The organism is Mucilaginibacter daejeonensis, from assembly GCF_020783335.1.
Taxonomy (GTDB): Bacteria; Bacteroidota; Bacteroidia; order Sphingobacteriales; family Sphingobacteriaceae; genus Mucilaginibacter; species Mucilaginibacter daejeonensis.
Genome location: NZ_CP086068.1, coordinates 57672 through 115342 on the forward strand (window position 1 = coordinate 57672; position 57671 = coordinate 115342).

The 57671-nt window shown below is 43.6% G+C and carries 60 protein-coding genes and 2 tRNA genes (2 of these 62 cut by a window edge); 28 read left to right on the forward strand and 34 right to left on the reverse strand.

The features are described from left to right. Positions 1 to 923, reverse strand: the 5' portion of a protein-coding gene (gene nadA / locus LLH06_RS00250) for a quinolinate synthase NadA (protein ID WP_228171230.1). Its footprint begins 70 nt before the window's first position; 923 of the gene's 993 nt are visible here — the first part of the coding sequence; its start codon is at positions 921 to 923; the stop codon falls past the left edge of the window. 411 nt (positions 924 to 1334) lie between these two features. Between nadA and nadB the strand changes: the two genes are divergently transcribed. Next, entirely contained in the window at positions 1335 to 2927 is a 1593-nt protein-coding gene (gene nadB, locus LLH06_RS00255) for an L-aspartate oxidase (RefSeq protein WP_228171231.1), read from the forward strand. A 2-nt stretch (positions 2928 to 2929) separates the two neighbouring features. Here the strand turns inward: nadB and LLH06_RS00260 are convergent. Further along, positions 2930 to 3002 (reverse strand) — tRNA-Gly (locus LLH06_RS00260). Positions 3003 to 3139: 137 nt separating this feature from the next. Between LLH06_RS00260 and LLH06_RS00265 the strand changes: the two genes are divergently transcribed. Then, positions 3140 to 3652, forward strand: a complete 513-nt coding sequence (locus tag LLH06_RS00265; protein WP_228171232.1) for a gamma carbonic anhydrase family protein — start codon at positions 3140 to 3142, stop codon at positions 3650 to 3652. On the opposite strand, the gene LLH06_RS00270 is transcribed toward LLH06_RS00265, so the two are convergent. The 5 genes from LLH06_RS00270 to LLH06_RS00290 all read right to left on the reverse strand — a co-directional run bounded on the left by LLH06_RS00270 (position 3642) and on the right by LLH06_RS00290 (position 10087). After that, the gene (locus tag LLH06_RS00270; RefSeq protein ID WP_228171233.1) at positions 3642 to 5282 is read right to left on the reverse strand and encodes an Ig-like domain-containing protein; all 1641 of its coding nucleotides are present in this window, start codon (positions 5280 to 5282) and stop codon (positions 3642 to 3644) included. The two genes, LLH06_RS00265 and LLH06_RS00270, sit on opposite strands and share 11 nt — an antisense overlap. 129 nt (positions 5283 to 5411) lie before the next feature. Beyond that, a complete protein-coding gene (gene mnmG, locus LLH06_RS00275; protein WP_228171234.1) occupies positions 5412 to 7274 on the reverse strand; it encodes a tRNA uridine-5-carboxymethylaminomethyl(34) synthesis enzyme MnmG in 1863 nt (620 codons plus the stop codon). Between the two features lie 52 nt (positions 7275 to 7326). Continuing rightward, on the reverse strand, positions 7327 to 7566 hold the full coding sequence (locus LLH06_RS00280) for a CBU_0592 family membrane protein (protein ID WP_228171235.1): 240 nt from the start codon (positions 7564 to 7566) through the stop codon (positions 7327 to 7329). Continuing rightward, a complete protein-coding gene (locus LLH06_RS00285) occupies positions 7563 to 9434 on the reverse strand; it encodes an ABC-F family ATP-binding cassette domain-containing protein (protein WP_228171236.1) in 1872 nt (623 codons plus the stop codon). The genes LLH06_RS00280 and LLH06_RS00285 overlap by 4 nt, the downstream gene beginning before the upstream one ends. Then, positions 9431 to 10087: an NAD(P)H-binding protein gene (locus tag LLH06_RS00290; RefSeq protein WP_228171237.1), complete on the reverse strand. Its 657-nt coding sequence runs from the start codon at positions 10085 to 10087 to the stop codon at positions 9431 to 9433. Before LLH06_RS00290 ends, LLH06_RS00285 begins: the two co-directional genes overlap by 4 nt. A gap of 228 nt (positions 10088 to 10315) precedes the next feature. Here LLH06_RS00290 and LLH06_RS00295 point away from each other — a divergent pair, with 228 nt between their 5' ends. Genes LLH06_RS00295 through LLH06_RS00305 form a run of 3 tightly spaced genes read left to right on the forward strand, consistent with a single transcriptional unit; the run spans position 10316 to position 12703 of the window. Beyond that, positions 10316 to 11092, forward strand: a complete 777-nt coding sequence (locus tag LLH06_RS00295; protein ID WP_228171238.1) for an MlaE family ABC transporter permease — start codon at positions 10316 to 10318, stop codon at positions 11090 to 11092. A 4-nt stretch (positions 11093 to 11096) separates the two neighbouring features. Then, a complete protein-coding gene (locus LLH06_RS00300) occupies positions 11097 to 11894 on the forward strand; it encodes an ABC transporter ATP-binding protein (protein WP_228171239.1) in 798 nt (265 codons plus the stop codon). Then, positions 11891 to 12703: an MlaD family protein gene (locus tag LLH06_RS00305; protein WP_228171240.1), complete on the forward strand. Its 813-nt coding sequence runs from the start codon at positions 11891 to 11893 to the stop codon at positions 12701 to 12703. The genes LLH06_RS00300 and LLH06_RS00305 overlap by 4 nt, the downstream gene beginning before the upstream one ends. Before the next feature lie 55 nt (positions 12704 to 12758). Here the strand turns inward: LLH06_RS00305 and LLH06_RS00310 are convergent, their stop codons facing one another. The 4 genes from LLH06_RS00310 to LLH06_RS00325 are packed head-to-tail and all read right to left on the reverse strand — an operon-like array spanning position 12759 to position 17497. Next, a complete protein-coding gene (locus LLH06_RS00310) occupies positions 12759 to 13268 on the reverse strand; it encodes a glutathione peroxidase (protein ID WP_228171241.1) in 510 nt (169 codons plus the stop codon). Between the two features lie 46 nt (positions 13269 to 13314). Then, a complete protein-coding gene (gene ybeY / locus LLH06_RS00315; protein WP_228171242.1) occupies positions 13315 to 13740 on the reverse strand; it encodes an rRNA maturation RNase YbeY in 426 nt (141 codons plus the stop codon). Beyond that, on the reverse strand, positions 13741 to 14175 hold the full coding sequence (locus LLH06_RS00320; protein WP_228171243.1) for an ATP-binding protein: 435 nt from the start codon (positions 14173 to 14175) through the stop codon (positions 13741 to 13743). It abuts the gene before it with no gap. Continuing rightward, positions 14165 to 17497 carry a DUF4175 family protein gene (locus tag LLH06_RS00325; protein ID WP_228171244.1) on the reverse strand — a complete coding sequence of 1111 codons (3333 nt, stop codon included), beginning with the start codon at positions 17495 to 17497 and terminating at the stop codon, positions 14165 to 14167. The genes LLH06_RS00320 and LLH06_RS00325 overlap by 11 nt, the downstream gene beginning before the upstream one ends. A 257-nt stretch (positions 17498 to 17754) precedes the next feature. Between LLH06_RS00325 and LLH06_RS00330 the strand changes: the two genes are divergently transcribed. The 6 genes from LLH06_RS00330 to LLH06_RS00355 all read left to right on the forward strand — a co-directional run bounded on the left by LLH06_RS00330 (position 17755) and on the right by LLH06_RS00355 (position 23319). Continuing rightward, a tRNA-Pro gene (locus LLH06_RS00330) sits at positions 17755 to 17831 on the forward strand. A gap of 136 nt (positions 17832 to 17967) precedes the next feature. Next, positions 17968 to 19272, forward strand: a complete 1305-nt coding sequence (locus LLH06_RS00335; protein ID WP_228171245.1) for a site-specific integrase — start codon at positions 17968 to 17970, stop codon at positions 19270 to 19272. Positions 19273 to 19339: 67 nt separating this feature from the next. Further along, entirely contained in the window at positions 19340 to 20200 is an 861-nt protein-coding gene (locus tag LLH06_RS00340; RefSeq protein WP_228171246.1) for a hypothetical protein, read from the forward strand. An 89-nt stretch (positions 20201 to 20289) separates the two neighbouring features. Beyond that, positions 20290 to 20772, forward strand: coding sequence for a hypothetical protein (locus LLH06_RS00345; RefSeq protein WP_228171247.1), 483 nt, complete (start codon positions 20290 to 20292; stop codon positions 20770 to 20772). 46 nt (positions 20773 to 20818) lie between these two features. Next, positions 20819 to 21442 carry a hypothetical protein gene (locus LLH06_RS00350; protein ID WP_228171248.1) on the forward strand — a complete coding sequence of 208 codons (624 nt, stop codon included), beginning with the start codon at positions 20819 to 20821 and terminating at the stop codon, positions 21440 to 21442. Positions 21443 to 21471: 29 nt separating this feature from the next. After that, the gene (locus tag LLH06_RS00355; protein ID WP_228171249.1) at positions 21472 to 23319 is read left to right on the forward strand and encodes a DEAD/DEAH box helicase family protein; all 1848 of its coding nucleotides are present in this window, start codon (positions 21472 to 21474) and stop codon (positions 23317 to 23319) included. 70 nt (positions 23320 to 23389) lie between these two features. Here the strand turns inward: LLH06_RS00355 and LLH06_RS00360 are convergent, their stop codons facing one another. Then, positions 23390 to 24007 carry a helix-turn-helix domain-containing protein gene (locus LLH06_RS00360; RefSeq protein WP_228171250.1) on the reverse strand — a complete coding sequence of 206 codons (618 nt, stop codon included), beginning with the start codon at positions 24005 to 24007 and terminating at the stop codon, positions 23390 to 23392. 937 nt (positions 24008 to 24944) lie between these two features. On the opposite strand from LLH06_RS00360, the gene LLH06_RS00365 reads away from it, so the two are divergent. Then, positions 24945 to 25736: a hypothetical protein gene (locus LLH06_RS00365; protein ID WP_228171251.1), complete on the forward strand. Its 792-nt coding sequence runs from the start codon at positions 24945 to 24947 to the stop codon at positions 25734 to 25736. Between the two features lie 80 nt (positions 25737 to 25816). On the opposite strand, the gene LLH06_RS00370 is transcribed toward LLH06_RS00365, so the two are convergent. Together LLH06_RS00370 and LLH06_RS00375 are read right to left on the reverse strand one after the other, a co-directional pair. Further along, on the reverse strand, positions 25817 to 26359 hold the full coding sequence (locus tag LLH06_RS00370) for a hypothetical protein (protein WP_228171252.1): 543 nt from the start codon (positions 26357 to 26359) through the stop codon (positions 25817 to 25819). Positions 26360 to 26377: 18 nt separating this feature from the next. Then, positions 26378 to 27457: a Shedu anti-phage system protein SduA domain-containing protein gene (locus LLH06_RS00375; RefSeq protein ID WP_228171253.1), complete on the reverse strand. Its 1080-nt coding sequence runs from the start codon at positions 27455 to 27457 to the stop codon at positions 26378 to 26380. A gap of 558 nt (positions 27458 to 28015) precedes the next feature. Between LLH06_RS00375 and LLH06_RS00380 the strand changes: the two genes are divergently transcribed. The 3 genes from LLH06_RS00380 to LLH06_RS00390 all read left to right on the forward strand — a co-directional run bounded on the left by LLH06_RS00380 (position 28016) and on the right by LLH06_RS00390 (position 29412). Further along, entirely contained in the window at positions 28016 to 28375 is a 360-nt protein-coding gene (locus tag LLH06_RS00380; protein ID WP_228171254.1) for a hypothetical protein, read from the forward strand. An 87-nt stretch (positions 28376 to 28462) separates the two neighbouring features. Beyond that, the gene (locus tag LLH06_RS00385; protein ID WP_228171255.1) at positions 28463 to 28912 is read left to right on the forward strand and encodes a hypothetical protein; all 450 of its coding nucleotides are present in this window, start codon (positions 28463 to 28465) and stop codon (positions 28910 to 28912) included. Then, positions 28912 to 29412, forward strand: a complete 501-nt coding sequence (locus tag LLH06_RS00390; protein ID WP_228171256.1) for a hypothetical protein — start codon at positions 28912 to 28914, stop codon at positions 29410 to 29412. Before LLH06_RS00385 ends, LLH06_RS00390 begins: the two co-directional genes overlap by 1 nt. A gap of 24 nt (positions 29413 to 29436) precedes the next feature. On the opposite strand, the gene LLH06_RS00395 is transcribed toward LLH06_RS00390, so the two are convergent. Next, positions 29437 to 29682: a helix-turn-helix domain-containing protein gene (locus tag LLH06_RS00395; protein ID WP_228171257.1), complete on the reverse strand. Its 246-nt coding sequence runs from the start codon at positions 29680 to 29682 to the stop codon at positions 29437 to 29439. Between the two features lie 141 nt (positions 29683 to 29823). On the opposite strand from LLH06_RS00395, the gene LLH06_RS00400 reads away from it, so the two are divergent. From LLH06_RS00400 to LLH06_RS00415, 4 genes are all read left to right on the forward strand, one after another. Next, positions 29824 to 30015 carry a hypothetical protein gene (locus LLH06_RS00400; protein WP_228171258.1) on the forward strand — a complete coding sequence of 64 codons (192 nt, stop codon included), beginning with the start codon at positions 29824 to 29826 and terminating at the stop codon, positions 30013 to 30015. Positions 30016 to 30026: 11 nt separating this feature from the next. Beyond that, positions 30027 to 30440, forward strand: a complete 414-nt coding sequence (locus tag LLH06_RS00405; protein WP_228171259.1) for a hypothetical protein — start codon at positions 30027 to 30029, stop codon at positions 30438 to 30440. Between the two features lie 91 nt (positions 30441 to 30531). Next, positions 30532 to 30672 carry a hypothetical protein gene (locus LLH06_RS00410; RefSeq protein WP_228171260.1) on the forward strand — a complete coding sequence of 47 codons (141 nt, stop codon included), beginning with the start codon at positions 30532 to 30534 and terminating at the stop codon, positions 30670 to 30672. A gap of 140 nt (positions 30673 to 30812) precedes the next feature. Next, positions 30813 to 31364: a hypothetical protein gene (locus LLH06_RS00415; protein ID WP_228171261.1), complete on the forward strand. Its 552-nt coding sequence runs from the start codon at positions 30813 to 30815 to the stop codon at positions 31362 to 31364. Positions 31365 to 31593: 229 nt separating this feature from the next. Here the strand turns inward: LLH06_RS00415 and LLH06_RS00420 are convergent, their stop codons facing one another. Then, complete coding sequence (locus LLH06_RS00420; RefSeq protein WP_228171262.1) at positions 31594 to 31992, reverse strand: hypothetical protein; 399 nt, start codon at positions 31990 to 31992, stop codon at positions 31594 to 31596. Positions 31993 to 32358: 366 nt separating this feature from the next. After that, complete coding sequence (locus LLH06_RS00425; RefSeq protein ID WP_228171263.1) at positions 32359 to 32745, reverse strand: hypothetical protein; 387 nt, start codon at positions 32743 to 32745, stop codon at positions 32359 to 32361. 500 nt (positions 32746 to 33245) lie between these two features. Here LLH06_RS00425 and LLH06_RS00430 point away from each other — a divergent pair, with 500 nt between their 5' ends. Then, the gene (locus LLH06_RS00430) at positions 33246 to 33653 is read left to right on the forward strand and encodes a DUF7660 family protein (protein ID WP_228171264.1); all 408 of its coding nucleotides are present in this window, start codon (positions 33246 to 33248) and stop codon (positions 33651 to 33653) included. Between the two features lie 350 nt (positions 33654 to 34003). Here LLH06_RS00430 and LLH06_RS00435 read toward each other — a convergent pair whose 3' ends face one another. After that, the gene (locus LLH06_RS00435; RefSeq protein ID WP_228171265.1) at positions 34004 to 35317 is read right to left on the reverse strand and encodes a hypothetical protein; all 1314 of its coding nucleotides are present in this window, start codon (positions 35315 to 35317) and stop codon (positions 34004 to 34006) included. Between the two features lie 322 nt (positions 35318 to 35639). Between LLH06_RS00435 and LLH06_RS00440 the strand changes: the two genes are divergently transcribed. Next, positions 35640 to 36311, forward strand: coding sequence for an N-6 DNA methylase (locus tag LLH06_RS00440; protein WP_228171266.1), 672 nt, complete (start codon positions 35640 to 35642; stop codon positions 36309 to 36311). On the opposite strand, the gene LLH06_RS00445 is transcribed toward LLH06_RS00440, so the two are convergent. Continuing rightward, entirely contained in the window at positions 36303 to 36884 is a 582-nt protein-coding gene (locus LLH06_RS00445) for a hypothetical protein (RefSeq protein ID WP_228171267.1), read from the reverse strand. The genes LLH06_RS00440 and LLH06_RS00445 overlap by 9 nt on opposite strands. A 5-nt stretch (positions 36885 to 36889) precedes the next feature. Further along, on the reverse strand, positions 36890 to 38380 hold the full coding sequence (locus LLH06_RS00450; protein ID WP_228171268.1) for a hypothetical protein: 1491 nt from the start codon (positions 38378 to 38380) through the stop codon (positions 36890 to 36892). A 156-nt stretch (positions 38381 to 38536) separates the two neighbouring features. On the opposite strand from LLH06_RS00450, the gene LLH06_RS00455 reads away from it, so the two are divergent. Together LLH06_RS00455 and LLH06_RS00460 are read left to right on the forward strand one after the other, a co-directional pair. Then, on the forward strand, positions 38537 to 39655 hold the full coding sequence (locus LLH06_RS00455; protein WP_228171269.1) for a hypothetical protein: 1119 nt from the start codon (positions 38537 to 38539) through the stop codon (positions 39653 to 39655). A 601-nt stretch (positions 39656 to 40256) separates the two neighbouring features. Then, entirely contained in the window at positions 40257 to 40850 is a 594-nt protein-coding gene (locus LLH06_RS00460) for a hypothetical protein (protein WP_228171270.1), read from the forward strand. A 565-nt stretch (positions 40851 to 41415) separates the two neighbouring features. Here the strand turns inward: LLH06_RS00460 and LLH06_RS00465 are convergent. Then, entirely contained in the window at positions 41416 to 42363 is a 948-nt protein-coding gene (locus LLH06_RS00465; RefSeq protein ID WP_228171271.1) for an aldo/keto reductase, read from the reverse strand. 549 nt (positions 42364 to 42912) lie between these two features. On the opposite strand from LLH06_RS00465, the gene LLH06_RS00470 reads away from it, so the two are divergent. Further along, positions 42913 to 43596, forward strand: a complete 684-nt coding sequence (locus LLH06_RS00470) for a hypothetical protein (protein WP_228171272.1) — start codon at positions 42913 to 42915, stop codon at positions 43594 to 43596. A gap of 64 nt (positions 43597 to 43660) precedes the next feature. Here the strand turns inward: LLH06_RS00470 and LLH06_RS00475 are convergent, their stop codons facing one another. Further along, positions 43661 to 43972: a winged helix-turn-helix transcriptional regulator gene (locus LLH06_RS00475; protein ID WP_228171273.1), complete on the reverse strand. Its 312-nt coding sequence runs from the start codon at positions 43970 to 43972 to the stop codon at positions 43661 to 43663. Positions 43973 to 44115: 143 nt separating this feature from the next. Between LLH06_RS00475 and LLH06_RS00480 the strand changes: the two genes are divergently transcribed. Further along, positions 44116 to 45024: a DsbA family protein gene (locus LLH06_RS00480; protein ID WP_228171274.1), complete on the forward strand. Its 909-nt coding sequence runs from the start codon at positions 44116 to 44118 to the stop codon at positions 45022 to 45024. A 28-nt stretch (positions 45025 to 45052) separates the two neighbouring features. Here LLH06_RS00480 and LLH06_RS00485 read toward each other — a convergent pair whose 3' ends face one another. The 7 genes from LLH06_RS00485 to LLH06_RS00515 form a co-directional block, all read right to left on the reverse strand. Further along, the gene (locus tag LLH06_RS00485) at positions 45053 to 46063 is read right to left on the reverse strand and encodes a ferredoxin--NADP reductase (RefSeq protein WP_228171275.1); all 1011 of its coding nucleotides are present in this window, start codon (positions 46061 to 46063) and stop codon (positions 45053 to 45055) included. 1 nt (position 46064) lies between these two features. Then, entirely contained in the window at positions 46065 to 47063 is a 999-nt protein-coding gene (locus LLH06_RS00490) for a quinone oxidoreductase family protein (RefSeq protein ID WP_228171276.1), read from the reverse strand. Between the two features lie 127 nt (positions 47064 to 47190). Beyond that, the gene (locus LLH06_RS00495) at positions 47191 to 48102 is read right to left on the reverse strand and encodes a helix-turn-helix domain-containing protein (protein WP_228171277.1); all 912 of its coding nucleotides are present in this window, start codon (positions 48100 to 48102) and stop codon (positions 47191 to 47193) included. 91 nt (positions 48103 to 48193) lie between these two features. Continuing rightward, positions 48194 to 49036: an SDR family NAD(P)-dependent oxidoreductase gene (locus LLH06_RS00500; protein WP_228171278.1), complete on the reverse strand. Its 843-nt coding sequence runs from the start codon at positions 49034 to 49036 to the stop codon at positions 48194 to 48196. A gap of 181 nt (positions 49037 to 49217) precedes the next feature. Beyond that, positions 49218 to 49832 (reverse strand): superoxide dismutase, encoded by a 615-nt coding sequence (locus LLH06_RS00505; RefSeq protein WP_228171279.1) that lies wholly within the window; start codon positions 49830 to 49832, stop codon positions 49218 to 49220. Between the two features lie 79 nt (positions 49833 to 49911). Then, the gene (locus LLH06_RS00510) at positions 49912 to 50388 is read right to left on the reverse strand and encodes a nucleoside deaminase (protein ID WP_228171280.1); all 477 of its coding nucleotides are present in this window, start codon (positions 50386 to 50388) and stop codon (positions 49912 to 49914) included. Next, positions 50388 to 50723, reverse strand: a complete 336-nt coding sequence (locus LLH06_RS00515) for a tRNA-binding protein (protein WP_228171281.1) — start codon at positions 50721 to 50723, stop codon at positions 50388 to 50390. Before LLH06_RS00515 ends, LLH06_RS00510 begins: the two co-directional genes overlap by 1 nt. Before the next feature lie 167 nt (positions 50724 to 50890). Between LLH06_RS00515 and dinB the strand changes: the two genes are divergently transcribed. From dinB to LLH06_RS00530, 3 genes are all read left to right on the forward strand, one after another. Beyond that, positions 50891 to 51994 carry a DNA polymerase IV gene (gene dinB, locus LLH06_RS00520; RefSeq protein WP_228171282.1) on the forward strand — a complete coding sequence of 368 codons (1104 nt, stop codon included), beginning with the start codon at positions 50891 to 50893 and terminating at the stop codon, positions 51992 to 51994. 80 nt (positions 51995 to 52074) lie between these two features. Next, on the forward strand, positions 52075 to 52551 hold the full coding sequence (locus LLH06_RS20725) for a response regulator transcription factor (protein WP_317206698.1): 477 nt from the start codon (positions 52075 to 52077) through the stop codon (positions 52549 to 52551). Positions 52552 to 52667: 116 nt separating this feature from the next. Next, positions 52668 to 53210: a DUF4199 domain-containing protein gene (locus tag LLH06_RS00530; protein WP_228171283.1), complete on the forward strand. Its 543-nt coding sequence runs from the start codon at positions 52668 to 52670 to the stop codon at positions 53208 to 53210. An 11-nt stretch (positions 53211 to 53221) separates the two neighbouring features. Here the strand turns inward: LLH06_RS00530 and LLH06_RS00535 are convergent, their stop codons facing one another. From LLH06_RS00535 to LLH06_RS00555, 5 genes are all read right to left on the reverse strand, one after another. Then, the gene (locus LLH06_RS00535; protein ID WP_228171284.1) at positions 53222 to 53941 is read right to left on the reverse strand and encodes a metallophosphoesterase family protein; all 720 of its coding nucleotides are present in this window, start codon (positions 53939 to 53941) and stop codon (positions 53222 to 53224) included. Continuing rightward, complete coding sequence (locus LLH06_RS00540) at positions 53938 to 55149, reverse strand: GAF domain-containing sensor histidine kinase (RefSeq protein WP_228171285.1); 1212 nt, start codon at positions 55147 to 55149, stop codon at positions 53938 to 53940. Before LLH06_RS00540 ends, LLH06_RS00535 begins: the two co-directional genes overlap by 4 nt. A gap of 91 nt (positions 55150 to 55240) precedes the next feature. Then, positions 55241 to 56377: a glycosyltransferase family 2 protein gene (locus LLH06_RS00545; protein WP_228171286.1), complete on the reverse strand. Its 1137-nt coding sequence runs from the start codon at positions 56375 to 56377 to the stop codon at positions 55241 to 55243. Beyond that, positions 56361 to 57332 carry a lysylphosphatidylglycerol synthase domain-containing protein gene (locus tag LLH06_RS00550; RefSeq protein ID WP_228171287.1) on the reverse strand — a complete coding sequence of 324 codons (972 nt, stop codon included), beginning with the start codon at positions 57330 to 57332 and terminating at the stop codon, positions 56361 to 56363. The genes LLH06_RS00545 and LLH06_RS00550 overlap by 17 nt, the downstream gene beginning before the upstream one ends. 225 nt (positions 57333 to 57557) lie before the next feature. Beyond that, positions 57558 to 57671 carry the 3' portion of a prolyl oligopeptidase family serine peptidase gene (locus LLH06_RS00555; protein ID WP_228171288.1) on the reverse strand. Its footprint extends 2007 nt past the window's final position, so only the last 114 of its 2121 coding nucleotides appear in the window; its start codon lies beyond the right edge, outside the window; its stop codon occupies positions 57558 to 57560.

Consider the following 57671-nt stretch of genomic DNA (forward strand, 5'->3'; position numbering starts at 1 on the left):
GCTGGTAAGGTTATCTCAGGCATCTCGTTCTTAAGGCACAAATAAAGCTTCTCCAGCGTGTTTCGTTTCATGTGAGGGCAGTCGTTGCACGCGCAAGTATTATTCGGTGGAGCGGGTATAAACAGCTTATCCGGGTTATCTTTCTGCATCTGGTGCAGTATGCCCGACTCTGTGGCCACTATGAACTCTTTTTCCACACTGTTAGTAGCATATTTCAATATCCCGGTGGTAGAGCCAATGTAATCGGCCAGCTGCAGGATGTGTTCTTCACATTCGGGGTGGGCCAGTATCTTGGCGTTAGGATAACGCTCGGTCAGTTTAGTGATCTTTTCACGGCTGAATATCTCATGCACCATACAGGCACCGTTCCACAGCACCAGGTCGCGGCCTGTCTTTTTAGCTACCCAGGCGCCTAAGTTGCGGTCAGGACCAAAAATGATCTTTTGATCGGCCGGTAAACTTTCCACGATCTGTACCGCATTGCTTGAGGTACAAACGATATCGCTCAGAGCCTTCAGCTCAGCGGTACAGTTCACGTAGGTGATCACCAAATGATCAGGGTACTGCTCTTTGAACTTTTTGAACAGATGTGGTGGACAACTATCGGCTAAAGAACAGCCAGCCTTCAGGTCAGGCAGTAACACTTTCTTTTCGGGTGATAAGATCTTAGCGGTCTCGGCCATGAAGTGCACACCGGCGAATACAATGATGTCGGCGTCGGTCTTAGCGGCCTGTTGTGATAGGCCCAGGCTGTCTCCAATGTAGTCGGCAATGTCTTGTATCTCGCCTTCCTGGTAATAGTGCGCCAGGATCACGGCGTTCTTTTCTTTTTTGAGTTTGGCTATCTCGTCGTAAAGGTCGAGTGTGGGATCGATCTCTTCTTCATGAAAGCCTTTTATATTGATCTCTTCTAAAATGTCCATTGCCAACATTACAATAAATACAATTAATTATATATATAAAATAAACCTATTGTTATTAGAGTGTTAATTACGTGAGTAAGTTGAACGATTTTTTTTTGCTTATCAAACTTGTTCCACTTGTTTCCACAGGTTATCCACAACTCGGTTTACTTAAATAACTGATTTTCAATAGCAGGGTTTTATTCACAGGTATGTTAATAACCAAATGTGTTGATTAATACCCTGATCAGTGATCGTTAGTTTCGGTGTGGATTCTCTCGGAAACCGAACTTCAAATTGGGAGTAACTTTTGTTTTTCGCCAACTTATCCACCGATCCAAAACTTATTAGCTTTTTACCTACGCAAAATTAACATCTTTTGATGCGGTTATTAACACAAGTAGTACTTTTACACATATTAGACACTATTTTATGACAAGACATGTGGATTTCCTGGTGATAGGATCAGGCATTGCCGGATTAAGTTTTGCACTTAAAGCTGGTAAACACGGTAAGGTACTGATAGTTACCAAAGCCAGCGAAGATGAGTCGAACACCAAGTATGCACAAGGCGGCGTTGCCGTAGTTGTGGATAAAAAAGAGGATTCATTTGAAAAGCACATTGAGGACACCCTGATCGCCGGTGATGGGCTGTGTGATGAAGAGGTGGTCAGGATAGTGGTGGAGGAAGGTCCGGAACGCATACGTGAGATCATCGATTACGGTACCAACTTCGATAAGACCAACTCTGGCGCTTATGATCTGGCTAAAGAAGGTGGTCACTCCGAGTTCAGGGTATTACATTATAAGGATATCACCGGGTTTGAGATGGAACGCGCTTTACTGGAGCAGATCCATCAGAACCCGAATATTGAGATACTAACCCATCATTTTGCGGTAGACCTGATCACCCAGCACCATTTGGGCGAGCTGGTGAAAAAGTCGAGTCCTGACATTCAGTGTTATGGTATTTATGCTTTTAATACAGAGACCAAAGAGGTAGAGACCATCGAATCCAAAGTGACGGTGATGGCGTCAGGCGGTGCAGGGCATATTTACGCTACCACCACCAACCCGGTTATCGCTACCGGCGACGGCGTGGCTATGGTGTATCGTGCTAAAGGTAAGGTGCGCAATATGGAGTTCATCCAGTTCCATCCCACCGCCTTATATAATCCGGGTGAGTATCCATCGTTCCTGATATCTGAAGCCGTACGCGGATTTGGTGGCGTTTTGAAACGCACCAACGGCGAAGAATTTATGCAGGAGTATGATTCGCGCAAGTCATTAGCGCCGCGCGACATCGTGGCCCGTGCCATTGATGCCGAGATCAAAAAGTCGGGTGAGGATTACGTTTATTTAGATGTACGTCACAAAAGCAAGGCTGACATCTTAGCCCACTTCCCTAATATATATGCAAAGTGCCTGGATATCGGTATCGACATGACCAAGGACATGATCCCCGTATCGCCGGCGTGTCATTACATGTGTGGAGGAGTGATGGTTGATCATCATGGTCGTACCTCCATTCAACAGCTGTATGCATGCGGTGAGTGTGCTTCAACTGGCCTTCATGGTGCTAATCGGTTGGCTTCCAATTCGTTACTGGAAGCTTTGGTATTTGCTCATCGTATTTACGAAGATGCGGTACAGCGATTTGAGCATAGTGTTGTTCCTGCTAACATACCTGGATGGGATGAAAAAGGGGTGCAGCTCTCTAACGAGGATATATTAGTGACCCACAACATACGTGAGATGCAGCGCCTGATGAATGATTATGTGGGTATCGTGCGGTCTGACTTTAGGTTGGAGCGGGCCATGCGCCGTTTGCGTTTATTGTATGAAGAAACGGAAGAATTTTATAAACGAACCAAATTGTCGGTCAAATTGTGTGAGTTGCGCAACCTGATACAGGTATCATATATTGTTGTAAGATCGGCTATGGAGCGCAAGGAAAGCAGGGGACTACACTATACTACCGATCATCCTGAACATGCGGATGTGTTAAAAGACACGGTATTTTAAAGAGCGGAAAACGGGATTCGAACCCGCGGCCTTCAGTTTGGGAAACTGATGCTCTACCAACTGAGCTATTTCCGCTTGTTACGCTCAAATATATAATTAAAAAACAGTCCGTCATTGCGAGGAACGAAGCAATCTCTGAACGATGTATAGCTAATCGGCCTCCACAGGGGTTGCTTCGTTCCTCGCAATGACGTGTAATATAACAAAAGTCAATGCCTTTAATTTTAACTGTAAAAGATAAGTTCCCCACCTGGGGTAAAAATTGTTTTATTGCTGATAATGCTACAATTGTGGGTGATGTGACCATGGGAAGCGATTGCTCAGTGTGGTTCAATGCCGTTATCAGGGGAGATGTGAATGGCATCACTATCGGTCATCATACCAATATCCAGGATGGCGTTTGCGTGCATGCTACGTACCTAAAGGCTTCAATTACGATCGGTAATTACGTATCAGTAGGACACAATGCGATCATACATGGATGCATACTACATGACCACGTTTTAGTGGGGATGGGCGCCATCGTGATGGATGACGCTGTAGTGGAAACCAATGTGATCATTGCCGCAGGATCGGTCGTTTTAGAACGTACGGTGTGTGAATCAGGCTATCTATATGCCGGTACACCAGCTAAAAAAATAAAGCCACTTACCGAGGAGCAAATGGCTTTATTACAAAAGTTGCCGCATAATTATAATTTATACGCGAGCTGGTTCACGGCGTGACCTCCTCTTTAGGTATCGTCATTATTTCTTCCATTTCCCAGTTAGGCCGCAAGGTCAGTTCTTTAGGGTTGAACCATGAGCGCTCAGGATATAACTTTTCGCGTACGTTACCGCTGTCGGCTTTTCCATTCTTATTGGTATCATAAGTGACCTTTACAAGGTATTTGCCAGTAAAAAAGTTCCTATAAACGATAGATGTATTTTTAGTGATCACATCACGTTGAAGTATATTCTTCTTGGTATCCATGATCTCTACTATGTAGCTCCTACCAGAATCAGGCACTGAGGTTTTTAAAGTAAGCGTACCATAGTTCTCCGGTTTATCGATCAGGAATCGCTTGTTGAATTCCTTGTTCTTATCTCCATAAATGTCGGTAATGGCATCATCAGCAAAGGATAATTGATATTTGGTGTTCTGCTTCCAACGCCGTTTTACGGTCAGTTTGCGTGGATTATTTGGGTCCTTATTGATCACCAGGTCACTTACAGCGGTCGAGTCTTCGGTCAGCTTGATCTTATACATATCCAGGCTTTCGACCGGTTGGCTGGCCGTAATGATCAGGTCGGTATTTGGCCTTAAGCGGTTATCTACATTGATGTTGTAAGTAAGCGTCACCGGACGTTTAAAGCTTTCGTTACGTCCTTTACGTACAAAGGTGGTATCAACAGGTTTGTTCTTGTCTGATATGGCCAGGCTCAACGAATCAAATTCCATACTCCGCATGAATACTAGTGCGGTATCGCGCGTCTTGCTAAATTCCACTATCTTTTGTGCATCCAATGCAGGCGGATATAACACTTTAATAGATGGATCCTGTAATTGCTTATTAAAGATCAGGCTTGCTTTGCCATCCGGGTCAAAACGTTTAGCCAGCACGCGAAACTTACTCGGCTCTTGCTTAAACAAGTTCAGCTCGAGGTTACTGATATCACTTTTTAATTCGATAGGCTTTTTTTGAAAGGCTACTAATTCACCTTCCTGGTAGATCTTGTCGTTGGATGTTTCTTTTAACGCGTAGATGGTGTACTGCCCTTCATGAAGGTTGTTCAGGGAAAAGTTACCGGCCGAATCTGTAGTGGTAAAGTAGGAGGGTTTCTTTTTACCGAACATCGCCGTGTCTCTACTCGCGGGAAATATCATCACCGTTGCTTCCTTTTCTGGTTGCGCGGTCAAAGTATTATTCACTTTACCGGAGATGCTTAAGGAATCGATCTGGTCTCCGGTCGAGAAAACGTAAGTGAAATTTTTCAGTACGTTCGACTCATTCAGGTCAGCCAACGCTTTACCAAAGTTGAAAACGTAGGTAGTATTTTTTTGTAGCGAGTCGTTCAGTTTAATGCGTAGTATATGACCTTTAACATTGAACTCCGGTTGGCGTTCAAATGCAGGGCTAATGGTCACATCTGTATAAGGGTTGCTGAGCTTAAAGAACTCATCGAACTCCAGGATGATCTCTTTCGCATTAAATCTCCGGGTCTTATTTTCTGGAGTGGCCTTTAAAAGTTTGGGTGGGGTGCGATCACGTGGTCCGCCCTGTGGTCTTTGAATACTGGCGCAACCTAAGGCCAGTAGTAAGCAAAAAGTGATGGCTAAGGTCTGTAAAAAAAAGTATCTCGTTTTTAAAGGCATTTTTAAGCGATATAAGCGATTTTGTTAATTTTTGGAACGCTGATATTTAGATTTAAAAATAATGGCTTTAACATATGTTTATTAAAGCCATTTTTCGGGTCATTTTTGAAATTTTTCAGTTTTGATCAGCTATCTGGAGATATGTACCATCAATACCGAAACGTCGGATGGTGACACTCCCGAAATACGAGAGGCTTGGCCCAAGGTACGAGGCTTGATCCTCGCTAACTTCTCGCGAGCCTCTTTGGATAGTGACACCAATTGGTGGTAGTTGAAGTCCGGATCAATGTTCTTATCCTCCATCTTTTTCATCCGTTCAACGATCTCCAGCTCCTTATCAAAATAACTCTCGTACTTGATCTTTATTTCAGCCTGCTCAACAGTTTCTTTATCATATGCAGAAAGCAAGGTGTCTAAGGAGGCATCGGCTTTACGCAGGTCGGCAAAACCAACTTGCGGACGACCGATCAGCGAGACCATCTTCACGTTTTGATTCAATGGTGTAGTGCCTAACTCCTCTAATAATGGGTTAAGTTGTGCAGCTTCTACAGATTTGTTTTTGGCGTACTTTACAATGTCATCCGAATCCTTTATCTTTTGATTCACCTTTTCCAAACGCTCATCGCTGATCAACCCTAACTCGTGACCGATAGGGGATAGGCGGATGTCGGCATTGTCCTGACGTAGGAGCAATCGATGTTCAGCTCTTGATGTGAACATCCGATAAGGCTCCTCGGTACCTTTAGTTACCAGGTCATCGATCAATACCCCGATGTATGACTCTGACCTTTTCATGATCAGTTCATGCAGATCATGAATTTTCTGGTGTGCGTTGATACCTGCTATAAGACCTTGCGATGCGGCTTCTTCATACCCGGTGGTACCATTGATCTGTCCGGCCAGGAACAAGTTCTTTACCTTCTTCGTTTCCAAAGTCAGGTCTAACTGGGTAGGTGGAAAGTAATCGTATTCTATCGCATAACCTGGGCGGAACATCTTAGCGTTCTCAAAACCTGGTATCTGTGTCAACGCCCGGTATTGTACGTCCTCAGGTAAAGAGGTCGAAAAGCCGTTCACATATATCTCTACCGTATGGAATCCTTCCGGTTCAACGAATATCTGGTGACGGTCTCGCTCTGCGAAACGGTTGATCTTATCCTCAATAGAAGGACAATAACGTGGACCCAAACCCTTGATCCTACCCGTGAACATAGGTGATCTTTCAAAGCCTTCTTTCAGGGTCTCATGTACCTTTGAGTTGGTATAGGTTATCCAGCAGCAACGCTTTTCAGTAGGACGTTCTACATCGGTAAATGAAAAGCGACCGGGCTCATCATCTCCCCATTGCTCTTCCATTACGGAGTAATTTAGGCTACGGCCGTCAATTCGTGGAGGCGTACCGGTCTTCATCCGGCCGGCTTCAAAGCCTAGTTCTACCAGTTGTTCGGTGAGTCCAGTGGCCGACTTTTCACCTGTACGGCCGCCACCAAAGCGCTTTTCTCCGATGTGTATCACACCGTTCAGGAAGGTACCATTGGTCAGCACTACAGCGCTACATTCGATCTCGATCCCTAATGATGTACGTACGCCATACACGGTGTCATTATTTACCACAAGTCCGGTCACAGTATCTTGCCAAATGTCAAGGTTTGGTATGCTTTCCAAGGTCAGGCGCCACTCTTCTGCAAAACGCATGCGGTCGTTCTGTGCACGTGGGCTCCACATGGCAGGCCCTTTACTCAGGTTAAGCATTCGGAATTGGATGGTAGTCTTATCGGCTATGATACCTGAGTATCCTCCCAGCGCGTCTACCTCACGCACGATCTGTCCTTTAGCCACACCACCCATCGCGGGGTTGCAACTCATTTGTGCAATGGTGCCCATGTTCATGGTGATCAATAACACCGATGAACCCATATTTGCCGCTGCCGCTGCTGCTTCACATCCTGCGTGACCAGCGCCGGCAACTATTACATCATATTTTTTGAACATCTAAACCTCCAGTGTTCCACGTGGAACAGATACAAAATTACAACTCAATATATCACGTTCCACGTGGAACTTTGAATAATGATAATAGTGCTACAAACGCCCAGATACCTTCTAACACCACAAAAGGGTAAAAGCTGATCAGGTATGACGAGTACCCACACATGCCTGCCCCAACAAAATTCATCAGCGCGTAAGCTTTGCTTTCGGGTGCTAATTTCTTGAATAGGTTGAGCATAAAGCCGATCAGTAAGATGATCACACCTACTGATGCTATAATATCTGATGTCTTCATTCGCTGTCTTTTAATTCCATTAACTCCATCCAACGCATACTTTGATCATCGAGCATATCCTTTAACGCTTGTATAGAGCTTGATATTTTCATCAACTCTTCATGGTCAGTTATCGTATTCAAGCGCTCTGTTTGCGCAGTTATATCTGACTCGATAGAGGCGATCTCTTTTTCCAGACCTTCTAATTCCTTTTGCTCTTTGAAGTTCAACTTGTTCTTTTTAGGAGCAGGAGTAGCGACAGGGGCAGGTGCTTGAACGTTCTTTTGCTTAGCTGCTTGCTTGGCTTCTTCCTGTTCCAAGCGGAACGATGAGTAATTGCCATTGTATATATCTACCTTACCATTTCCTTCAACCACGAACAGTTGGTCGGTCAACTTATCCAACAGATACCTATCGTGCGATACCATTAATAGGATGCCGGTGTAATTGGTCAGGAACTCTTCTAACACATTCAGCGTATCGATATCCAGATCATTGGTCGGCTCATCGAGTATCAAGAAGTTCGGATTCTTCATCAATATGTTGAGTAGATGAAGACGTTTCTTTTCACCACCACTCAACAACGATATCAATCCGTATTGGCGGGCAGGAGGGAAGAGGAATAAGGTAAGCAGTTGTGCTGCTGATATGGTCTTGCCATCTGCCATGGTGATATACTCTGCCACGTTCTTCACCACATCGATCACTCTTTCATCATTGCTAAAATTCATACCCGCCTGATTGAAGTAACCGATCACGGTGGTCTCACCCTTTTCGATGTGGCCATTATCAGGCTGTATGGTGCCCGTAAAGATGTTCAACAATGTCGACTTACCACTGCCATTTTTACCGGCGATACCAATGCGGTCACCTTTTTTGAAGATGTAGTTGAAATCAGATATGACCGGCTTATCACGAAAGCTTTTAGCGATATGATGAACCTCCATGATCTTATTGCCCTGGCGTGAGGTCTTCACGCTCAGTTCGATCTTCGCATTAGGTCCATTGTTTTTGGTCTTCTCCTCCAGGTCATAGAAAGCATTGATACGTGACTGCGATTTAGTTCCACGTGCTTGTGGTTGCCTGCGCATCCATTCCAGTTCCTTCTTTAATAATTGGGTATTTTTGTGGAACTGTGCATCATCATTAGCTTCCCTTTCAGCCTTCTTTTCTAAAAAGTACTGGTAGTTGCCATGATAGGTAAATATCTTACCTCGGTCTATCTCAATGATCTCATTGCACACATTATCCAAAAAGTAGCGGTCGTGCGTTACCATTAGAATGGTCTTGGCGCCTTCGGTGAGGAGTTTCTCTAACCATTCTATCGTATCAATGTCCAGGTGGTTAGTAGGCTCATCTAACACGTATACATCAGGGTCTTCGATAAGGAGCTTAGCTAGAGCCAAACGTTTCTTTTGACCGCCTGATAAAGTATCTATTTTTTGGTCGAGTTGGTGAATATCTAACCTACCCAAAATGTTCTTGATCTGGTATTCGTATTCCCAGGCGTTAACTGCACTTAGCTCTTCAGTTATCTTTTCAATAGCGTCGTAGTTCTCAGGGTCATTTTCGAGTAACTGCTCATATTTTAAAATGAGCTGCTGTTGTACGTTATCCTTGTGAAAGATGTAGTCGCTGATGGAATGTCCTTTCTCGAAGATAGGGTCTTGCTCTAAATAGCCCGGACGAAGGTCACGAGCTGATACCACCTTGCCTTCGGTAGGCAGGAACTTGCCCGACAATAACTTCAGGAGGGTAGATTTGCCGGCCCCGTTCACACCCACTAGTGCTACCCTGCGGCCACGGTTAATGCCAAGGGTCAACCCACGGAATAACCAATGGTCATGGAACGAATGACCTAAATTTTCTGCTGATAAATAAGTGCTCACGCTATTTGTTTTATATTATGGGAGGGATGGATCAAAACACCTTCATCCCGCTTTAACGATGTTTTGTACATGGCCTGGGCAACAGTAGCCGCTGGTATACTTTGATATCTCTTCAGGTCACCTAACAAAAGAGGATCAACGATCTTCATTATCGCCCCAGCTAACTTTTCTCCCAGCCTAATTTCGCCCCTATCACCGATCAACAAGGATGGGCGATAAACGTGTACGGCTTGGAAAGATAGTTTGGAGATCGCTTCCTCAGTTTGTCCTTTGGCTTTTAAGTACGTATTACCTGATGATGCATCCGCACCTACTGACGACATATAATGAAATTGAGACACCCCATTTCCACTCGCGATCTGAGCCAATTTGACCGGTATATCGCGCTCTATGTGCTGGTAGGCCTTTGGGTCAGGTGTTTTAGCTTTGGTAGTGCCTAAGCAACAAAAAACGGCCTTACCGTTAATGGCATGGGCAAAGCTGTGCAATAGGTCAAAGTTAATTATAAGTTGTACAAGCTTTGGATGGGTCACTGGTAATTCCTTGCGGACCAACGCAAATACCTCATCATATTCGGGCGCGTCAAGTAAGTTACGGAGTAGATGACCACCCGTTAAACCACTTGCACCAGCTATTACCGCTTTATTTGACATAATACGACTAAATACAAAGGTACATAAACAAAATTTAGCATGTGATCGTATGTTTAAACATCTATATATACTTGTTATTCCCACCTTGAGCATAATAGTCATGCAACACTATACAAGATCTTAAAGGAAGGTTAATGATCTATGCTGTGGGTTAAAGCTTAAATACTCGGCTTCTCTATATGAAACAAATATTACTGAAGGGTGTAGTATTCAACATCATATTGATTTATGGCAGACGAAATAATGAATTCAGGCTGGAGGCGATGGGCCGAAAGTGTGGGCGACCAGACCGTTTTTCTGTCCCGTTTTTTTAAGAATATTTTTGCAGGCGGTTTTGAATGGTCTGAATTTGTACGCCAGTGCTATGAGATAGGCTACCGTTCACTAACCCTGGTGGGTATCACGTCTTTCATCATGGGTTTGGTACTCATTCTGCAGCTGAGGCCTACCATGGTTGAATTTGGTGCAGAAAGCATGCTGCCTACTACATTATCGATCGCAGTGATACGAGAGATAGGTCCGGTGATCACGGCCATTATTTGTGCCGGCAAGATCGCATCGAGTATAGGAGCCGAATTAGGCAGCATGAACGTTACCGAGCAGATCGACGCCATGGAAGTATCAGGTGCGAACCCCATCCAGTACCTCGTGGTCACTCGCATACTGGCCACCAGTATCATGGTGCCGCTGTTGGCCATGATCGGTGATGTGATATCACTGATCGGCGGTTTCATTGCCGTTAATTTCAATGATGACATTACCCTTCATCTTTACCTGACCAAATGTGTGGCCGCGCTTGACTTCAGCGACTACCTGCCCGCGCTTATCAAGACAGTATTTTTTGGCTTTGCCATCGGTTTTGTAGGCTGTTATAAAGGGTTCACCTCTAACCGTGGCACCGAGAGCGTGGGTATCGCTGCAAATTCTGCAGTGGTGACGGCTTCTTTGTGGATATTCTTTATTGATATGGTAGCTGTACAGATCACTAACCTTTTATACTACTAAGGCTATGGAAGAAGTGAACGAAAAACCAGCCATCAGGAAGAATGCCAACGGCACCCACCGAAGTGAGGAACTGGTAGTGGAGATCAAAGGCTTACGTAAATGCTTTGGCTCTAAAGAAGTGTTAAAGAATATCAACCTTAAACTGACCAAAGGTGAGAACGTGATCGTGCTCGGTCGTTCAGGGCAAGGTAAATCGGTAACTATACAATGTATTGTAGGCCTTTTAACGCCCGATGAGGGTTCGGTAAAGGTATTTGGTCAGGAAGTACCTGAACTAAGCAGCGAGGAGCTTAAAGAGCTTCGTACCAAGGTTGGTTTCTTGTTTCAAAGTGGCGCACTATACGATTCCATGACCGTACGTGAGAACCTGGAGTTCGCACTCACTCGTGTGCTGAAGGTGACCGACCAAAAGGAACTTGACGAACGGGTAAAGGATGTACTGGAAGGGGTAGGATTGCCCGAAGCCATCGATAAGATGCCATCAGACCTTTCGGGCGGTATGCGTAAACGTGCCGGACTGGCCCGAACACTGATCGTAAAGCCCGAGATAATGCTTTATGATGAACCTACCACCGGCCTTGACCCCATCACCTCGCGCGAGATCAGCGAGCTGATCCTGGAGATGCAGAAGAAATATATGACCTCATCCATCATCATTACTCACGACATGGACTGCGCCCGCATAACTGGCGACCGCGTAGTGATCATGAAAGATGGTGAATATGTTGCCGAGGGCACCTTTGATGAGTTGCGAGAGTCGGGCGACGAATTTGTAAGATCATTTTTTTTAGATACGAAATGAAAATAACATCCGGACAAAAGATCAAGATAGGCCTGTTCGTGTTAATAGGCGTGGTGGTGATATTCCTGGCCATCTTCCTGATAGGCAGCCAAAAAAGTATGTTCAATTCTACCTTTAATGTGTACGGGGTATTCAAGAACGTGAACGGCCTCATGGTGGGTAACAACGTTCGATTCGCCGGTATCAACGTAGGTGTGGTAGAGAGCATCAACATTGAGACAGATAGCGCCGTACGGGTCGACCTGACCTTGAATGAGAACGTAAAAAAATTCATCAAAAAGGACTCACGCGTGAGTATAGGTAGCGATGGCTTGATGGGAGATAAGTTGGTGGTGATCAGCCCTGGTGGTGCTAATAGCAATACCCAGGTTCAAAATGGTGACAAATTGGTAGCCGTTAATCCACTTGATGTGGATAAGATCATTAATAAGTTGACCAAAGTGGCCGACAATGCTGCCTCACTTACCGAAAATTTGAACGCCATAGTAAGCGATATCAACAAAGGTAAAGGCTCATTAGGCAAACTGTTAAAGAACGACAAGATCGCTCACGACCTGGCCTCCACCGTGGCATCGGCCAAAACCACAGTAGCTAACGCTAACAAGACCACTGTTACTCTTAATGAAGATCTGAAGGCCGCACAAAGCAACTTCTTACTGAGGGGTTTCTTTAAGAGGAAGGAAAAGGAAAAACAACGTAAGATAGACTCAGCCCGCAAGGCACAAGAAAAGATACAGAAGGAGAAGGAAAAGGCGGCCAAAAAGGCTCAGGAGGATAGGGAGAAAGCCGAAAAAGAAAAGCAGAATTAAAGAAAAAAAGGCGCCCTGGTTTAACTGGGCGCCTTTTTTATTTGATGATCACTGTTTACAGTTTGTTGGTGATCTCTGGTGATAATGGGGTAGTACCTGAGCGATAACGGTGGATCAGTTTACCGTTCTCATCAAGCAGGAATTTTTCGAAGTTCCATTTGATCTCGCCGGTAAAGTCAGGGTTTTCGGTAGTGGTGAGGTATTGGAACAATGGTGCGATGTCGACACCCTTTACACTTACTTTTTCACTTAAAGGAAAGGTAACGCCAAAGTTCTTTGAGCAAAACTCTTTGATCTCGGTATTGGCACCAGGCTCTTGTCCGCCAAAGTTATTGGCCGGGAAACCTACTACTACCAACTTGTCCTTGTACTGATCAGCAAGCTTTTGCAATTCGGCGTATTGCTTGGTGTAACCGCATTTTGATGCAGTGTTGACCACCAGGATCTTTTTACCTTTGTATTTGGCCAGGCTAAAATCCTTACCATCGATATTTTTTAGCTTAAAATCGTAAGCCGAGTTAGCTGCCGTGAAAAGCAGTGCCAGCATTAACGTTAAAATTTTCATACACTGATGTTATTTAGTTGGTTAAAGGTAGCTAAACATTCAGCATTCAAAAAGTTTTTACGGTCAAATATTGGTCTTCTTTTGCGGTCATCAGCTGCTTGTCTGCAGGCTTCTTATCCTTATATCCCAACAGGTGCAATACACCATGTATGATCACCCGATGTAGCTCATGTTCAGGGCTCACGTTGAACTTTTGGGCGTTCTCCTGGGTGCGATCCACTGAAATGAATATATCGCCTGCAATGAGGCCTTCTTCCTCTGAACTATCAAAGGTCACGATATCGGTATAGGTATCGTGATCCAGATATTGCTGATTGATCTGTAACAGGTATGCGTCGGAGCAAAAAATGAAGTTAAGCTCCTGGAGTTTATGCCCCTCGGCAATAATGGTCTCTTTGATCCAGCGTTTGAGCGGTAACTTATCTTTTAATTTAAAGCCGGTATCTTCAGTAAAAAAATTGATCGCGGCCATTTACAGCTTAAAGTGCAGTTCTACCTCGTTGCCGCTCGAGTTAAATATACATTGATCGGCAAGATGTTTAAGGATGAATACGCCACGTCCGGTCAGTTTCTCAAGGTTCTCCTCGGCAGTAGGATCAGGCAAATTATTGAAATCAAAGCCTTCGCCTTCATCAGTGATGGTCCAAATGGCGCGTTTGGCGTCAACATCAGCATTGACGATCACTTTTTTATCAGGGTCGAGCTTGTTGCCATGCACAATAGCATTTATGGCTGCCTCATTAAGGCAGGTCATCATGTTGGCAAAAGCATCTTCGCTTACTTTAAACTTATCCGCTATCTCCTCGATCAGGTTCTCAAGCAGGGTAATGCTATCATAGCTTGACGGAAGTTGCAGTGTGTACAGTTCCCCTGTATCAACACCGTTAGTTGGAATGTTATTTTGCATCAAGTTGCTCAAAGTAACGTTTAATTTTTTGTTTATAGTATAAATTCAGAACAGAAGGTACAGTTCTTATCTGTTCGGTCTGCTTTACTTTTTGCTGTTCGTAGCTCTGTAAAGCTTTTATATACCCCGGCGGAGTGTTCCTCCCTGCCTTACTTTCCCGTTGCTTGTCCTGTTCCCGCTCTTGTTCGGCCTTTTCGGCCTCCAATAAACGCGACTGGATATTTTGCTGCCTGTTTAACGACTCCTCCGTGATCTTCTTGTTTACGAGATCGATCTCCGTTTGTTCCATTTGTTTTGAGATCTTTTCCAGATCTCCCGGTTTACCTGATCCGTCCTTACGCTGATCACGGCTAAGTTGTTGTAAACGCTGCCGGATATCCTGCTGCTGCCGGGCCATACGGGCCATTTGTTCGCTCAGGCTTTGGCCTTGCTGCCCCTGGCCTTTTGCGCTCTGCCCCTGGTTACCTTGTTGCTTCATTTGCTCGCGCATCTTTTGCATGTTTTGGTTGAGGCGTTGCTGCATTTGGCTAAGCTGCTGCATCGAACTCTTTTGTTTGCTCTTACCGCTGCTTCCGCTTTTGGCGTTCTGCATCTGATCAAGCGCTTCGCTAAGCATTAGGGCAAGGTTATTCATGGCCGTCATGGCATATTGCTGGTTACGGTTAGCTTCTGGCGTACGCCGGTCGCCAAGGCTTTCTAACGCTTTATCGATATGGTCATTTATATTGTTTACTTCTTGGTTAACAGTGGCCTGGATCTGCGGTATACGCCTGCTTAGGGCATAAAGCGTGTCTTCGGCCGTTCTCAGGTTATCTTTTATATCCTTTTGTTTTTGAGCGTTCAACACGTAAGCAGGGTCATTAGGGTTCATACCTCTAAAGTTCTGCATCACCTTTTCCTGCTCGAACGAACTGCTCACCAGTGTTTTAAGCAACTCTCGCAGTTGCTGGGCATCGGCAGCATTATCTTCCTGTTCGCTATCTTGTTCGTTTTGCTGCATTTTTTGTGCCATTTGCTTCATTTGCTGTGAAGCTTGTTGCTGTGAACTTGCGGCTTTCTGCTTATCGTTCTTCTGCAGTTGCTGGTCGCTCTCGTTCATTTTCTCTTCGATGCCTTGCTGCTCCTTATCCTGCTTATCAAAGTTGTTCTTGCGTTCGAGCTGCTGGTTAGCTTTATCTATGTCATTGATCGTCTTTTTGATATCATTGAAGCGTTGTTTGAGCTGTTCCTGCTTTTTTTGTAACTCCTGCTGGTTAGCGCCGGGGCGCTTGGTCTCTTCTGATAACTTTTGCTCATCATTGGCCAGATCATTGATATCGTCCACCGTTCTGTCGATCTTTTGTTCAAGGTCTAGTTGCTTATAAAGCTCCAGCATACGGTCCAATTCCTTTTTTAAGGACCGGTTGTCGTTCTGCATTTTAGACAGTTGATCACGCGTGCCTTCTTTTTGCTCCTGATCCAGCAATTGCTGCAATTTTTTCAATATCTCCTGCGACCGTTCGTCCATCACGTTATTGAGCAGGTCTTGGATCTGTTTTTGTTTCTGTTGCAGGTCAGTGCTTTGTTGCTGATCCTCCTGGCGCTGATATTGATCTTTCTTGTTCTCGGCCTGCAGGTCCTTCACCAGTTGATCAAGCTCAGTGCGCTTGCGTAAAAGATCCTCGATCTGTTTCTTTTCTTCAAAGCTCAGTGAGCTTTTATTCAATAGTAGCTGATCGAGTTTTTGGGCGTCGCGTTCTACCTCGCCTGCCAGTTTAATGGCCGACCGCATCTTTTGCTTGATCGCTTGGGTATTAGCGTTCAATTGCTGGCTCATTTCGCTTTTAGTGGGTACCTGCAAGGTCCGTTCGGGCGAGCGTACCTTTTTGGGTCCCGATACACCGTCATTATCGGCCACCTCAAAGTAATAGGTCACCTGGCTACCAGGCGTTAGCGGCAGATCCTTGATATCCCAATAATGGAAGAACGTTGCTTGTGTGCCTTGCAGATCGGATTTAATTTGTCTGGCGAAAGTTTTTGGCCTTTCACCAGCTGCTGATGTACTGTAATGGAAGGTCAACGAGGTAAAGCCATGATCATCGCGCACGTTGCCACTGAAATAGATCGCCTTGGTGCTGATAGAGTCTTGCTTTTCATTCACCTCAATGGCCGGCATCTCATCATTGATAATGTTGATGCGATAGTTAGCCATATCGCCTGAACGGTGTTTATCCGCAACAGGTGTGATACCATAGGTGGTACTTTTGACCACTTTTGCTGTATATGTGAATACGCCCTGATCATTGCCACTAAGCTGCTCAGACCGGTCATTGATCTTAAAAAGAACGTTTTGTGCGTTCTGAGCATGTAACTGCCATTTGACCACTGTGCCTACCGGGACAGTGAGATCGCCGGCATTGCTTAACTTCTCACTCGCTTTGTGCAAGTAGGACGGGTAAACAAGTTCGACATCAGCACTAAGCAACGATGGCTTCAAGCTTACCTGTACCTGATACATGGGCGAATAATATCCATTAGCCGTGATCCGAAATAAGGTGGTTTGTTGCAGACCAGTGAAAAGATAGTGGAACCTCGAAATATTGTCTTTTTCGAGTTTGAACGTATTCTTCCCGATCTGAATGTAGGCATTGGCCGGCAGATCATTGCCATCGAGCTTGATATCGAGTTTAAGATCGGCGCCCTGCATTACCTGTAATGAAGGATTCATGACCACGAATTTGAACGGTGCCAGTGGAGCAAAATATCGATCGTGATGAATGAGCCGCTTGGTACTTTCGGTCAGGATGGCGGGCGCGGCAAAAGCCACAATAATGATCATACCTAATGGCAATGCCACCCACTTGAGGTAGCGCTTGTTCTGCTTTAGGTCGATAGCCAGCGGAAAGCTTACCGGGCTTAGCATGGTGATCTTTTGATCGATGCTGGCCTCGATCAATGCGCGCCGTTCAGGGTCTTGTGCGGCTTGTTTCTTTAACTGTAGCGTGTTAAGCAGTTTATCTTTTACATCGCCAAAGTGCTGACCGATCATTTGTGCGGCCTCATCATGTGTAAGGGTACGACCTAATTGCAGATAAGCCATCAATGACGGCACCACCAGCCATACAAGCAGCAACAAGTTGATCAGAATGAACGCATAAAAAAGAATAGTACGCAGAACGGTATCGAAGTTGCCAAAATATTCCAGCAAAGTGATCGTGATGTAACCGGTGAAGATACCTGCCGCCAGGAAGATGAGGCCACGCAACAGGCCGTTAAGGTAATATTTGCGTGTGAACGCATTTACCTTATCGATCAGCATGGAGTAATTGTCGGCAGACCGCATCGAATCGTTTTGAATATCGCTAATATAAAGCTAAACGAAAATTTATGATCTTCTATATATAAAAAGATCTTCGTGATGATCGTTACGTTGCGCAGCTGATCACAAAAAGGATGATAGTGCAATATAAAAGTGTTTGGCCGTGGTATTTGAGTTGAAGTGATGATCTTTTATATTTGCACGCCGGCCGCAGCTTAGCTGAATGCCGGAAGCCACAACTTTGAAAGCAGGCAAATGTAAGCCGAACTTCACTGTTACCGCGGGATGTAGCGTAGCCCGGTATCGCGCCAGCATGGGGTGCTGGAGGTCGTAGGTTCAAATCCTGCCATCCCGACCAAAAAGAAAGCATATTTGAGAGTTTTTAGGACCGATCAGATATGCTTTTTTTGTTTAAGTCAGTGGATGTATACGGTTTTGTATACGGTCATTCTCAGATAAATTATTAGCAGTATACTGTCATAACTCAACAAGTTATGGCTTCATTAGCTATTGTTCTCAACACAACTTACAAATTATCAAACGGTGAGTATGCCGTTGCGTTACGGGTTACTCACGAAAGGAAACAAAAGTATTATGCTATAAGTACTTTGGTTACCGACAATGCCTTCACTTTTAAATGTTCAACTAAAGATTGGATAGCCGCAGGTGCAGAAGATAATGGTTTGGGCAAGTTTCGCAGATCATTCACAAACTATAAAGAATGTAATGAGCTACTTAGGCAAAAGCTTAACGATGCTCATCGAATTCTTAAACGTTACGAAGACACCAACACCATGTTCTCATTCCAAGGGTTTGAAGTAGACTTAAAGAATAAACCTCAGTTAGTGGTTCATGGAAAGTCAACGGTAACCGTTGACATGCGAATACATGAGTATTACAACCAGCACATTAAGATTCTGGAAGAGCAAGGTCGGGTGGGTCTTGCAGGTCTTTATCTTGAGGTCCAAAACATTTTAAAGAAATTCAAGCCCAATGCGCTACTCTCAGATGTAAACATAAGATTTCTAGAAAGCTTTGAGTATTGGATGAGGAACATACGAGGTAACAAGGACACTACCATCAGCGTTAAGATGCGTAACCTGCAACGGGTGGTTAATCAAGCAATAGATGAAAAGCTGTTCAAACAAGAGAGCTACCCGTTTGGTGAAAGGAAGTATAGTATCAACAAACGGTTGAACAGCAAGACGAAGAAGATTGCTATAACACTTGATAAGATAGGTAAGCTCAGGAGCCTTACGCTCGAACCTGAGTCCGCACTGCATTTAGCACAGCAAATGTTCCTATTTAGTTATTACAGTAGAGGTATGAACTTCATTGACATGAGCTATCTTACTTGGAACGATATATCTGAAACCCATATCAATTACACAAGACGTAAGACAGGCGGGCAATTTGAAATTCCATTCAATGAACACAATTTAGAGATTCTTAACTATTACAAAGCACACCATCGTGTTATAGGTAACTTTGTGTTCCCAATCTTCGATCTTGCTATTCATAAGACCTTAAAGCAACAGTATACACGTAAGAAAACAGCACTTAAAGCAGTGAATGATAACTTAAAGAAGCTTGCTGCAATGATAGGTGAACCTAATCTTAAACTCACTACAAACGTAGGGAGGCACACTTATGCAACAGGTTTGAAGCGTTCAGGTGCTAATACAAGTTATATCTCAGAAGCATTAGGTCATGCGACTGAAGAGCAAACGCAAACGTATCTTGATAGCTTTGAAAGAGGCGCTATTGAGAGTTGGGAGAAGAAGATGTTTGAGTCGTAACTTTTAGTAGGTAGCGGAGTGTAAGGCTTCGCTACATTCATTTCAGAGATTTTAACATCTTTGGTGAATGGACACTACTAAAACCATTCGCTACAACTGGGACGCCTCTAATAAGACAGGAAGCATAACCTTGTTTCTCAATATTCCTATTCTAAGCAAGTATACTGTACCTCCCACGCTTGCTTCATACAACGAGGAATACAAAATAGGATCAGTGATCTACCATTACAACACTCGTAAAACTTACGATGATTCAGTGAACGAGATCAAAGAATATGAAATGTTCCTGGGTATGCACAAGTTGACCGAGGAGTCCAACTTTCATGGAAGCCACATCCTGTATCTACTTATAAATTACATGACCAAACTCACCGGACAGGAGGATGTTGAGGAGGTGAAGCGAAAGGTACATAACCGCATTTACCTTTTAAAGAAGATACTCCATCTCGATAATTTCAAGGATATCAATATCGACATCTATGATGCAGCAAAAGGTACGTTCAAATACCACTTCGGCACCGAGCCTGAGCTTAAAGGAAGCGTTTTAAGGCATGTTATAAAAGAAGTCAGCACCCAACTTAGGCAGTACGACGTAAAGCTCTATAAGCTTCTAATGGGTGGTGCTACGGAGGATGAATTGGAGCAAGCTGTGCAACGGCAAAGCGACTACCAGATCAATAAAGTATTGGTAGCAGGACTGGCAAAGACAATTGTAAAATATCTCAATGCCGAGACGGCCATACTTAGCAATCTCAACCCAAAAGATAAGTCATCGATATCAAACGCCCAAGGCGACTTCATCTACGATATAATCACCCACTTTCAGATCTATCGACCAAAGCAAAGCGCTACCAGCACAGTAGTGAAGCACCATGATGCTATCCGTAAACTCATTAGGCGTTCTGCTATTATAGATGAAGACAAATAGGATTTAAATGATAATTTCGTTGTCTCCATACCCTCCTTGAAGCTTAAGCACCTTTGTATCGTCATCTAAAACAAGTGACATACAAGATCATGAATTCAATACTATTAAGACAAGCGTATCAAAATGCACAAGTTAAAGGCACACATGAGTTGGCTCCACGTCAAGGCTGCTATGTGATTCAAAGTGTTAGCACCAAGACTTTATCTAACGGAAAGCAGTTATTAGTCGCCAATGCAATGTGGAAGCCAATGACAGCACCAGGGTTTTTAAAAGGTGTAGAGTTTAAGGTAGCAACAACAAGCTTCTACAATGCACAGAGTTTGGGTCCAAAACACCTGTCAATTGAAAAGTTAATAGGAAGAATAGTCAACGTTAACAATGTGACACTTTATGATGAATCCATTAGCATAACATGGGAGGTCACAAACGAAGCACCTATCATCGAAAAGCCTAAGAGTCTCTTCAGTATGAATAGCACATCATATGACGATATATCAGAGATGAACAAACGGTACGGCATCCGTGACAATCAAGCACTTGACCATGTATATGATGAACCAGATGGCGAGTAACTTTTAGACGAAATACAGTAACTTAATCACACTACATCAGTATACAATGTCTGCTATCTTCAATCAACTTATAAAGAGCCGTATCGAACAATTCAACAACTGTAAACCTGAAGGCTCAGGCAAATGGGACGTAAAGCCAGGTCAGGTAATTATTCAAGAACTGCATCCAACACCGATCGGTATCACTGGAGAGACCATGTTCTGTGATGCTAACTGGCGACCACATGCTAACGCTCCTTTCTTTAAAGGGCAAACCTTTAGAATGAACACGGATGTATTGTTCAACGATGCTTCGTTCAGTACCAAAAAAGATAGATCTCCGCAAGAACTGATAGGTTCGATGGTGCACATCAGTGATCCGGGTGTCACCTATTACCTTGACCGCAAAGGACAACCCAGATCCAAATACAATGTTAAGTGGGGTATCATCTGTAAAGCCCCGATCGATGACACAGTGATCCCGAAAACTGCTGGTATATTCGCTATGGTCAATACAGGCCCGAACAAGGCAAAGACACTTGGAGAGGCAATGGAAAACTCTTATGCCCAATCCGACGAGAGTATTGAAATGGCTTCCTACTACGAAGGTTACCCAGCAGGAGACGAATGGGATTGGCATCAACCGCAGGAGGATGACTACTACGATGAGAATGATACGATTATCGGATAATGTGCGACTGTTAACTTTTTAAGTTCATTATGCAGATCAACAAGATAGAATACGACCTACAAATACCCTTTGACAGCAGCACAACCAGGTACTTCACTGACATTGCGGCAGTATACCCTATACCTTCTCATACTATCATTTACAAGACCATAACTGGCATTGGCGCTACTTATGGCGAGATCAAAGCAGATCGCAATAGTATAATCGTTTTGCCTCACATATCAATTGTAAAGAGCAAACAGGAACAACACAAGGACACAGATGACACCTTTGCTGTATATCACGAGGTCACTGTTCAGCAAGTACATGAATACCTTACGGCATATGGTTCCAAAAAAAAGTTTCTGACCACACCCAAAGGTGTCGATAAGATCATCCAAGCTTTAAAGGACACCGACTCCAAACTCACGTATCACAACGACTTCTTTTTTCTTATTGATGAATGTCACAAGTTGATCCAAGATGCTTTGTACCGGGATGATATGGTAAAGATGATGGAACACTTCTTTACTTTTAAAGGTAAAGCTATGATCTCTGCCACACCGATACCACCAAGTGATCCACGTTTCGAAAAGCAGGGATTCGAGCATATCAGAGTTTATCCATTGAATGATTATACCAAGCCCTTGAAACTTGTTCATGGTGATGGTGTATTGAGCTACCTAAGGAAACACTTTGAGTTGAGTGATGCTAAGCATCTATGTATTTTCTTCAATTCAGTAGATGGTATAATGGAGATTATCACTAAGTTGCAGATCGAAGAAGATTATTTGATCTTCTGTTCGCAAGAAAGCGCGACAATGTTGAAGAGCTTAGATCAGCCCAATGTAAGTCACCAAATGACAGAACTGAAGAAGTACAACTTCTTTACCAGTAGCTTCTTCAATGGCCTTGACATCGATCTTGATCATAGTGATGTGGATGTGTTGTTACTCTCTGATGTTGCGTTTAGGCAACACACAATGATTGATCCGTTCACAGACACATTGCAGATCATCGGTAGGTTTAGGAAAGGTTACAGGCAAGCTGTACACGTAAACAGTGCCAATGCGAAATATCTGCCGTTATCGGAAATCGAAGCGAAAGACAATATTGTAAAAAGTGAAGTGGTATACGAGGCTATTGTAGCCTTACAGAAATCATTTGTCGCCCAGGAGCTTGATCAGTTATTTAAACAAGCTGTGGAGGCTGTCAGGCCATATGCTAACCTGGTCGACAAAGACGGCAACTATAATCATTTTCTTGCAGACAACTATTTGGACGATTGCCGGGTCAATCAGTACTATAAGAACCCGTCAGCTTTGAAAAAAGCCTACTTCGATACTGGACTTTACCTTATACAAGACGATCATGAAGAGTATAAGAAATCTAAACAAGACACCTTAAACAAGGCAACGCTGAAATATAGGACAAGCAATAATAAGATGTATGCGGATAAACTCCGCGAGTTGGAAGAGGTCGCCTCTTCCGATGTATATGAGGAACAGCGTGAGATTATTCAAAAAATCACACCAATCATATTTAATGGATATGAGAGCTTAGGTTATGATATGTTAGCCTTACTTGAGTTTAACAAGAAGAAGATTGTCACAGCATTGCTTAAGCTCAGTGTTGAAGAAGGGAAAAACTCTCTGCCTGCACTTTCTTTGATCTATAATACATTCCTCACTAACCGTACTTACCTAATGCCCGAGCTTAAAAGGTTGCTACAAGAGATCTACGATGAATTGGGTATCAAAGTCAAAGCTAAAGCTACTGACATAGAGTTGTATTATCACGTGAAGACTTATAATAAATATATTGATGGCTCTTCAAATCGTGCTTACATTCTGAAAGAGCCCAAACTCAACCCGTTTGAAGAGTATCAAAGAGAATAAGTTGTGCCTGCACATTTTATTTACACTTGTTAACTTATAATACTAAGTGGTCAGAAAATGTGCAGGTTTGCTATGCGACTTTTAAAGTAGTGGAATCTATTACCTCTTCTTTCTTCTCATACTCTTCGTAGTTCCAGTCAATTTTATCTGTAAGCATGTAGTACGTTCTTGCCTTTTGTCCGCACTTGCGTATATTGAAGCGTTCTGCAATGTAACCTTTAGCTATCAACGCGGAGAATTGCTTGCGAACAGTGTCTTTACTGATACCTAACCATTCCCCAAAATACTCACAGGGCTTTGATTCATGGCACTCATAGGGTAAGTGATTGAAAAATTGACGTAAACAGAGAAGCATAGCACGTTCATTCTTAGTTAGGTCGCTGGTTAGCTCAAAGAAATCTTTTGGTATTTTATCAAGTATAGTATTACGATGCGGTTTAGCAAAGTAGTAGAGATTCGATACACGTTTGACCTCACTACGATCAACGGTAATCACACCTGATGCTTCTAAACGCTTCACTGATTCAATTACAAAACGCTTTGACAGTCCAGCCATCTTTCCTACGGTTTCATGCATAGGAAAGCAATCTTGATCTGGGTTGTCATGCCACTTGAAGGCTGTATAAACGGATATATCTAAATATTGAAGTCCTTGATCTGTTAGTTTTAAAAAGTTGGGTAAAGCCACATATGGCCTTTTAGTTGTACACACTTAATTATCATAATAACATATTAACGGGGAGTATCAGCAGGGCAGCAGATACTCAATCTACAGGAAGCAAATACACTGGGCAGCGTGACTTGTTACTCCTAAGATACCAAAAATTGAAGACTTATCAAAGCGGACTGTTAGTATAAATATACTTGTATAAGCTCTATTGTTAGTGTGCATTGTGGAACAAAAACACAAGATGACATTTAGAATACTGCACGTTTTCCACTCTCCACTTCCTACCCTATACCAAGTGAAAAAATTTTGTGCAGTTTATCTAAACCGTTCCATCGTGCACACTAACAATATATTATATACACTTTCTTTATTGTTAGTGTGCACCACAGAACGAAATGAACAAAACGATGTATTCCACTTGTATAACCTACGGAAAATGAGTATCTTTATATTAATAAAGTTAGGCAAGACACACTGTCTGACAATGATATATTAACAATTGGGCATTGACAAGGGTAGGTTGATACTTACCCGTGTCGTTAAAGCAGGTAGCTTATAGAGGCTATTGCAAATCCATCAGATTGACCCAACGCTTCCACAGATCATTTTCATTCCTACAGATACTTTATAAGTAAACCATTTCAAGAAAATGATAATGAACAATAAGACAATTGAACTAAAGCAAATGACAGTAGCACCATTAGCTACTAAGGTAAATGAGATACAGGACAAGGATTTGTTAAGAGCTATTTGCTCATTACAGGATATTATACCGGGTATAATGGACTTTCCAATCGGTCAACCCGACTATACATATATACGTACAAGCACAAGATAAACCAGGGTATGTTATTTTTTTCATTTTAAAAGCTGCCATAATGCAGCTTTTGTTGTTTAAGGATATTCCTTAACTTAGGATATGGTAAGGACACTGCTTTTATCAACTACCGTGCTCATGGCAGTGGTTCATGCCAGCTTTGCTCAGCGTGTTGATACCATACATCAAGAGTGGGTACAGGACGACATTGGTCTTTTAAAGACCTTAGAAGCTATCGACAAGAACGATCCTGCCGCGATGGAGAAGTTCTTCTTACAATTCGATAGAGCGAAGGAGAGAGACACATTAGGGTTTGGGTGGACTGTATTCTCACAAGGTAAAGGTGCAGGTTACATAAGTGTTCATGCAGACTTCTACCATTATAAGGGAAAGATCGTTTCGTACCAGTTACACAGCAGAGCACCATCACGGAAAGAACTTATGGAGCAATACAAAACGATGTTTGCTAAGTTGCTTCCCATCGATTCTAATGGCTTCTACTATTATATGTTTAACGAGGCGGCGATACTGAAACCACTCGCAACTTACAACGGATCAAACAAGCAAATCTCAACTGATCTTCTTGCGTTAATGTCCCCAACCTCGGGAACAACCTACGGCATAGGCGGTGGTATGCCACCATCAATGTTACCTAATAGAAAAGCTTTCAATGCTCTCAAAGACAAATTATCCAATGATGACGTGATCACTTTAATGTATGCGATCAATCCTGCTACAAGGCTAATGGCATTTGAGTTCTATCGTCGTAACCGCAACCGATTCAGCAACCAGGGAGAGATCGAAGCATGGATGATCAAAGTTTATAAGGAGAAACCAACTATTGAGACCTTAAGCGGATGCTTTGTATTTCATGAACGAGTAGAGAAGCTCGTAAATCAGTTCTATATGCTTAATATGAAGGAATATTGATAACTTCCATTTTAAAGTTTAATCTTTGCTTGCTAGCATAGGGCTTACTCCTTTTGTATTCCCTCAAGGTGTTAAACGAATTACACTTTATTAAAGCGAAATGGAACTAGGCACTTAGTATCTCTGTACATTACTCTAATGTACCAGCCATCAATCGGCCAATCTTCATTGCCGTCTGAATAACGAAAAGTTGTTAGTTCACCAACAAAGGTTAATGTTGACTGCCTGTCTTTCTCGATTATATAGTCCAGCATAGTAATACGATCTTTAAACAAACTATCAACCGTTGTTATAAATGCTTCTGCTTTAGTATTACGAACTATTGATGAAGAGGTCTGTTTGATACCATAACGTAAATCTTGAAGCTCATAGTTATTGTATGAGTACTCACCGAACACTTTGTTAGGATTACCTATTGACACCTGCTTCAACTGAACCGAGTCATTCTTTGCTGAGAATCTTATATCGATTTGAAAGTGATATAGACCTTCGCTAATGTATCTTACATCACTAGTTAACAGCTCTACAGACAATTTTCCTTTTTTGTAAAATTCTTTGTAAAGAGTGATTGCTAGATTTAATAATCCTAGCAACAACCCTCCGAATGCAGCAACATCTTTCATGTAAGTAGTTCTTAAAAATTAAATTTTTTCAAATCCGAAGTTTACAAGATTGTCTAACGTTGCCTTAGCTCTATTGTAAATCCAATCAAAACCTACGATCCTCAATCTACCCTGAGTTGATTCGTTTTCTTGCTTCAATCGCTCTTTCTGTTTATCGTTCAAGGTGTGTTCGAGCCCAATGATGACTAAACACATTGGACTGAATATGTTAGGAAAGTCTTGTGATGCATATGCGTTATTCTTATTTACCCAATGCTGAAAATCTAATGCTTGTCGCTTCGCATGAGTAGCTTTTGAATGAAGCTCACCTCCAGCAGTTAAAATAGGGTCAGTTGGCTTTTCAATTTCTATTACAGTATAAGTATCGTCCATTGAACGTATCAGAAAGTCGGGAACCAGTTTGGCACCGAATCGTGGTTTCGACCAAACTTGAGCATTGAAAGGTTCGATTATGTAGGGATTGTTCTTTAGAATGGTATGGCAATCTTCTTCAGATACAGATTTACGAGATATCACTTCTTTAAATTGCTCCAATCCATAGCTATTCAAGTTAAACCATCGTAGTAACATTGCAGCAAAAAGATGGTGTTGAGCAGGTGGGTTATCCCATTTCTGTAGATTGGTCACTAATCCAATCGGAAAGTCACTCGCTTTGTCAACAGAGGTAGTTATGTTCAGCAATATATTTTTTGCACTTGCTACCCAACTTGTCGACTTGAATTCATTACCCTCGAGATTTAAGACTTTTAAACATTCAAGATGGTGTAGAAAATTGTAATACTTTGCCAACGTGCAACTGGAGATGTGACTTAGTAGAGACGTTGCGTTTAGTATGTAACGATAACCCTGTTTAGCAATTGTTATATTTTCTATAGCTTTCAGTCCATCAATGCCCCACTTCAATGCACCTAGTAAAGCTACGTTCTGTAACTCCCCTTTATAAGTGTATCCACCGTAATCATCAACTGCGAGTTTGATTACGTATCTAAGGCCATCTTCGTATCGGTATAACTCCAATAAAATCTTATTGAGGTCGTCAAGATTATTACCGGTTTCAATAAAGTCGTCAACAAGCTGTATTAAATCTTTAAAGTTCATGCAGGCGGTAAGATGCAAATTATCTTTTTTAAAAACACTTAGTTTAACAGATTAAGGTAAAGGAGTAATTGCGTATTAAGCACTTATACATCTATATACACTATTTTCTACTTGCCCCTCCCCATTTACTAAATAGGGTCGACCTATTTATCGCCCAGTCCAGTCTGTAGCAATTTCCCGTTATGAAATGTATTATGAGCGGATGACACCTGGTCTGATCGAAGCCCCCGACCTTCATTCGAAGAGAAACGAAAAATAATTGAGGCACGACCCTACCCACCCTGTCAAGGCCACTCGAAAAACCTCCTTTCTACACCGATCACCCGTTACAGGTCACAACCTATCAAGGAGAAGTGCCCGAACTGATCATCTTCTTTAAAGGTCAACTGTCCGGAACATCACTTAACACTAACCAATATGCACTTTGAATACAACCCTCACAAATTCGATAGACCAGCTCTCAACGAACCAATATTGCCGATAAGACCATTACGCATGGCTAAGCGATGGAAGGTCGCACCGCGGCATCACATGGGTAAGCACTACACTGGTCTTAACATGGCACTTGAAAGCCACTTTATGTGCATCCGTAAGGAGGTCAGAAAGCTTTACGCACAGCAAAACGAGTTCTTCTTTGATCGAGACTACCGAAATGACAACGCTGACCCATGCAGCATGCACACGATAGCGTGCAGCACACTTTATATGAACCTTGATTGCAGTTACTCCTATGAGTACGAGCTGCAGTACCATATCGAGGATAGCCCCTTTAAAGACACTATCGCATCGTTGATACGTACTGCCGGAAAGACCAAGGTCATGGAGCCCTCTATGGCAGCATACTTTGCACACATGCGTTCTTACTACAGCGATGACCCGCAATACTTCTCCTACCTCAAAGCCGAGGACGAGCAGTAAACCATCACCACACATCCACACCACAGAAAGCCTGAGCGACAACGTTCAGGCTTTTTCATTTTATCACCTTTTAATCAATTCAATTTCATGGAAACATCAAAGCAAGACCAAAGCGTCAAGAAAGCGAACGAAGCAGTAGAAAAAGCTTATCACTCGATCATCAAAGAGGTCAAACAGATCTTAGCAGCATGCCCTACCGAGGAGCTACGGACATACGTAGAGCGGACAGGCAAAACGAGCGATTCTCATTCGTTCTATTCACCGTTAGGCTACATCAGCATGGCAGAGTACTACGGTAAGCGAATGATCTCATTCGCAAAGAACTTCAAGGTGAAACCGCACATCGGTAATCACCTGGATACGCTCATCACCCGATCCATTTATAAGTTGACCAGTGTTGAGGCCACAAAGGTCAACATCGAGGATAGGATCGAAGAATATACTTACCATTACAGTAAGTACGATGATGCCTTGAAGTACACTGAAACGCTGGAAAATTATAAGAAGGATACCATACACCCTAACCAAACAGCGTAATGAAACAGGCATCAAGCACAGACCAACGCATCTTAACTTATAATGCAGAAGTACGCAAGGCATACCATAAGATCTTAAAGCAGGCAAAAGCACTCATCGCTACAGTTGAGCAGCACGAACTTAGATGCTCATTGGTACAGGCGGACCGCAGCAAACCGGTGTTCATGAATAAGGTGCACGAGTTCGTCAATCCACTGATCTACCTATGCCTGATGTGCCCTGTTGACACTTACTGCATCCACTTTGGATTCGAGGTCTACGGTAGTGGTGAGAACGACTACACAGCCCTTACTTCACGGTTCATGCGAACGCTTTATAAGTTAACAGCAGCAGAGCATACAGCGATCAACATCGAGGACTGCATCTCAACTTATAATGTGATTACTGAGTGCAACGACCTGTTCGATTACATGGAGGAAAGAGGCAAGAGCAACCACACCTTTGAACTGATACCTTACAAGCCTAAGCCTGCTAAAAGAAAGTTAATGAAGGTTGCTTAACTTATAGTAGGAGTCTTCGGACTCCTATTTACTGAAAGGCTTCTCAGGCATAAAGTCTTTCAAGGAACAGTCAAAGACGACGGCTAATTTGTTCAAATGATTAAGGTTGTACTTAGTTGGTGATTTTGAACTTTCTGCCTGTCCTATAAAGCCGTTCGATACATCTAATCGCAATGCAAGCTCTGATTGTGAAAGCCCTGCACTCTCGCGCATCTCTTTAACTCTCATAATTACATAAGTCTCAATATCCGATTTTACATTGACAGCCATCGGATACGAAAGAATTAAAACATTAGGCAATGCTTACTTAGTAATAACTAAGTATTTATTTACTTTTGTGAAGTAGTCTTGTCCACTACTTTGATTACTAACCTGCCACTTAGGACTATGTGGCATTTAAATCCTTTACCAATGTCCGATACCACACGAGGCTGGATACTATATGCCTTTTCGATGATACTGCTTTATGCAGGCATATCATTCACTCAACTCAATTCAGATTTTACCATCTGGTCTACAGCAGCAAGAACGATACTGGTCATCGGTGCCGTCCTTTTATACTACGGTGCTATGTTCCTGGCCGACCCACCCACAAAAGAATAGCCTTTTCGATCATGATCACACCAATAGCAATTCTCTTAACAATTGCCTCAATGGTCTACCTCTTACGCAAGGGATCACAAAAAGCTGTCCAGCCTCCCGAACTGACGGAATATACAGGACGATACATCTTTTATAGGGTAAACCTCAATAACGAACAGCCTCTATATCTTGACAGTACAGGTGCTGGCAAGCTACTCATCGATAAGAGCGGTCGCAGCTTCGCTTTTCATGCTAATGACAGGCTTATATACTATCGTTCAAACTACACCAGTACGATCAACGGAGAGAAGGAAAAAACTTTCACCTTTAGTGATGGCAAGGCAACTTGCTATTGGAGAGAGAAACGCCTGGTTCTATTCATTCACCTAACGCCGGATGGAATGCATGGTAACCGATATGAACTGGACCTCTCCGAGGCAACATAGACAGTTTACCTTTTAAAAGTTGACCATCACAGGCTACTACAACACACTGCATTCAATTCCAATCCAAACCATACAACAACAGATCACAACAATGAAAAGATCAATTCTATTGGCTTTTGCAGCCTTGTCACTATTCTCATGTTCCAAATCAGGAGGCAGTAACGGTACCGAAGAGGTCAAGCCCTCAACTCCACTAACACCGGTACACGAGGTCCTTGACAGCAATTCATAGCGGTCTATCCCGATTACCTTGATGTCGATTACACCAAGGTCGATGCTAACGGTGAGATAACCAAGAAACTGCTTGATGCAGCGACAAAGACGATCACTCAAAGCAATAACTTCAATAACGTTTACATAAAAGGTAAGACATTGGCATTCATATTTCGTCGAGGCAAATCGATACAGCCAAGTACCATCTCATTGAACAGCAACAGTCAACTTTATAAGGAAGTCACTAAGAACTGGTCGTGGAATGGTGTGGTCACCATCAGGAAGCAAAACTCATTGCTCACTAAAGAACAGTATGAGCAGATGGTCAAACTAAATGTAAGAGCGTTCACTACGTTCGAAACAGCCTCCATTTTATCGAAGGTTACAAGTGGTGATGTAATGATCATCAAGTTCGCGCTAGGAAAGAATAAGACCGATGACAGACAAACATTGAGTTATGACCTGCAAGCATCGACTCCGATAACTTTCACACCTCAATTCGAGATCAACTGCCTGATACCGGGTTTTTATGATAAGCAAACAGATGTTTTGGTCGACATACCTGATGGCCCTGCAAAGCCAGCTCAACGGGATCTGGGAGCAGGTGTTACCTCATATACACAGGATATGGACGGAGGCAATGCGAGAGATGCATTGAACTTCGCTATCGCAAGGCAGTATTATATAAAGTATGTGGTGCCTAATCTTTAAAGGTCAACAAACCGAAGTACGGAGCTTACCTGATTGGGTAGGCTCTACTCGTTTTCGTATTGTGGTATGATGATTATACTGGTAATATAACAAAGTTTCAATGCCCGTTGCAAATGTCTTATGTCTACGGTATAATGCTCTACATGCAAGTTGATATTGGTACGGTCAAAACCTCTGACATTATTGGTTATTAGTTCTTTGATCGTAGCTGTATTAACGATACATGAATCTAATAGTCAACTTTCCAATAACTATCAGTGGTAAACACCACTGAATACAATTTATCATCCTTAAACGTGTAAACTTGTTTGATGTCATCAATACAGGATACAAGAACCACAACGCTATAATGAACTTGCACTGGAAAATAGTCGAAGAACTTCTTGTAGAAAGCCGACTGACTCATGCCTATCCTGATGCCTTTATCAAAGGTTACTTCATGATCATAAACCTCACCTTTTAAAATATATGAATGTTTGGAAGCCTCTGGATCACTGTCAAACCATATGATAAGTTTACTGGACTTAAGGTGCAGCATATAAAATTGAATAGGCTCGGAATCCATTACTTCTGTCCTACTAGTTAGTAGAAAATTACTTAACAAGCTCTTGGCTAGTGCTCTTTCCATATGGAAAATAAACGTAATTGCTACAGGTTGCTAAGGCTAAAGTGTCGTCTTTAGTATTCTCAAGCGAGTTAAATTTAAAGTCCTTCCTTGGAGTAGCCCAGTAGTTACCCAACCTGAATGAATGTGCCGTATCAATAGCTGCTATTACTTGCGTTTTATATTGCTTCGATATTGGTTGAGTGGATCGTTGATCATAACAACCCATGTTAAAGAAAGCAATGACGAAGTAAGTTGATATTTTAATAGTAAGTTTCATTTATGATAAGGCTGACTGAACTAAGTTAGGAATAAATCAGTTAAGACAGTGCCAGTACGGTCAGAAAGATGTAAGCCTCTGTCGATAAATCGATATCGTTTTGGTAGATGTTACTCACCTGTTTTAGATGAGAGTTCATTACTTACTTTATGATAGGCATCTTTGAAACGTTCTTTTTCCCATAGAAACTTATCAGCACACAGGATTACCACACGATGTATCGTGTTCAAGATCATTAGATCTTGTTGTTGGACATCCAGTCGCCAATATGCATCTTTATCAAAGGCAGCATCTGCGCACAAAATGCTTCCAACATAATATCCGATATTATCTTCTTCAGCTAATTGAACCGAGATCCTAGTAGTGCCTTTAGGCTTATAGCCATTGAGTGATTCCACATACCGACCGGATATCGCATTTTGCCGTATAGTAAATTTGATAGCATCATCTCCTGTAGGGTGGTAATATAGTGTGATGTCATTTAACTTGTATCTCATAGCATCGTAAGGTACTTTACCAAAACTAGCAATCTTCTATGATCGTAGTCAGTGCTAGTACGGACAGAACCATGAAATGCCTTAGCTCGAAGAGGGTGTTTAAGCGAGAAAGGCATTCCCTGGATCTTTAGGTCAGTTCCACCGTGCTATTCGCAGGAAGATCGGTATGACGCAACACCTAAGCTTCTCATATCAACCGCCAGATGTTGTTACGTTCAACAAGCTCTTCAAGCACGTTTCACTCCACTGCGCCATAACGCTCAATGCCGCACATTTTTATTTCTATTCCTTTACACTAATACCACCCGCAAATAAAATGTGCAGTCATTATAAACCCACACTTCGCAATCTGTCACTTGCTTTGAGTTTAAGCAAAGGTGTTGCTCCATGAAACCTTTCTCTGCCTATGGTTGCATCTAGCTAACGCTCGATTACAACCAAAGTCAAGCGGTTTCCACAATTTTACTCACCTACGCATCGGATAAGACTTCACAACCGTCATGGGATTTGATAACCAAACATCACAAGGCCCCAGCTTCAAATCCAACGCCAGTTTTTTGTGTGAAGCATTCCTTGTAGCCGCACTCCGTGCTATCTCTACAAGGATCTTCTCCTCAATTCGTAGGTCGGTTCGTGACAAAGCCTTATCTTTCACCATGAATATTGATGAAACTAGCATATATGACCGCAGCTCGTTTATTGTCTTTGTGGATAAACTCAGAGAACAATTGATAACAGGCGATGCCACCTTCATTAACGTCGATTTGGTTGACTTCTTAGATGCATTGAACCGGTATGCGGAGGATATTCAAGGATATTATGACAACACCGGTCAGCTTGTAAATGCTGATGTTCCTAGTTGGAAAGTTTTCGCAGACCTACTGAAAGGTGCATCAATGTATGAATAGCTTTTAATAACAAAATGTGATGCATTCTGTGCGTATACCTTGCGGCTCCCCATGCACAGACCTAGATCTCAATTCGTAGGTCGTTTCGCAAAAATATTGACGACACATAAAAGAATCATAAATTGAGTTTATTACGCCTAATTGTTAGATTTCTAATTGTTTTTCATGATAGTTCATATCTAACCTCTACTAATTCACCATGGAAGTAATCGTTTTGCAGCAAAGGATATCAAGATACTTTGACGGACCGTATGATCTGATAGAGATGCAAAATTCTGATGGAGACTTTTCCTTAAACCAAGCATCCTAAAATATCTTCGGAGACATTTTAAATGTTACTTTGAGCTTACTTAAGGTAAATTAAAATAGATACCGTTAAACTGTGTACCTATAACCAAATTACCATCCTTAGTAGTTATGTAACAACGTGATTGTTCTGTATAGTTTGACGCTATATTTTCGAAAACTTTAAAATTACTTGTACTGATTAAACCATTGCCATAGGTATAAAAGTAATATTTTCCGTTATCTTGTTTACTCATCTTTTGGATTTCTCTGTAAACTCCAGGAATCGGCGGAGCTGTGTATATTTTCGACCAAATAGAATTATCGGTAGATAGATATAGCTCGGCATAATAGTTACTCGCTCCAACAAAGAAGTAACCGTTATTGTCAATAAATAAAGATTGAACATCATAGGTAAAGTTTAGAAGTACCCGATTCCACTGCATCCCACTGTTAACAGATTTATACAAATCTCCAACATCGTTTACCACATATAAATCTCCATTTACTTGCTCTGAAGGGTAGTAAAACCTGTCATTATAAGACAAGCCAGTCATTATAGATTTCCATGTAACACCTTTATTTACAGATAAGTAAATGCCTCCAAAATACGTTGTATAAATTAGCTTTCCACTTTTGGTATAATTCATATCCACAAAGTATCTCATATCGGTAATTCCTGCGCTTCTTATCTCCCAAGATTGACCTCCGTCTCTGGAATAGTATAAACCATTGTTTTGGGTCGCTGCAAATATCTCATCGGTCGATGTTGCTATCAATTTATTAATGTATAAGAAAGGTGTTATTGGAAGGGGAAATGTTTTAAGTGGATGCCATGTGATGGCATTATCATCCGAATAGTACGGATAATCATGGGCATTAAAAGCTGCTATTAACCTACCCGAGCTTAGTTTGCATAAGCTATTCACAATTGCATTGTTGGCTGGTGTGCACGAAGAGCGATACCATCCATGAGTTGGCATTATACCAGTTGCAGTTGCTTCTATTGAATCCCTTTTTATCTTTAAAGAATCAAGAAAAATCACTTTTAACGATTGTTTGCCTACTGGGCCGTTAAGCCGCCATTGAAAATTAACCAATCCCGTCTTGTAAGTAGGAATATCAACACTTGTATTATTATCGCAGCCTAAGGTTTGAAAGCGGATATATGCATTCTTTATAATGTTACCGTTATTAGTAACCTTGACTGTGATGCTATCTTTAAGCACCTTACCTAAAGTATCTATTTGATTATTCCCTTTAATAATTTCAATCTTTAAGCCTTCCGGTTTAGTTTTGGTTGGAGTCGTGTTTTTGTCTTTATGACAACTAGTTAAAATAGCAGTTGTAAGAGAAAGCAGTAGAAATGGTTTTTTCATTGTAATAAGTTGCTTAAATATAACACTTGTAGTGCATTGCTACAAGTGTTATATCTCTTCATTTCAGGCATTCTCTACTCAAAGTTAGCTTAACACCCGCACATGGGCACTTTGTTTCAAGGTAGTATCTCGTAATTGGGTATCCCGTTGAGAGCCTCCGCAATTACTCAATCTCCACCTTGCCTTAGTGCTGCCGTTCAGCAGTTCGTTGCTTCGAGAATTTCCTCGGTCTAAAACTTACTGCTATGACAGACATTACACGACTACTTAAAGAGTTTGAACGCTTTGCTTACGGACAATCCTTGCACACCGCTTCACTAGAATGCTTGATTGGGTGCTGTTACCTTTTAAAAGGCACGATAGCGAATTTGAGCAACAGGCAGCACTTGATACCTACCGCAATCATCCCAAAGTGCAACAATTGGTGCAACTTGTCACCATCATTGGCAACCTCTCAGAAGGCTTCTGCGACCCGTTAGGAGAACTTTTCATGCAAGCCATTAGCAACGGTCATAACGGACAATATTTCACTCCTGACCCTATATGCGACATGATGACGGCCATGACTATGAGCAACCCAATAGATGGGCAAAGCGTTATGGATTGTGCTTGTGGTAGTGGCAGGATGCTTTTGAGTGCAGCAAAGATCAACAGGCATCTTAAGCTTTACGGTGCAGACCTTGATATAACTTGCTGCAAAATGGCACTGCTTAACATGCTGCTTAATTCTTTACAAGGAGAGATGGCACATATGAACTCTTTAACCAACGACTTTTACAGAGGGTACAAAGTGAGCACCACACTGGTTGATGGTTATCATATGCCTCACTACATAGAGTTTACAGAGCCTGAGCAAAGTTGTATTTGGCTTCGCCCTGTAAAGGACAAAGAACTTGCCACCTGTGATCATATCCGTGATCGCATGGTGCCATATTGCCTCACGAGTGCAGCAGGGGTAAGGCTTTTTGAATTGAGTGGTGGGGCCCTAATGTGATCTGTAACCTTTACTGATTGGAGACAAGAAAATACACTCCATCTCAGCGAGATTTATGTCGCCGTCTTTCAGCAGGTCTTCGACCGCATAATTACTTTTCAGCATGGTTGAGTTCAACCTTTCATAGCTGATACTCAATCTGCGTGTCACCGAAGCTTGATCGTCGTTCAGCTGCGCATTACTGATCATGCATCCGTGCCCATAGTACAATACTACAGGTACGATCAAGAGCTTCTTTTTATACTTGAGGATTTCTGAATTACTAAGAGAGAGCGCATGGTTAGTTTTTTTGAATGCTTCGACCAATGCCCCCTTGATCTTTGACGGCGCATCCCCTATATTTAGATCGTTGATCTTTCCTTCACTATTTAAGTGAAATTTACAGAACACAGTGGAGTTGAAGCAAAGCGTATCTAGGACCGCTTCTTCAATTGAGAGATTATCATATAACGCCCTTGATATCGATGTTACCTTTTGAACTAACCTCGATCGATTTTGCCCATAGTCAGTTTTTGGATAAGCAATCAGTAGGATAACTCCCAAAACTGCGATCACTTTGATCAAATTTTTCATATGACTTATTCGCATCCTGTAGACGTACCTCTTGTTTTATCCTTGTATTTCCCCGTCGTGCTTATTGCCGTATACGTATCAATGTGATAAAATTGAAGCACGAGATCATATAATTCCGGGTCTGTAATAATAAAATCTTTCATTCCGTCGAGCGCAAGTATTATGCCTTCTTGGTCAGAAATATCGCCATTAAATCTTTGAAGAGCATCTCGCATGTTCTCCAAATAAGCATAGAACATCTCTCTATGCTGCATAAATTGATTCTGGTAATATATCTTGTTTTCTTCCATATACGCATGCATGACCTCATGAAGTATGACGGTTGCTACATATTCCTGCGAATAACTCGGCAAGGTTTTGTCATTTAAAGTGACCTTCACGTCAAAATAGGTAATACCATTGCTTCCGGTATGCGGAGGACGCGAAGGAACAGTTTGAGCATTCGCATTATTTGCTACCCTGCCGTCATCAATTATGAAATTGATGTGGTCGTTCACCTCAAAGGTTCCTGTAAGCATATGAGTAAATTCAGCATTTAAGTTCGCTCTAAGCTTTTTCCAAACGTTATTCAAACAAGTATTATCAAGATTGGTCACGATGTCACTCTTGCCATTTTCTCCATTATCAACATCGCGTCCATCGGTATCATTTTCACAATCTCCGGTGAAGCACTCAGTATCGCCAGGTACGTAAACACAATTCTCTTCGGTCCAGTACTCCCCGTTCTCCACCCATTCGCAGATCTCGATCATCTCCGGGCGCTTCTCTATACAATATACTGTATAACCAACCCATTCTATCACCTCACATATCTCATACCCGCCTGAATTTGCCTTTTTAATGTTCCGAAGCTGCTCTGGCCTAGGCCGCTTCCCATGAAATTTTATTCTCTTGACAGCTTGTCCGTATATTATTCTAATACCGAACATCTTTGTACCATCTAACTTTTGATATATGATCCAGCCTGTGAAGTTCCTGTCGAGCTTCCCCAATCGGTTGCTCTTTACTTCTGAGGAGAACTTACCAACTGCGGTGCGATCAGGTATATAAGAAACAACCATCATCTCCAGCTTACTCGCCGCTTTAGAACGGTAAACAATTAAACGGTCAAAGCTAGCATTCAAAATTCTCTCTCTCTCTGATCGAACCACTGCCCGTGGCCCTTCGGGGGTCAACATTGCTTTTCGGACATCGTAAGACATTGGGAGCTCAACATAATAAGAATTGCCAGTTTCTATCTCGACACCTTGATCGAAATGTGGATACTTGTGTTGAATATGCTCTAAAGAATTGGGTGTTGCTGTTTCTGTTTTTTTTGTGCTTGTCACGTTTACTGAGTCGTAGTAAACTTTTGCAGCTTTCAGCGTCAAATGCGTATCAAGTTCTGTTGGAAGATTTGATTGAACTCCTGATACAAGTTCCATCTTTCGACAAGAATGGAAAAGCAATGATAAGAGGAACATGGTGGTTCCAAAGGCGATAAGGTTCTTTTTCATTTTAATATCAACAAAGGTAACCCTCTAATATTGCCAGCAGGTTAAAATGCCATTAACTTATGAGAAATGGATCTATGCAGGTCACATTTCGCACATTTGATTCATAATAAGTTGAATGATAAAACTATACCTTTATAATGTAACCTCAACCAAACCATGAAGTACTTAAAAATAATCGTCATGTTAGCTTTCCTATCGCTGAGAGCACAAGCACAGCCTCTTAAAGACTTTGTTAAGATGAATCACATAAAGGAGGAATGGGAAGGTAGAGGAGCTTGTGATACTTTATATTATAGGGATGCTGTCGAGCCATCACTGATTAACAAGACGATCAGCTTTGTAAAAACTGCCAAGACCTTCCCTGTAAGCGAACTATACGTAGGAAACTATCAATCTCCGCTTCTACTTACAGCAGCAGAGAAGCAATATATTATAGGGGAGCTTAATAAATTAAAGACAGCTAAGTGGCCGTCAGGCATGTTCTCTAATTCTAAAGTGCTAAGATCCAAAGCTGAGGCAGATGCAGTCTTACGTATGACAAACAAACTGCCTCGTAAGAAAGCAAACAATTGTTCTATAGTATACACATTCTCAAGACCTATCTATCTGCGAAACAAAACCATTGCATTCTATTTAGAGCAAGAGCAATACACCCCTTCCGAAACACAGTTAAGCTTCGACTTTTATAGAATAGAGAATGGTGAGTGGAATATCTATGCAAGCGGGTACATTGATATGGGACATAGTGAAGAAGAAACGAATTTGGCAGATACCTCTGTCATACTCAAAGCATCAGAACTATTACCGTCTACATCAGTGACGAATGTAATTTCAGAAAATCTAAAAGCATTTACGAAGCAGGTTGTCGCAGCATTCAGATCTGGAAATGAATCCTCATTTGTTCCTTTGTTCGCAACGATCGAAGAATGGCAGAGCAACGTGATCAAATCAGGCGTGTCGCTTAGTGATTACTCAAAGGAAGAATTAAAGAACATATACAACGGCAGACTAAACGCAATGTTGGAAGGTGTTGGTGTGGCTTTGAATGAGGGTAAGAAACTCAACATTGACTGGGAGAAGACCAATTTAACGAATGTTCAACAAGATCTACAGCTTACCTCTGGTGAGACCGCTGGGAGCAAATCATTAGAGACGTCCACACTTTACATTACTTGCAATGACAACAAGCGTAAATTCATGATAAGGATCGGTCTAATTGAACGTGTCGAAAACGACTGGAAGATACTTAGTCGTGTTTCCTTATCAGCCTTATGATAAGAAAGTGTTTGGTATGGAAACGGAATATATCAATAAACCGAAGGCAAATAAGCTGCCTGCACATTTTCTGAACACATGGTATAGTATAAGTAGTACAGGATAAAAAATGTGCAGCTCTTGAGTGCTGACTTAACCTTGTTGACTTTTAAAAATACAGACCACATTCCACTATAAGGCAAGACTCAAAAGTCCACATCAATGAGGTACGCTATTAATCTTACCATCATTAAACAGTTTGACCTTTAATAGATGATATGTTGTGTGTTGCGCAAAAGCATGAAGTTCATTGCAATACCATGCAAGCAGATGCGGATTGGTGATGTACCTGGTAACACCATATTTCCAAAAAATTCACAAAGTTTGTAATTTCCTTATATAAAGAGATTCGTAAACATTTTTGGAAAAATGGAACATCGCAATACTCTTATTGAAATTCCAGAAATTGATTAAGGAAGTACTCGCTGAACCAATAAATCAGTTGGCTGCTATAGATTAAACACCTATCGAGCAATAAGCAATTCAAACTGATGCTTCGTCTGGATTATTACCTACGTTGAATGCATTTGAATTTATGTAGGTCACATTATATATTGATAACATGAATCTGGACATGAGTTTCTTTGGTACTGAAGATTTTTATAAAGTGCTTCAAATCGATCTTTTTGAAGGGGTGAAGGATATTTATGAAAACAACTTTCATGATTTGCACATGGTGTTGGACAATTATAAAACAAGGTCTAAAGACTTTTTACGTTATCTACACAATTACTTATCATCATTTGCAACGCTGACAGATCATTGTCGAGTTCTTCTGAAGAAGTGTCATGAAGCTTCTGAGACTGTGAGGAAGCGAATACAAAGTGATTTAGCAACGCTACCGTCAAATAATTTCTTAAAGGATTTAAGAAATTACACTTTACACCACTCTCTTCCTTTAACAATGAGAGAAGTTAAGCAGTTGGATGGTCGATTAATCGTTGGAGACCTAATGTGGAGTAGGTCATCATTATTGAAATGGAAAGGTTGGAACGCTCAATCTTATTTATACCTGAACTCTTTAGAAGGGGATATCAGAATTAAAGAGTTATTGGTAGAGCACTATAATCGTATTGCCGCATTCTACAATTGGTTGGAGGAATATCTATTGGAACTCTACAGTGATGCTTTTATTAAATACAAGAACTTACCTTGAATAAATTCTTAATGACTCTTTTTAGAACACAAACCCTAAAGCAGGATTTAGGAATAGTCGAATTACTCAGCAAAGTTACACTTATAGCTGCTATAGCGTGCAAGAGCTTCCCGCATAAACACAGCCTCACTCACAGCCCTTCATTTATTCGTTTGCCATCTTGCACTTGATTGCTATAAGTGTGTATGGGCACGATAATTCTTTTATTCACTTAACTTCATATAACATGAAACAAGTATCTTTGAGTAGTAGACATCGTTTTGTATACGGTGATATATACGGTTGACACTATCGTATAACTTCAAATAGTGCGTTTATTAACAGATTTAACAACATCAACGACAGTATATCGCAATCATGGGGTGCTGGAGGTCGTAGGTTCAAATCCTGCCATCCCGACAAAAAGTAAAAGCATATTTGAAAGGTTAGTGAACCGGTCAGATATGCTTTTTTTGTTTGATAAGGGATATGCAAACGGCCCTACCTGATATAAACTGATCGGTATCGACGTTCGTAAATTATAAAGAATGAAGATAAGGCAAGTGAACAAACAGTGTCCGTATGTTCATGTCCACTCCGGGAATTGAGAGACATTTAGATCTAAAGCTGAGATGGCTTTCATCTCAGACTCACTGAGCTTAAAGTCGAAAATGTTTAAATTCTCGGTCATATGTGCTTTTTGAACAGTTCTGGGTATAGCAACTACTCCTCGTTGGTAATGCCACCTTAAACTTACCTGGGCATTGCTTTTATTATGTTTTTTGCCAATATCAGCTAATGCCTGGTTCGTAAAGAGGCCATTTCTTCCCTCTGCGAATGGTGCCCAGGCTTCCGTTCGTACCCCGTGAGTGTTCATATAAGTATAGGAATCCTTCTCTTGGAAGAAAGCATGGGTCTCGATTTGATTTACGGCGGGTTTGATCTTCGCTACGGACATTAGGTCCTCATATTGAGCTGGTGTGAAATTACTTATACCTATAGCTTTTATCTTACCCTCCTTGTAAAGCTCTTCCATCATTCTCCACGAACCTTTAAAATCACCTCTTGGCCGATGGATCAGATACAGGTCCAAATAGTCAGTATCCAGTTTTTTCAAAGACGTTTCAAAAGCTGTTTTGGCCTTTTCATATCCAGCATCATCTACCCAAATTTTTGACGTGATGAACAGTTCTTCTCTTTTGATACCGCTTTTTTTTATCCCTGATCCAACAAATGTTTCGTTGCCATACCTGCTTGCCGTATCGATAAGGCGATAACCTACCGATATCGCTTCAGCCACAGAACGTTCACATATCTCATTCCTTAAAGAGTAAGTGCCAAAACCCAGAGTTGGCATAAGTAGACCGTTATTGAGTTTAACGGTTGGGACCGTACTATTGTCTTTCATAAGATCTATAGCACCATATGCACTATCACCCAAAAAAGGTAAAAGGATAGCAGAGGTTGCGAACACCGCGCTTTTTTGTAAAAAATCTCGGCGGTTTATCTCTTTTTGTTGGTTCTTGATATCCATAGCATTATGATTTCGATATTACTCGGTAGTATTTTTAGACACTGTTGTAAAGCAAGCTTAAGGTGTCTGCCAAAAGCAGATCATGCGATAGCGAATAAATTGATACTAAGCCTTTGATTGGTTAAATCAAACTTATACAATTAAGACGATCTCCATATATACAGGAGGACATAGGATGATCGATACAGATAAAAGGATTTTTATATAAACCACTGATAATTAATAAATTATATTGTTATAGACTTTGACTATCAGTTGAATTTGATACGATTAAACAATAGAATGAGACAAGTGTCCAGCACTGCCTTAGTGGTAAGTTTGGCTTGACCGCTTGTCGCAAAAGGCCTTAGGCGTTTCGAAAAACTGGTCATACGCTCATCTTTTTACCCAACTTGCGAGAAGCTTTATATAGGGTTATGTTCTTGCGTTCGTTATTCGGTTGACTATCTTAGAGAACCAGATCTTATGAAACGTATACTAACCGTTATGTTTGGGCTGATCGCATTTAGCCTAAATACCATTGCTCAAGACCGACCGTCGGTCAACTACATGGCTTCTATTAAGCGGTATGACCTTTCGAAGCTTTGGCGAGCTGATGCGATCGTTACCCATGGTTCAGATGACATCATAGAAACTGAACCTTTTCCTGAACCCTTAGGCTACATAGGAACTGATCATCAGCGATTCTATATTCATTATACTTCTGTCCGGAAGGACACCTCTGATCCTTACAAATATCTGGTGCAAGGCAAAACGAGAGTTAAAGATCATATCTGTAATATTAAAGGCACTATTACTATCGTCAAGGCGCAACTCTTCAAAGGATCTGACGACCCAAGATATAGGCAAGGTGAGGTTGTTTGCAAGGTGGAGCTAAAAGAAGATAGTGCCCAAAAGCACAGTGGGATGATCAAAGGGCAAATGATAAGTAACTGGTGTTTAGACAAGCGGGATAACCTTTTGTATGATGCTATCAACTTTGTTGCGGATGGTTATTGCAACAACCAGTGCACAGCTGTTTGGACAAGCTACACAACACATCAAAGCAAGATCTGTAACTGGGGCGACTTCAGAATGCCCAATAGCGAGCAACTGGATACAGGGGTTGGGGATGTTTATATTAATGAGCGCTTCATCAAGAATGGCTGGCAGAACTATGTAAAAGCTTATTCTGGTGATAGGCGAGAGGCCAAGCGGGCTATCGCTGAGGAAGAGCGTAAATGGTGGAAGTAGAGCTCTCGCGAATCATGAGCTGTATATGTTCTTAATTGATAAGGTCGAATGCTATGTTCTTCACTTAGACCAGTTCCTCGAGGCTTAAAAATATCGGTATCACTGATCTGCCCCGCTTAGTAAGGGTGTATTCAATATTCAAGGGCTTCAGCCGTATCACCTCCTTCCGCAAGATGCCGGCCTCTTCCAACTCTCTTAGAGCCACTGATAAGGACTGTTTGTTGCTTCCTTTTAATTGCCGTAACAAAGCATTGAACCGCAATGGCGCTGTTGTGGCTATTTTAAATAATTGCGGTTTCCATTTACCTGATAGTGATCTGAGGAGGCTTTGAGCCGGGCAATTATTGTCTGAGTTTTCGGTAAAGGTGGTAGTCATGTTTTCTTGACCTATTGATGGTGAATGTGGTCTTCCTCACCTTTGCTATGGATCAATATCAAGCGATCCTGATCAGATGAGGCTGTCGCAAAGCTACCGACTTTCAGCCATAATCTGACAGGACATTTGTTTATTAAGACAATATGGAGAAAAAGACCAACCCGATGCTTTGCGATATAGAGACCGGCTTATGTGAAGTGCCATCGCAACAGAACGACCGACCAACAGAGGTAAACAACGTCGGCAAAAAGCCACTGAAGATGCTGTACTTCACCGATCCCATCTGTTCATCATGCTGGGGTATCGAGCCGCAGTTACGAAGGCTGAAGTTAGCTTATGGTTATGTGTTGCATGTAGAATATCGTATGGGTGGCTTACTGCCCGACTGGAGCTATAACAGCGGAGGCATCAGCAAGCCGTCGGACGTTGCCCATCACTGGGATGAGGTGAGCCTTCATTACAATATGCCTATAGATGGTGACGTGTGGCTGGAAGATCCGCTGGACTCCTCTTATCCGCCATCTATCGCATTCAAGGCAGCGCAGCTACAGGATGAAAAGAAAGCCCTGATGATGCTTCGCATCATGCGCGAGATGGTCTTTTTGAAGAAGATGAACATTGCTAAGCGCGACATCATCTTGCAGGCTGCTGCTTTAGCCGATCTGGACCTGACCAAATTCGAGGCAGACCTTGATAATGAGGCCCAAAGAGCATTTCAAGAAGACCTCGCCTTGGCACGCAGCATGGGAGTGAGAGGGTTCCCGACCATATTTTTCACCAATGCTACAGGCGATACCGAAAAAGCTTATGGAACTAAGCCGTATGAGGTATATAAGATGGCTATTAAAAAGCTCATACCTAACATAAAAGAACAGGACCATGCCGAAGACCTGAAAGGTTTATTCGGTCTATTCAAAACAATGACCACATGCGAATTTGCCGAGTTGAGCGGCACAACCATAGAGGAGTCCGATCAACTTTTACAGCAAGCCCATAATGACGGCCATATACAAGTATATCATAGCAAGAACGGCCCATTATGGTCACGTTGATACTTGTGTGTAATTGATATAGTTACTATCAATATTCGATACGCACGTCATCGCTTGCTGCATAACCGGTACAGGTCAATATCCAGCCTTGTTTCATTTCGGCATCGGTCAGTACCTCATTCTTCACTACCGTTACTTGGCCCGAGGTGCATTTTACGGCACAGGCGGCGCATACACCGGCGCCACAACTATATGGCAGATGCAGATCATTTTGCAAGGCCGCCTGAAGAATGGTTTGGTTGGCGCCGGTGACCAAGTCATGAACTTCACCATTAAAATTAATGCGGATCTTGTGCGGTTCAAAATTGGTCACGGTGGTGCTTGACGGTACCGTCTCCAGCACAAAGTTCTCGCGGTGAATGTGCGTGTCATCTACATGCATGTACAATAGCGTAAGCCTCACCATGCGCATGTAAGTGAACGGGCCACATAGATAGTATTGAGCCTGCCTAAACGTATCGGGCAGGTACTGGCGGATCAGGTTCTCGGCTACGTAATTGTTCAGTCGCTTACCTTCATCACTGATCAGGTGTATGATCTTTAGGTGCCCACCAGAGGCCGCACTCAATTCATCCAATTCTTTTTTAAAGATGATACTGGAAGCGCTCAGGTTACTGTAAAAAAGATAGACCGGTCGGTCGAAACCCTGAAGGATGAGATACTTTAAATGAGCGTATATAGGGGAGATACCACTGCCTGCAGCAAAATACACGAGTGGTGCATCAAGCAGCGGCTCGGGTAACGTGAACCGGCCGGCCGGTTCAACAGCTTTCCAAATATCGCCTATACGGGCGTAAGTATGCAGGTAACGGGTCACCTCGCCATTGGGGATACGCTTAATGGTTAATGACAGCATCTGCTCGTGCGGCGATGAGCTCAATGAATAGGAGCGACGCACCTCCTGGCCATGATGATCGATCACCAAGGTCAGGAACTGTCCGGCTTGATAACTGACAGTGCCGCCATCAACAGGTAATAGGTAAAAGGTCGAGGTATCGGCCGTGTTGCGCTCGATAGCCTGCACGCGTAACGAAAGCATATTAGCTGATGCTGATCACCAATTTACCGAACTGTGCCGAATTCCCCATTTTATTCACTGCCTTTTGCATATCGGCCAGGGGGTACACCTCGTCTACCACGGGTACGATCTTATGCTCGTTAACCAGGTCAAGCATAGCCTCAAAGTCGTCGGGCGAACCCATCATGGTGCCCAGCAACTGTAATTGCTTGGAGAAAAGCGTCCGGGCAGGAAGCTCGGGTATGTTGCCCGCCGTAGCGCCAAAGAACACGATGCGACCGCCGGCGTTCATCAGGTCAGGTAGCTTAACAAAGTCGGGGCCTAAGGCACTATCGATCACCACATCAAAGCCGCCGGCCATATGTTTCAATTCTTCGGCCCAATCCTGCGCTTTGTAGTTCACACCCGCAGCTGCGCCCAATTGCCTTGCCCGTTCGATCTTATCACCGGAGCCTGAGGTCACAAATACCTGGCAACCTGCGGCTACTGCAAATTGAACGGCATAAGTACCTGTACCGGCACCAGCCCCAACAACCAGTACCTTATCACCTTTTTTGGCTTTGCCTTTAAAGAACAACGCACGGTAGGCGGTTAATCCGGCTAAGGGTAATGCGGCGGCCTGCTCAAAACTCAGGTGTGCTGGTTTAGGGTGCAAGTATTCTATCTTTACCTTAACATACTCGGCAAAAGTACCGTCATCCGGCAAGCCCAGAATATTGAATTCCTTGGAATGATGGTCAGCGTGATCGCCCCAGTCATGGCCCGGGTTAATGATCACTTCTTTGCCTAGCCATTCCTGTCCGGCATCGCCAGCCACTTCTACCACTACACCGGCACCGTCAGACCCTAAGATCGTAGGGTATTTGATGCCCGCATACTTGCCAATGCTGATCCAATGATCGCGGCGGTTAAGAGCTGCGGCTTTCAATTGAACAAGAGCTTCGCCCGGGGCTAAAGTGGGTTTGTCAACTTCCTGAAGGGTGAGAGGCTGATCAGCCCCAACAAGTACTATGGCTTTCATAAACAGAGGTCAGTTATCGCTTATCAGGCGAAATTTAGCAATTTAATATAACCTTAAGATCGATAGACCTTATCGGTATCTATCAAACCCCTTACCTCTTGAGATGTTTTTATCCTTGCTAATGGCATTAATTAAAGGCTTGCCTGAACCCGAGCGGAGACACATTGGTCTTTAATTTGAATAACTTACTAAAAGACTGAGGATGTTCGAACCCCAAGTTATAAGCGATCTCGCTTACAGACAGGTTGGTGGTAGATAGCTTTTCTTTAGCCTTTTCAATAAGTACATAATGGATATGCTGCTGTGCATTTTGACCGGTGAGCGATCGCAGCATATCGCTCAGGTAGGTAGGGGTAAGGTTGAGCTGATCGGCCAGGTATTGAACCGTGGGTATGCCGGACGCCAAAGCCGTCTCGTTATTAAAGTAATTGTTCAGGAGCTCTTCAAGCTGTTGCAGCAAATTATTATTCACGATCTTGCGGGTGATGAACTGCCTTTTATAGAACCGGTTAGCATAGTTAAGCAGTAGTTCTATTTGTGCCATCACCACGTTTTGGCTCAATTCGTCAATTGGGTTGTTCAATTCCTTCTCTATCATCTGGAAAATGGAAGTGATCATCAGGCGTTCATCTTCTGAAAGGTGCAACGCCTCGTTGGTAGAATAGGAGAAGAAACCGTATTGCTTAATGCTTTTTGCCAGCGGATAACCCAAAAAGAAGTCGGGGTGGATCAGCAAGGTATATTGTGAGCATACATTGGTCTCGCCATCATTACGCCCAATGATCTGCCCCGGCGACGCGAAAAGCATTCCACCTTCATCAAAATCATATTGGCTTTGCCCATATCTTAATTTTCCGCTGAGCTTAGGTTTGCACGAGATCTTATAAAAACCAAGCACATGATGCTGTGGCGGACCAGACTGGCCATGAGCACCGTTGATCAAGCTTATCAACGGATGCTTTGGCGCGGGTAATCCGAACGCCCGGTGTGCATCAGCCAGCGACGTAAATTTATGGGGAACGTTCTCTTGCTTTTTCATAGCTAAATTCAATAACAAATGACCGGTATTGGTCAATATCGGTCATTTGCTGATGTTCATCAAATTATTAAGGGTTCTGTAATGTCATTTTTTATTTAGACACTCCCTGCGCTTGGTCAGACACCTCTTTCCATTCTTCCCAGGTGGCCAGGCGTTCGGCGTATGCCTCTTTAACCCACGGTAAGCAATGGCTACCTAAAAAGAAGCGCAAAGGCGGGTTCTCGGCATCAACGATCTTAAACACAGCTTCAGGCGTTGCTTCAGGGTCTCCCCGTTCCATTGTACGTAAGCTACCGAAAAATTTATCTTTATAGTCGGTATAGATGTCAAGGCCTTGTGAGAACTTGAGCGAATCCTGGCTGCCAAATTCGGTAGCATAAGCACCCGGCTCAATAATGGTGACCTTAATGCCAAAGTCCTTTACCTCGGCTGCCAAACTTTCGTGAATGGCCTCAAAGGCCCATTTTGATGAACAATAGTAACCGATCACAGGCAGCGTTACATGCCCTAAATTGCTTGAGGTACCGATGATATGACCGCCGCCTTGTTGACGCAACAACGGCAACGCCGCTTGTATGACCGAGACGGGGCCGATCACATTGGTCTCGTATAAAGCACGTATCTCATCGGCATTGGCTTCTTCAATGGTGCTTACCAATGAATATCCTGCATTGTTAAGCACAATGTCCAGCCTGCCAAAATGTGCATGCGCCTGTTCTACCGCTGCTTTGGCCTGATCGGCGTTGGTAACGTCAAGCTCAAGGGTCAGTACATTGTCGCCATATTTCTCGTTCAAGTGGGCGATGCTCTCTAATTTACGTGCAGTGGCCGCGACCTTATCGCCGCGTTCAAGTGCAGCTTGGGTCCAAACGCTGCCAAAACCACGGGAAGCTCCCGTAATGAACCATATCTTACTTTCTTTTTGCTCTTTCATAATGTATCGTTTTGATAGAACAAATTTGAAGAGATAAGCATATTTACATGTAGCTTAAATGAGGTGTTTTGTAGCCAAAATGAGAATACATGTGGATCAGAAACGACAAAGCCACTGCAAGTATACCTGCAATGGCTTTGTTGTTTTGATGCTCCCTTCCAGTGAGGACCTGGGCGGATGCTTATTTAGCTTTTTTGTACAGCTCGGCAACGTGGTTCCAGTTGATCACGTTCCAGATGGCTGCTAAGTAGTCAGGACGCTTGTTCTGATATTTCAGGTAATAAGCATGCTCCCAAACATCGATACCCAAGATCGGGGTGCCTTTTACAGTGATCTCAGGAAGGTCCATCAATGGATTGTCCTGGTTAGGGGTTGAGGTAACGGCCAGTTTTTTATCGGCAGTTACTACTAACCAAGCCCAGCCCGAACCAAAACGGGTAGCACCAGCTTCGTTCATCTTGGTCTTCAATTCGTCAAATGAACCGAAAGTGCTTTTGATCGCGTCAGCCAGTTCGCCGGTAGGCTCGCCACCACCGTTAGGCGACAGCAAGGTCCAGAATAAAGTGTGGTTATAGTGACCACCACCGTTGTTACGTACGGCTGCAGGGAACTTAGATATATGTTTAACGATCTCTTCGATGCTGCTATTAGCCTCTGGTTTACCTTCTAAAGCTTTGTTCAGGTTGGTAACATAAGCTTGGTGGTGCTTACCATGGTGGATCTCCATAGTGGCTTTATCGATGTGCGGTTCCAGAGCGTCGGTAGCGTATGGTAACGCCGGTAATTCAAATGCCATAGTGACTATTTTTTAAGGTTAAAAAAGATGTATCGTCGCAAATATAAAGGGTTGACCCTCATAATTGTTCAGATTATTGTTAAGTTTTTGTCCGCTTGTTCCGGAAGAATTCACGCACCAGTTCGGCACATTCGTTCTCCCGTATACCGCCGGTAATGATGGTCTTGGGGTGGGTAACTTTCTGGTTCAAACGCCCGAAACCCATGCGTGTATCATACGCGCCGAACACGATCTTACCAACTTGGAACCAGTACGATGCGCCGGCGCACATCACGCAGGGTTCCAAGGTCACATACAGGGTGCAATCCTTCAGGTATTTACCGCCAAGGTAGTTGGCAGCAGCCGTAAAGGCCTGCATTTCGGCGTGGGCCGATACATCGTTCAACCGTTCGGTCAGGTTATGCCCACGGCCAATGATCTTACCCTGGCAGGTCACGATCGCGCCGATCGGTATCTCGTCCTCGGCATAGGCCAAGCGTGCTTCACGCAGGGCTTCGGCCATAAAGAACTCGTCGGGCGAGAGGGTGTTCTCGTTATCAAAATTGATATAACGCATCAGATCAGTTTGCTGCCGTTAGGCACGGGGCGCTCAACAGCGGTGAGTACGATGTCGCCATTCTCGTCGGCTAGGCCGGTGACCAGGAACTGCGACATAAAATTGGCTATCTGCTTTTCGGGAAAGTTGACCACGCCCAGTATCTGGCGGCCGATCAATTCTTCTTTAGTATAATGCTTAGTGATCTGGGCGCTTGAGCGTTTAATGCCCAACGGACCAAAATCTACCGTTAGCTGATAGGCCGGCTTGCGTGCCGCGGGGAAATCGGCCACCTCAATGATGGTGCCCGCCCGCAGTTCCACTTTCTCAAAGTCGGCCCAGGTGATAGTTTGCATGAGGGCAAATATAGAACCTCTCCCAACCCTCTCCAAAGGAGAGGCCTTAATATTTTACGTCATCGCGAGGCACGAAGTGATTTCTGCGTATGCAAGCATAAGCTTTTACAAAGACCGCTCCGGGCCTCGGATGGCGGGTTTGTGAGACAGACGCTTTATCTTTGCTCATGCCCTCGCCCGAAACCACTTACCGTAAGATCATCCATATCGATATGGATGCTTTTTATGCATCGGTGGAGCAGCGTGATTACCCGGAGTATCGGGGTAAGCCTATCGCGGTGGGCGGCTCCCCGGAGGGTAGGGGTGGCGTAGTGGCTACGGCCAGTTATGAGGCACGCAAGTATGGGGTGCGATCGGCCATGTCGGCCAAAAAGGCGCAGCAGCTTTGCCCGCATGTGATCTTTGTGCGGCCACGATTTGCGGTCTATAAAGAGGTATCGCAACACATCCGTGAGATATTTGGCCGTTATACCGACCTTATCGAGCCGCTATCATTAGATGAGGCCTATCTGGATGTCACTGAAGATAAGTTGAATATAGGGTCGGCCATTGAAGTGGCACAGCAAATCAAACAGGCCATTGCCGATGAATTACAGCTGACAGCGTCGGCGGGTGTATCGGTCAACAAGTTCGTGGCTAAGATCGCATCGGATATTAATAAACCTAATGGATTAAAGTTCATCGGTCCATCGGCCATCGAAGGGTTCATGGAGGCACTGCCGGTAGAAAAATTCTTTGGAGTGGGTAAGGTGACCGCCGAAAAGATGAAGAAGATGGGCCTGCATACCGGCCTCGACCTGAAACAGCTTACAGAGGATGAGTTAGTAAAAAGCTTTGGCAAAGCGGGTCACTTTTATTACCGCATCGTTAGGGGGATAGACGACCGCCCGGTGCAGCCCCACCGTGAGACCAAATCAATGGGGGCCGAAGATACCTTTGCTTACGACCTGACAGAACTGGACGAGATGAGCGCCGAGCTGGACAAGATCGCCCGAACGGTAGCCGATCGGCTGGAACGTTATGCGCTGAAGGGCCGCACTGTTACGCTCAAGATCAAATACCATGATTTTAAACAGATCACCCGCAATCGCTCTTTTACCGAACCAGTGGGCGATGTAGATACGCTGCAGCGCACCGCCAAAGAGTTGTTGGAAGCAACAGGACTTGATGAAGTGAAGATCCGGCTACTGGGTATATCGGTATCCAACTTTGGCGATCTGCCGCCAAGGATAAGTAATGCAGGCGACCCCGATCAGCTGACGTTGTTCTAACGGACGCAAGTGAGCTGTACCGTCCACTTTCGTCAGATCCTTAAAATTCTTACTTTCGGGTGAACCAATTATCGTTTTACGTGGCAGGTACTTTTCTGAGTAAACACAAACAGACCATTGCTTACAGCATATCGCTGGCGTTGGCCCTGTTCGTGCTGAAGTGGCTCGAGTTCAAGTTGCTGATCATGCGGCACTCGTTCGAGATCTATGCCGGTATCATTGCCGTGCTGTTCATGGCACTGGGTGTTTGGCTGGCACTTAAGTTGGCCAAGCCTACCGTAACAGAGCAGATCGTGGAGGTGCCGGTGTTTATCGATACGGCCAAAGACGATTTTGTGTTGAATAAGGAGGCGCTTACCGAGACCAACATGAGCCGCCGTGAATTGGAGGTGTTGCAGTTGATGGCCGATGGGTTAAGTAACCAGGAGATCGCCGAAAAACTCTTTGTATCTGTCAATACTGTTAAAACACATTCGGCAAGGCTATTTGAAAAACTGGAAGCCAAGCGACGCACACAGGCAGTAGAGAAAGCCAAGCGTATCGGGCTGATCGCATAGCACTGGTTCGTCATCCCAAAGCATGAATGAGCACTGAAAAAGTCAAAATCATCCTAAAGTATGACCGGCAAAAGCGGGTGATGACACACTTTTGAGCCATAAAAACACTTCAACAAATGAAAAAGAGTATTTGGATATTCGGGTTGTTATCGGGGTTGGTGATAACCGGTTTTATGGTCTTCTCGAGCGTTATGTGCCACAGCCACCCAGAGCGGCAGGATATAGGCATGGTGCTGGGTTACACCGGTATGTTGCTGGCCTTCTCGTTCGTATTCGTCGGCATCAAAAACTACCGCGACCGTTTTAATGGCGGTGTGATCACCTTTGGCGAGGCTTTCAAGATCGGTGGGTTAATGGCGCTGGTGGCCTCTACCATGTATGTGATCGTGTGGCTGTTCGAGTTCTACCTATTTATGCCCGATTTTATGGAAACCTACATGAAGCATGTGATCACCCAGGCACAGCGTGACGGCGCCTCACAGGCCGAGATCAACAAGCAAATAGCTGAAATGGCTTGGTATCGTGATGCATATAAGACGCCTTTTGGTGTGATCGCCCTTACTTATATGGAAGTGATACCAGTAGCCCTGGTCATGACACTGATCAGTGCATTGATCCTGAAACGCAAACCTAAAGCACCGGCGGCCGTTATGGCCTGAGGGGTCTCACCTTACGCTTTTAGCCAGATCAGTTCGGTCTTTGAACGGCCGCCGTCTAAAGTGATGAGGCGGTAGCCGAAGCGTTCGCTGGATATCTGTATCTCATCGGCCTGCTCGTTGATCTGGTACGAAACGGCTGGTGTGATGTATTGCTTAAGCAAGCCCTCGGTATGCTCGTGCGGCATGTGGTAGTGTCCGCATAAGATGGTGATTGTCTTGGCTGAGTTTTCCAGGACAGCATGCAACTCGTCGCGGTTCTGCAAAGGATAAAGGTGATCCACAGGGGTATCGACCGACAGTACCGGGTGATGTACACAAAGCATGATCTGATGGGGAGTTTCCAACTGCCTGCGGAGCCATTCCAATTGTTCGGCGCTGATCGCTCCTGGCGATGAATCCAGGAAGATGTACCTTGTGCCATCCGGGTCAATGCTATAATACAGTTGCTTGTGATCACCCTTCAAAGGCTCATGGTAATGAGCGACCACATCGTCATAGCGATCATGGTTACCAATGATCGCATGATAAGGGATGCCGAGCTTTTGTAAGCTATCGAAAAAATGTGCGTAGGCGCTTGAAGAACCGATATCGCCGCCAATGATCACATGATCTACGTGGCGAGTGGCCACATCGGCCAGGGCCTTTTGCCAATTGTGGTAGGGGTCAACGCCATGGCTGTTCATGTCCACTTCATCCAGGTGGATGTCGGTCAAAAAAGCGATGGTGGTCATGCGTCGGCGGGTTTCTTTACGGTGAAGCAAATGGTGGTCTCCTGGCCCAGTACCGAACGGGCGTATACCGTTCCGCCTAATTTTTCTACCAGGGCCTTCACCGTGCTTAAACCGATACCGGTCCCTTTTTTGTCGAAACGGTCGGTACGGCCGGCCGTAAATTTTTCGTCGAATATGCGGGTGATGTACTGTGGCTCTATACCAATGCCATTGTCGGTCACCTCAATGGTAAAATACTCGGCATCTTCGGTCACCTGGAAGCTTATCAACCCTTCCGGCTTGTCATTATAACGGATGGCATTAGTAAGCAGGTTCAAAAAGATCTGTTCTAATGCCACGCCTGGTACATGCAGGATGTGCTCTTTTTCAGGAAGCTCTATATGTATCGAGGCCGGTATCTCGATCAGCTTCATGAGCTTGGTGATAAGGGAACTTACATTGACAAGTTCGCGCCGTGCCAGCATACTTGACGGCGACGTGGAATACACCAGTATCTCATCTACCAAATGCAGTAATTGCTTTGACGAGCGAATGTTCATCTCTACTAACTTAAGGCTTTTGATATCATCAGATGATTGTAACTGGCGTTGCAGGGCCTGCGAGGATAGCAGCATACTGCTGAGTGGGTTCTTGATATCGTGGGCCACCATACCTGCGAATCGCTGGATGAACAGGTTCGATTCCATCAGCGCGACGTTGGCCTCCTCCAGTTCGCGGTTCTTTTTGCGTAACTCCAGCAAGCTTGATACCTGCTTGCTTAATACCTTGAGCGCATTGATCTGTTGAGGCGTCAGGTCATTCACCTTATTGTCGATCACGCACAAGGAGCCCAGTGCATGGCCATCATTAGTGATCAATGGTACACCCGCATAAAAAACGATGTTAGGGAAACCGGTAACCAGCGGATTTTGGGCAAAGCGGGGATCGTTTCGGGCGTCCTTCACGATCATCACATCATTCTCCACGATCGTGTAAGCGCAAAATGCCTGCTCTTTAGGCGTCTGTTTAAGATCAACACCCACGATGGATTTAAACCACTGGCGTTCGTGATCCACCAGGCTGATCAGCGCTACCGGTGTTTGGCATATCTCAGATGCCACCAGTACGATCTCGTTATATTCAGCTTCCTCAAGCGTGTCAAGTATGTTATAGGATCTTAGCGACTCCAGGCGCTCGTTCTCGTTAGCTGGTAAAGGAATGTTGGACATATATGATCAAGCAACGGAAAATAATTTAACTCAATAAAGCTAACGGTTTATAGGCAAGGATGTGTCACCTCTTATACATTTTAATAACTTGCTATTTGACCGTGCGCCCTTTCCACTGGTACTTGCTGGTACTGCCCATCAACCCCACGTAAACAAAGTAAATGATGTGGATAGGTGATAACAAAATGAGCAATAGCACCGAACTTCCCCTTTTAAAAAAGGTACATATCGGCAACAGAAAAGCCGCCTCGAACAGGTACTTGAACAGCATTTGCAGGGCGAAGAGCTGCAAAAAGTAAAGATCGTAAAAGCTCAGCAGCATGTTAGCCAGCAGGCTGACGTTAAAAAGCCAGATGCATACGGCCAGCGCGGTCACTTTTTTATCCTTGTACTTGGTGGTCTTGGAGGCCCAGCGGCGGCGCTGTTGTAAAAAATCGGCAAGAGTAGGTTTGGCGTGGGTGTACACAATGGCATCACGGTCCCTCAAAAAGCCGATGCGGCCCGGGTATCTTTCGGCCACCTTTTGCAACAGGAGCTCATCATCGCCCGAGGCCACATCATCAATGCCTTTAAAACCCCCAACCTCGTAGAACACGTCTTTTCGGTAGGCAAAGTTGGCGCCGTTGCAGGTAGATGCGCGGCCATTACCGATAAATGCCGCCCCTATACCGATCAGGTACGAGAACTCCAGTGTTTGCAATCGCTCGAACAAGCTCTTTTCCTGGAAATATCCTACCGGCGAAGAGATCATGACCCACTGTTGCGTTTCGTAGTAAGACACGATACTGCTTAACCAGCGCGTACCCATGCGGCAGTCAGCGTCAGTGGCCACCATCAGTTCGCCTGTAGATCGGTCGATGGCTTTGGCAATGGCCATCTTTTTATAGGAGTTCAGTTTTTCGGTCTCATTCATTTGCAGCAGTTGAATACCCTGTGGGGCGTAGCTGCGAATAATGTCGGCGGTGTCATCGGTAGAGTGGTCATCAACAATGATCACTTCCAGTAAGTGTTTGGGATAGTCTTGTGCTAAAATGTCGTCTATAGTTAGCCGGATGTTCTCGGCCTCGTTACGGGCAGCGATCAGCAGGGTCACTTTGGTGTGCAGATCGGCGGGCGCAGATCGTACCCCCGGTTTACGCAAGGCCGCCCAGCCCCTGATCAGGTAAATAAGCACTACCAGATACAGGCTGGTAAGTAATAGAACAACAGTACTATAGATCGTTATCAAAGAACCTTAATTTTAGAACGAATACCGAACCGATGATGGCCGGCAAAATGATGTTGGTGAACCAGATCAGTGCAACTGCCGCAATAATAGCGATATGCTGATTGGTAACGTATTCAAAAAGCTTGTCGGCAGTGGCGCTGCGTACGCCAATATCCACCACATCAATAGTAGGTAAAACCGATTGAATAAAAAAGAACACCGATGTTAATAGCATCACTTTATGTAAAGCGATCTGCGGCAGCAGCAAGTGGATGATCAGGTAATACTGGAACGAATAGGTAAGGAAGCGGGCCAGGCAAAAACACATGATCACCAGCAGCTCATTAGAGCGGTAACGCTTTAATACATCAAAAAAGCGGTGATACTTGCGTAGAAAGGGTATAGCGTTCAGCAACGAAGCCACCCACCTTACATTGAAGTAAAAAATGAGCATCAACGTCATGAAGCCCAGGCCGGTGGTCAGCATACCGATATACAGCCAAAAGTTGACATGCAAAAAGTAGTAAATGAACCACAACAGGGAAGCCGACCCCAAAACGCAGGTGACCACCATTTGGCCGAACGTACCCACCGCCATAGCAAAAACGCCATGTAAACGCTTACGCTTGGGCAGGAACATGACCCGGCCGCCAAATTCGCCCCAACGGTTGGGGGTAAATATAGCCAGGGTAAGTCCACAGAATACCGAGCTGATGGACTGCCAGGCAGAGATAGGTGCCCATTTACGGGTGAGGTATTGCCATTTATAAGCCTCTTGCAGGTAATTGAATACCATCAGGATGCCGATAAGCGTTACTGTGATCACGGCATATACGGTGTTCACCTCGGTAATGATATCGGTAAAGTGCTTGAGCCCTTCGCTATTGGTAAGGCGTTTATAAATGAACAGGAAGGCGAGGGCCAATATACCGGCCTTTACCAACCACGATATCCATTTTTTTGTAGTATTGGTCAAGGTATTGCGAAGAGCGATCAAAGTAATTGTGCAATGTTATAAAAAAGGGCAGGCTAAATGCCCGCCCTTTTCAATTTATGTTCATAATGGATCAAACTATTACTTTGGCATTACCTTAAAGGAGTGCTCCAAAACAACTGAACCCTACAACAGGATCAGGGAGCTATTGTTCACATAAATTTAACATTATACCATAAATAGCTGTATAACAGCATGATAAAAATTCTATTTATAATCTACACCCATATTCACGAACATGAATGCCCATTTATCGGTCTCCTGCCCAATGATCTGTGCCGTTGAGCGGCCTGCTCCGTGGCCGGCATTGGTCTCGATGCG

Coding starts and splice junctions, on each gene's coding strand:
- nadB (WP_228171231.1), top strand. CDS start 1,335: ATGACAAGACATGTGGATTTCCTGGTGATAGGATCAGGCATTGCCGGA.
- LLH06_RS00265 (WP_228171232.1), top strand. CDS start 3,140: ATGCCTTTAATTTTAACTGTAAAAGATAAGTTCCCCACCTGGGGTAAA.
- LLH06_RS00270 (WP_228171233.1), bottom strand. CDS start 5,282: ATGCCTTTAAAAACGAGATACTTTTTTTTACAGACCTTAGCCATCACT.
- mnmG (WP_228171234.1), bottom strand. CDS start 7,274: ATGTTCAAAAAATATGATGTAATAGTTGCCGGCGCTGGTCACGCAGGA.
- LLH06_RS00280 (WP_228171235.1), bottom strand. CDS start 7,566: ATGAAGACATCAGATATTATAGCATCAGTAGGTGTGATCATCTTACTG.
- LLH06_RS00290 (WP_228171237.1), bottom strand. CDS start 10,087: ATGTCAAATAAAGCGGTAATAGCTGGTGCAAGTGGTTTAACGGGTGGT.
- LLH06_RS00295 (WP_228171238.1), top strand. CDS start 10,316: ATGGCAGACGAAATAATGAATTCAGGCTGGAGGCGATGGGCCGAAAGT.
- LLH06_RS00300 (WP_228171239.1), top strand. CDS start 11,097: ATGGAAGAAGTGAACGAAAAACCAGCCATCAGGAAGAATGCCAACGGC.
- LLH06_RS00305 (WP_228171240.1), top strand. CDS start 11,891: ATGAAAATAACATCCGGACAAAAGATCAAGATAGGCCTGTTCGTGTTA.
- LLH06_RS00310 (WP_228171241.1), bottom strand. CDS start 13,268: ATGAAAATTTTAACGTTAATGCTGGCACTGCTTTTCACGGCAGCTAAC.
- ybeY (WP_228171242.1), bottom strand. CDS start 13,740: ATGGCCGCGATCAATTTTTTTACTGAAGATACCGGCTTTAAATTAAAA.
- LLH06_RS00320 (WP_228171243.1), bottom strand. CDS start 14,175: ATGCAAAATAACATTCCAACTAACGGTGTTGATACAGGGGAACTGTAC.
- LLH06_RS00325 (WP_228171244.1), bottom strand. CDS start 17,497: ATGCGGTCTGCCGACAATTACTCCATGCTGATCGATAAGGTAAATGCG.
- LLH06_RS00335 (WP_228171245.1), top strand. CDS start 17,968: ATGGCTTCATTAGCTATTGTTCTCAACACAACTTACAAATTATCAAAC.
- LLH06_RS00340 (WP_228171246.1), top strand. CDS start 19,340: ATGGACACTACTAAAACCATTCGCTACAACTGGGACGCCTCTAATAAG.
- LLH06_RS00345 (WP_228171247.1), top strand. CDS start 20,290: ATGAATTCAATACTATTAAGACAAGCGTATCAAAATGCACAAGTTAAA.
- LLH06_RS00350 (WP_228171248.1), top strand. CDS start 20,819: ATGTCTGCTATCTTCAATCAACTTATAAAGAGCCGTATCGAACAATTC.
- LLH06_RS00355 (WP_228171249.1), top strand. CDS start 21,472: ATGCAGATCAACAAGATAGAATACGACCTACAAATACCCTTTGACAGC.
- LLH06_RS00365 (WP_228171251.1), top strand. CDS start 24,945: ATGGCAGTGGTTCATGCCAGCTTTGCTCAGCGTGTTGATACCATACAT.
- LLH06_RS00370 (WP_228171252.1), bottom strand. CDS start 26,359: ATGAAAGATGTTGCTGCATTCGGAGGGTTGTTGCTAGGATTATTAAAT.
- LLH06_RS00375 (WP_228171253.1), bottom strand. CDS start 27,457: ATGAACTTTAAAGATTTAATACAGCTTGTTGACGACTTTATTGAAACC.
- LLH06_RS00380 (WP_228171254.1), top strand. CDS start 28,016: ATGGCACTTGAAAGCCACTTTATGTGCATCCGTAAGGAGGTCAGAAAG.
- LLH06_RS00385 (WP_228171255.1), top strand. CDS start 28,463: ATGGAAACATCAAAGCAAGACCAAAGCGTCAAGAAAGCGAACGAAGCA.
- LLH06_RS00390 (WP_228171256.1), top strand. CDS start 28,912: ATGAAACAGGCATCAAGCACAGACCAACGCATCTTAACTTATAATGCA.
- LLH06_RS00395 (WP_228171257.1), bottom strand. CDS start 29,682: ATGGCTGTCAATGTAAAATCGGATATTGAGACTTATGTAATTATGAGA.
- LLH06_RS00400 (WP_228171258.1), top strand. CDS start 29,824: ATGTCCGATACCACACGAGGCTGGATACTATATGCCTTTTCGATGATA.
- LLH06_RS00405 (WP_228171259.1), top strand. CDS start 30,027: ATGATCACACCAATAGCAATTCTCTTAACAATTGCCTCAATGGTCTAC.
- LLH06_RS00410 (WP_228171260.1), top strand. CDS start 30,532: ATGAAAAGATCAATTCTATTGGCTTTTGCAGCCTTGTCACTATTCTCA.
- LLH06_RS00420 (WP_228171262.1), bottom strand. CDS start 31,992: ATGGAAAGAGCACTAGCCAAGAGCTTGTTAAGTAATTTTCTACTAACT.
- LLH06_RS00425 (WP_228171263.1), bottom strand. CDS start 32,745: ATGAGATACAAGTTAAATGACATCACACTATATTACCACCCTACAGGA.
- LLH06_RS00430 (WP_228171264.1), top strand. CDS start 33,246: ATGGGATTTGATAACCAAACATCACAAGGCCCCAGCTTCAAATCCAAC.
- LLH06_RS00435 (WP_228171265.1), bottom strand. CDS start 35,317: ATGAAAAAACCATTTCTACTGCTTTCTCTTACAACTGCTATTTTAACT.
- LLH06_RS00440 (WP_228171266.1), top strand. CDS start 35,640: ATGCTTGATTGGGTGCTGTTACCTTTTAAAAGGCACGATAGCGAATTT.
- LLH06_RS00445 (WP_228171267.1), bottom strand. CDS start 36,884: ATGAAAAATTTGATCAAAGTGATCGCAGTTTTGGGAGTTATCCTACTG.
- LLH06_RS00450 (WP_228171268.1), bottom strand. CDS start 38,380: ATGAAAAAGAACCTTATCGCCTTTGGAACCACCATGTTCCTCTTATCA.
- LLH06_RS00455 (WP_228171269.1), top strand. CDS start 38,537: ATGAAGTACTTAAAAATAATCGTCATGTTAGCTTTCCTATCGCTGAGA.
- LLH06_RS00460 (WP_228171270.1), top strand. CDS start 40,257: ATGAATCTGGACATGAGTTTCTTTGGTACTGAAGATTTTTATAAAGTG.
- LLH06_RS00465 (WP_228171271.1), bottom strand. CDS start 42,363: ATGGATATCAAGAACCAACAAAAAGAGATAAACCGCCGAGATTTTTTA.
- LLH06_RS00470 (WP_228171272.1), top strand. CDS start 42,913: ATGGCTTCTATTAAGCGGTATGACCTTTCGAAGCTTTGGCGAGCTGAT.
- LLH06_RS00475 (WP_228171273.1), bottom strand. CDS start 43,972: ATGACTACCACCTTTACCGAAAACTCAGACAATAATTGCCCGGCTCAA.
- LLH06_RS00480 (WP_228171274.1), top strand. CDS start 44,116: ATGGAGAAAAAGACCAACCCGATGCTTTGCGATATAGAGACCGGCTTA.
- LLH06_RS00485 (WP_228171275.1), bottom strand. CDS start 46,063: ATGCTTTCGTTACGCGTGCAGGCTATCGAGCGCAACACGGCCGATACC.
- LLH06_RS00490 (WP_228171276.1), bottom strand. CDS start 47,063: ATGAAAGCCATAGTACTTGTTGGGGCTGATCAGCCTCTCACCCTTCAG.
- LLH06_RS00495 (WP_228171277.1), bottom strand. CDS start 48,102: ATGAAAAAGCAAGAGAACGTTCCCCATAAATTTACGTCGCTGGCTGAT.
- LLH06_RS00500 (WP_228171278.1), bottom strand. CDS start 49,036: ATGAAAGAGCAAAAAGAAAGTAAGATATGGTTCATTACGGGAGCTTCC.
- LLH06_RS00505 (WP_228171279.1), bottom strand. CDS start 49,832: ATGGCATTTGAATTACCGGCGTTACCATACGCTACCGACGCTCTGGAA.
- LLH06_RS00510 (WP_228171280.1), bottom strand. CDS start 50,388: ATGCGTTATATCAATTTTGATAACGAGAACACCCTCTCGCCCGACGAG.
- LLH06_RS00515 (WP_228171281.1), bottom strand. CDS start 50,723: ATGCAAACTATCACCTGGGCCGACTTTGAGAAAGTGGAACTGCGGGCG.
- dinB (WP_228171282.1), top strand. CDS start 50,891: ATGCCCTCGCCCGAAACCACTTACCGTAAGATCATCCATATCGATATG.
- LLH06_RS00530 (WP_228171283.1), top strand. CDS start 52,668: ATGAAAAAGAGTATTTGGATATTCGGGTTGTTATCGGGGTTGGTGATA.
- LLH06_RS00535 (WP_228171284.1), bottom strand. CDS start 53,941: ATGACCACCATCGCTTTTTTGACCGACATCCACCTGGATGAAGTGGAC.
- LLH06_RS00540 (WP_228171285.1), bottom strand. CDS start 55,149: ATGTCCAACATTCCTTTACCAGCTAACGAGAACGAGCGCCTGGAGTCG.